The following is a 57,671-nucleotide window of genomic DNA, read 5'->3' as shown; positions in this document are numbered from 1 at the left end:
AATTGGTCAGTAATTAGAATGATGTTTATAAAAATAGGATACAATTAAGAGATGATTTGAAATGATATGTTTTTGATTGTAGTAACATTCAATTTAAATGAAAGTGTACTCTAGGCTGGGGCATATTAAATGTCTCAGCTTATCTTGTTGTATAGCCATTAAAAAAATAGTTTTCATTTAGCAAATGTATCAGCATTTTTGCTGATTATTGTTACTGAAGATATACCGTCATTTTGAATTATATCTATAACTTAATGCGTATGTTTAATAAAGATAATTGTGTTTTGTTATATTTATGATTATAGTTAAACGTAAGTATAGAGCGTTTCGTTCACATATGAATAGAGGGAAAAATATGAAAAAATTATATTTAAGTGTTTTGGTTGGTCTTATTTTGTTAGCAGTCACAGGGAATGTCGCTGCGGCAAAAAGTTTTGATCAAATTGAACAAGATAATGATACAATTGTAGGGGTCTATGGCATCAATACATCTAATGGTAAAGTGATACAGCACAGATCAGATGAACGATTTGCATTTGCATCTACATATAAAGCAATTTCAAGTGGCATATTATTACAAAATACGCCAACATCAGAACTAAATAAAAAAATAACTATTTCAAAAGATGACATTGTCGCTTATTCACCTGTTACTGAAAAATATGTCGGCAAGCAAATGACCTTAAGAGCGTTAATTAAAGCTTCTATGTTGCAAAGTGATAATACAGCAAATAATAAAATCATCGAAGAAATAGGTGGTATTAAAGGATTTCAACAAGCACTAAAACAACGCGGAGACAATATCTCAAACCCGCAAAGACTTGAACCAGACTTAAATTTATATGATCCGCAAAGTACAGCCGATACAACCACACCTAAAATGGCTGCAACAACGTTGAACCATCTTTTAGCGAGTGAGAACATGAGTAGACCCAACCTTGAGCTACTAAAACATACAATGATCCATAATGAAACTGGAGATACATTAATTAAAGCAGGTGCGTCAAAAGATGATGTTGTAGGTGATAAGAGTGGTCAGGGATTAACATATGGTAGTCGAAATGATTTAGCTTTTGTTTATCCAGAAAACCAAAGTAAGCCAATTATTCTTGCTATTTACACGAAAAAAACAGATAAAGATGCGAAACCTGATGATAAAGTGATTCAAACAGCAGCGGAAAAAGCTATTAAGTCATTGAAATAGATTCAGTCAAATGAAATATAGATTGGTACAGAGGGGTTTAACATGGAAATAAAGCAAATGAAATATTTTGTAGAAGTCGTAAAAAATGGTGGGATGACACAAGCATCCGAGCATTTATATATTGCGCAATCTACAATAAGTAAAAATATTAAAAGTATTGAAGACGAATTTAATATTACTTTATTTGATAGACGAAAAAAGCATATTATTTTAACAGATATCGGTCAGATTTTTTATGATAAATGTGTGGAAGCATTAGCGGTTCTAGATGATTTATCATTAGAAATGGGAGATGTAACAAATTTAGAAAAAGGTCATATTAGAGTAGGTATATCTGCGATTATGAATGTGAGACTTTTTACAGAAAGTTTAAATCACTTTCATAGTAAATATCCAAAAGTGACTTACGAAGTGATTGAAGGTGGCGGGAAAGCTGTAGAGTCTTATTTGAATAATGATGAAATAGACGTGGGTATTACTACGTTGCCTGTAGATAATGATATTTACCATGCCATTCCACTGTATAATGAGAAATTATTGTTAGTTGTAAACAGAGATGCGATGCTTGCTAAACAAGCATCGGTCTATCTAGGCGATTTAAAAAATGAGCGCTTTATTATGTTTCATGATGATTATTATTTAAAAGATCAAATTATTGAAAGTTGTAGAAAAGTTGGCTTTCATCCAAAAACAGTTGCAAAAATGTCTCAAATTACATTTATTGAAAATATGATTCGAGATGGTATCGGTGTGAGTATATTACCAGAAAGTATCGTAGATATTTTAAATGATGACCTTGTAGGTATAGAAATTTCTGGCGCAGATGTATCGTGGAATTTGGGAGTTATTTGGAAAAAAGATAGCTATATGAATTATGTAACACACGAATGGATTAAATTTTTAAAAGATACACGGTAATAGTGGTTAACAAGGTGTTCATGTTATGAAATATGTATTCCATAACAGAATATTATATATTCCAACTATGTATTTTAATCATATTTCAGTGCGTAATATAATAGAGATATAGAGGTAGTAAGTACTGATTATTAATAGAAGAGTAAAAGTTAAAACATTTATGATAATCCCTAGCGCCAAAATATTAACTATATATGCGTTTCATAATTTAAAGCTCATAACAAATTTATCTAGAATTTAACTAATATAATAACTCTCCCCATTCATTCACTAAAATAAGGACACCCTATTCTTATTCATTATTATATTATTGAGCAATTATATTAAAAAACTAAGCTTATCTTCTAAATCAGTACAGTTAATATAAACGAACCTCTTGTCAAACATTAAACAAACATATAAACATGCCCAAGCCTTAGAAATAGGTTTGGGCATGTTTATTTTAAATGTTTTTTTGAATTTTAGGATGAAGATGATATGCGGGCGCTGTGGCTTCATTTTTAATAACTTTGTCTAAAGTAGCTACAATCGTTTGAGCAATTTCAGCGGTTGGCACGCCAATCGCGTTGACAGGGTAATCTAATTTTTTAATTTGTGGTATATTGTCATATGAATATAAGATAGGGTGATCTTGTGGTCCGAGTGCATTAATGGTGCCGACTGTAATATCATAGCTACCACAGATAACCCCTGGTGCAAGTGCATGTGCTTGTAAAAATTGTTTGACGGAAGATTCTGTTTCAATTGCATTTAAACTTGTAGAATCAATGATACGATAATCTATTTTGTGTTCGTTACAATATTGAGCAATCGCCTCTTTTTTAGCGATTTGTCGTGTATCGTTTGTATGTATATCACCAATATAATCAATATGGTCTATGCCCTGATCGACCAATGCTTTAATTGCCATAATCATCGCTTCTGAATGATTTACATTTATGATCGGATAAGGAATATCACGATTGACACCATAGGCAACGACAGGGACGTTATTATAAATTTCTGGAGATAAGTTTGTTGCATCACCTTCATCAAAAATGACGATACCATCACAACCGAATTCAACAAATTTTTTTGAAGCGGCAGCGACATCGTCGATAGACACAAACATGACATAACCTAAATCTTTAATGGCATGATTGATTTCTGAAATAAGATGTGTCACGGCTACACGATCTACAGAAGGCCAGATTAATCCTATTGTGCCACTTTTCTTTGAGACAAGTGCTCTAGCGGAGTGATTAGGTATATAATTCATTTCTAGAGCTTTTTGTTGAATCATATTTTTTGTTTTTGGTTTTACGAGATGAGAATTTTTAAGTGCTTTACTAACTGTGGAATAGCTGACACCACAGGCTTCAGCAACATCTTTTAAAGTTACAGCCATAAAATTTCTCCTTGAAATTGATTGATTTAAATGCAAATTAATTATACCATAGAGATAAGCATTACAATATTTTTTTGTACAAAAATAACAACGTTGTTATTTTAAAGGTATTGTAATTGATATCATATTTGAGGGGTTGAAGACATGGATTCAATGAATACAATGAAAGAGATTCAACAAGGTAAACACATTGCTGTCATGCGCACAGAAGATGCAAAATCATTTTTAGATATTGCACATACCATTATTGATAAGGGCCTTCATACGATTGAGGTAACTTTAACTACGCCGAACGCTATAGAAATTATCGCAGAACTATCAAAAAGGGAGGACGCATTGATTGGAGCAGGAACAGTATTAGATAGCATTTCTGCACGTACTGCCATTTTAAATGGTGCAAAATTTATCGTTAGCCCATCCTTTGATAAAGAAACAGCGAAAATTGCTAACTTATATGATGTGCCATATATTCCAGGCTGTATGACAGTTAAAGAAATGGTTGAGTCATTACGTTATGGTTGCAAAGTTCTTAAACTATTCCCAGCGACACAATTCACACCTAAATCAATTAAAGATTTCAAAGGGCCATTACCACAAATTGAAATTGTGCCTACAGGTGGTGTTGGTAAAGCAAACCATAAAGAATGGTTAGATGCTGGTAGTTTTGCAGTTGGCATTGGAAGCGAAATCACAAAAATTTATCAACAAGAAGGAAAAGATGCTTTAGAAAGATATATTTCAGAAATAAAAAGCGAGGTATAACAATGACGGTCTATGGTTTTGGTGAAGTATTATTACGTTACACACCACCAAATTATGAACAGTTGAAAGATGCCAATATGTTTAAAGTTAATGTTGGTGGTGCAGAATTAAACGCACTTGTGACACTAGCACAATTTGGACACGAGACTGAAATGTTGACGGTATTACCTAATCACGCGCTTGGTCATTTAGCATTGCAAAAAATGTTTCAAACACGTGTAGGTACTGCTTCAGTGAAATATAATAACGGCAGAATTGGCACGTATTATATGGAAGAAAGTTTCGGATTTCGAAGTGGCAAAGTCATTTATGATCGTGAACATTCAACGTTTGCTAATCATGGTGAAGATGTAATGGAAGGAATCAATGCTCAAAGCGGTGATTTCTTTGTATTTACAGGTATTACGTTAGCTGTAAATAAAATGATTCGTCATCAAATTGTCGATGTATTAAAGAAACTAAAGCAACAAGGCGTTAAGATAGTGTTCGATATTAATTTTAGAAGTAATTTATGGTCAAAAGAAACAGCAGTACCAATAATCAAGTCTATTTTACCATTTGTCGATGTTCTGTTTTTTGGAAAAAAAGATGCTACACATCTACTTGAAACGAACGATTTAGAAGATGACATTCAGACATGTGCAAAAACAATTCAATCCAAATACGACATCGAATTGATGGCATCAAGTAATAGAAATATAGAACAAAGTACATTACAAGGTATTATGCTGACAAAAGAAAAATATATTGAAGGCCAAGCATATACTTACACCGTTTTAAACAGAATTGGTGCTGGTGATGCATTTATGGCGGGCGTATTACATGGACTGAATAAAGAATGGCAACCAGAATATACAGTAGATTTTGCAACAAAATGTTCTGTTCTACAACATACAACAAATGAAGATGCACTAAGTGTACAAGAAAGTGATGTTTTTAATTTATCCACGCATTTTGGAGAATTGAAGCGATAAAAACTGCAATACAAGGGGATTAATCTTTATGAGGAAATTTAGACTCCTTCTTGTAAGCGCATTCTTTACGATGGGGATGGTATCGATGATGCTTACAAATGAGGAGACGATTGCTAAAACAAAGACAAAAGAAATCATGTTAGCGCATAATCAGCCAACGGAACATCCTGTTCATAAATCATTAAAAATTTTTAAAGATAGATTAGAAAAAGAATCACATGGTCAAATAAAGGTGAATATTTATCCGAATGGTCAGCTCGGTAGTGAGCGTGAAGCGATAGAAATGACACAAACGAATGCAATTCAAATGACTAAAGTTTCGGCTGGCGCACTGGAAAGTTTTTCGCCAACGTATTCATTATTTAATATGCCATATTTATTTGAGTCAGAAGATAATTATCGACACGTAATGAAACGTAAAAACGTACAAGATGCTTTCTTTAAATCGACAGACGACCAAGGATTTTTAGGTATTACTTACTATGATGCTGGTATGCGTAATATCTACACGAAAGATAAGAAGATTAAAGACAACAAAGATTTGAAAGGCTTGAAGATTCGTGTTCAACCAGGAAAAACAAGCGTAGATTTAATTAAATCGTTAGGTGGTACGCCAACACCGATGGATTATGGTGAAGTGTACACTGCAATGCAATCAGGTGTTATTGATGCAGCAGAAAATAACGAAACTTCTTTAACAACGAATAACCATGGTGAAGTTGCTAAAAATTATTACTACACAGAACATGCAACCGTGCCCGATATTTTAATTATGAACAAAGAAACCTATGACAGCTTGACGAAACAACAACAAAAATGGTTAGAAGATGCTGCGGATTATTCCACAAAAAAACATGAAGTTATTTGGGATAAAGCAGTGAGCGATGCTAAAAAAACAGCGACAGAAAAAATGGGCGTGAAGTTTCATGATGTAGACAAGTCTACATTTAAAGCGACTTCTAAACCTCTTCAAGATGAATTTAAAAATAATCCTGATACGAAAGAGGATTATAAACTAATCGAGAAGGAGGAACAGCGCTATGAAAAAAGCAAAACAAATCATTGATAAATTGTTGTTAACGCTAGCTGGTATTACGCTTTTTGTAATGGTTATCTTATCGATTTATCAAGTCGCAACACGCTTTATTTTTAACACACCAAGTACGACGAGTGAAGAAATTGTTAGATTCTTGTTGATATGGTTTGGGCTATTGAGTGCTAGTTATGTCTTTGGGATTAAACAGCATATTGCCATTGTATTTATCAGAGAAAAATTACCTGAAAAAGTACAGCTATACTTGGAAAAGATTTCGGACATTATATTAATTATCGTGGCACTCGTGCTCATGATTTGGGGCGGTTTTGAAGTTGTGAAATTGACTTGGTCTCAAATCGCACCGTCAACAGGTTTATCAATGGCCGCGATGTATGGCGCATTGCCTGTTTCAGGAGTATTTATTATATTCTATGCATTTTATAATTTATTAAATACAGAGGAAATTACTGCAGTTCAAGAGCGTGATGAGCTTGAAGGCGGTGATGGCTTATGACAACGATTGCAGGATTAGTATTATTCATCACTTTCTTCATTTTTCTTATCATTGGTTTACCTATTGCATTAGCGATTATTTTAAGTTCTATTATTACGCTGTTATTGATTTTACCATTCGATGTCACTATCGTAACTGCAGCGCAGCGTATGGTAACCGGTATTGATGATTTTACGATGTTAGCGATTCCGTTATTTGTGCTAGCGGGTATCATCATGAACAACGGCGGTATTGCATTTAGATTAGTTAACTTTGCGAAGGTGCTCGTTGGCAGATTACCAGGATCATTAGCTCATACAAATATTGTTGGTAATATGCTTTTTGGTTCTATTTCTGGTTCTAGTGTAGCTGCAGCAGCTGCCATGGGTCGTATTATGGGACCTATGGAAAAAACACAAGGTTATAAAAAAGAATACTCAGCAGCAGCAAATATCGCATCAGCACCTTCAGGTTTACTTATCCCACCGAGTTCACTATTGATTGTTTATTCATTAGTCAGCGGCGGGACATCCATTGCAGCGCTATTTATCGCGGGTTATATTCCAGGAATTTTATGGGGTATTGCGTGTATGATCGTTGCTTATGTAATGGCGAAAAAACAAGGTTATAAAGTATCAGAGAAAATAAGTTGGAAAGATAGATTATTCTTAACATTGGATGCATTACCAAGTTTGTTTTTAATTGTAGTGGTTATCGGCGGTATTGTCGGAGGTATCTTTACAGCAACAGAAGGTGCAGCAGTCGCGGTTTTATATTCTGTAGTACTTTCGTTGATTTATAAAAGTTTAAAAATCAAACAATTATCCAACGTTATCAAAGAAACAGCTGAAATTAGCGGAATGATTTTATTCTTAATCACCGCTTCGGCATTATTTTCACTTGTGATGAGTTATACCGGTTTACCGGAAGCGATATCCAATGGCATTATCTCAATGACTGACAATCCAATCGCATTGTTATTATTAATCAACGTTATTTTATTAGTCATTGGTACATTTATGGATATTACACCAGCAGTACTTATATTCACACCTATATTTTTACCGATTTCAGAAGTATTAGGCCTTGATCCAATTCATTTTGGTATCATTATCGCGTTTAACTTATGTATTGGTAATATCACACCACCAGTTGGTAGTGCGTTGTTTGTGGGAGCAAGTGTAGGCGGTGTGCGTGTTGAATCAGTATTTAAATATTTAATTCCATATTTTGTGGCATTAATTATTTTAATGCTAATCATTACCTTTATTCCACAATTATCACTATTCCTTCCAAAATTACTAGGATTATAGAAAAGGAGCAATTATATGACTTTAATTAATGATAATTTTTTATTAAATAGTAAAACAGCAGTAAAGCTATACCAAAAGGTTAAAGATTTACCAATTTATGACTTCCATTGTCATTTAGACCCAAAAGAAATTTACGAAAATAAAAATTATGACAATATTACACAATTATGGTTAGGTGGAGATCATTATAAATGGCGTTTAATGAGAGCTTATGGCATTGAGGAAGCTTTTATTACAGGCAGTGTTGATGATTTTGATAAATTCCAAGCATTTATGCATATGTTACCGTTTGCTATTGTGAATCCAATGTATCATTGGTGTGCATTAGAATTAAAACGCTATTTCAATGAAGATACAGATTTAGATAAAGTGAATATCAGTAAATTATATAAATCACTAAATAAAAAGTTAGCAAAACCTTCACATACACCACAAAATTTAATTAAGCAAAGTAATGTTAAAGTGGTATGTACGACGGATGATCCATGTGATGATTTGAAATATCATAAGTTATTAAATGAAGATAGCAACGTTACATTTAAAGTCATCCCTACGTTTAGACCAGATAGTTATGTTTTCTTAAATAATGAGTCTATCCACACAAAAATCGACCAATTAAATCAAGCGACTGATTGTGACGTTCAAGATTTAAATACTTACATTGATGCGTTAAAAGCGCGTGTACATTATTTTGATAGACAAGGTGCACGTAGTTCAGATCAAAGCTTTGAAAAGACACCGTTAGTAACAGCAACTGTTGAAAAAGCAACTGAAATTTATAATGCGCTAAAGCGTGGTGAACAAGTAACAGAAACTGAACAATATGAATTAGCAGGTTATATATTAACTGAAATTAGTAAGGTTTATGAAGAATTAGGTTGGGTTGTACAATTCCACCTTGGACCAACAAGAAATAATAACTCAAGCATGTTTAAAATTACAGGACCAGATAGTGGCTTTGATAGTGTAGGCGAACAGCTAAGTGCTAAAAAATTAAATGCCTTACTAGATCATCTAGAACAAAATCATGCGTTATCAGATACGATTATTTATCCAAATAATGGTAATGACCATTTAATGGTACAAGCAACTGCAGGGAACTTTACAAATAGTAATCATAAAGTCCAACTCGGTGCTGCATGGTGGTTTAATGATACAAAAGAAGGTATGGAGCAACACTTAGTAGAGTATGCTAATGTCGGTTTATTATCTAAATTTGTAGGTATGCTTACTGATTCACGTAGCATGATTTCGTATACACGTCATGAGTACTTTAGAAGAATATTATGTAATTTCTTAGGAGATAGAATTGAAAAAGGTGAGATTCAATTATCAGAAGAAACCATCACTAAAATAGTGAAAGATATTTGTTATAACAATGCAGTAAAATTATTCAAAATAGAAGGCGTTGAGGAGGTATAACCATGGAATTATCATTTCGTTGGTATGGAGAAGATGACCCAGTAACATTAAATAATATTAGACAAATTCCAGATATGAAACAAATTGTTACAGCTATTTATGACATTCCTGTTGGAGAAGTTTGGACTAAAGAAAGAATTGCAGCATTAAAACAGTCAATTGAAGATGCAGGTTTGAAATTTGAAGTTGTAGAAAGTTTACCTGTCAGTGAGGAAATAAAGCTTGGTACAGATAAACGAGATCAACTCATTGAAAACTATAAAACTTCACTGATTAATCTCGCTGAAAATGGTGTTAAAACGGTAACTTATAACTTTATGCCGGTATTTGATTGGACACGTTCGCAATTAGATTATGATTTATCAGATGGTTCTAATACACTGATCTATAACCATGATCAAATTAAAGATATTGATCCACTAACGACGAATTTAAATCTACCAGGTTGGGATGAAAGTTACACACGTGAAGAGATGAATCAACTGATTACATCTTATCGTGAAACATCTGATGATCAACTATGGGATAACTTAAAATACTTCTTAGATGCTGTATTACCAACTGCTATCGAACATGACGTGGATCTGGCTATACATCCGGACGATCCACCTTGGTCGATATTTGGTATACCACGTATCATTAAAAATAAAGAAAGTTACGAACGTTTATTATCCATTAGCAATGATACACATAATGGCATTTGTTTCTGTACTGGTTCATTAGGCGCACTAGCAGAAAATGATTTACCGAGCATGATTCGAACATTTGGTGATCACATTCATTTTGTACACATGAGAAATGTTAAACGCATTGGTGAATATTCATTTATAGAAACAGGCCATTTATCTAAACATGGTTCAGTAGATATGAAAGCCGTTACTGAAGCGCTGAGAGACATTGATTACAAAGGTACCATCAGACCTGACCATGGACGTATGATTTGGGGAGAAACAGGTAAAGCTGGTTATGGCTTGTTCGATAGAGCTTTAGGTGCAACTTATATTAATGGCTTAATAGAAGGAGTGAGTAAATAATGGCAACACAATTCAAAGATGTTAATGTCGTTATTACAGGTGCGACAGGTGTCATTGGTTCTACTTTTGTCAAAGCACTTGTAGAGAAAGGCGCGAATGTGGGAATACTAGGTCGTTCCGAAGACAAAATTGTGGAATTGCAAGATGAAATTGATAAAGACAGAGAGCAAACGGTAGGGTTAGTAGCAGATGTGCTAGATAAATCAGCTTTAGAGCAAGCGAAACAAACATTCAATGATAAGTTTGGCGCAATTACGATACTTATCAATGGCGCAGGTGGCAATCATCCTGATGCGACAACGAATGATGAAATGTACGACAAAGCAGGCGACAAAACGTTCTTTGATCTTACAGAAGAAGGCGTAGATAAAGTTTTTAAATTAAACTATACTGGCACATTTTTACCATCACAAGTATTCGGCAAAGATGTTGTTGCGTCTGAAACAGGAACAATTATCAATATTTCATCTATGAACGCATTTACACCGTTGACAAAAATTCCAGCGTACAGTGGTGCAAAAGCTTCAGTAAGTAACTTTACACAATGGTTAAGCACTTACTTTGCGGGACAAATACGTGTTAATGCAATTGCACCAGGATTTTTCGAAACAAATCAAAATAAGGCATTGCTAAGAAATGAAGACGGTTCATATTCAGAACGTGCTCAAAAAATACTTTCACAAACACCAATGGATCGTTTTGGTGTACCTGAAGATATTTTAGGCACATTATACTGGTTAATGGACCACGATATGAGTGGTTTTGTCACAGGTATTGTAGTTCCAGTTGATGGTGGCTTCTCATCATATTCTGGCGTATAAATTAAATAAAATAATCAAATAAAAATCAACACTTTCATTTTTATAAGATGAAAGTGTTGATTTTTTTGTTGCATCACTAGTTGATTAAAATAGCAGTGATTCTATTCGTCATTATAAGTAATATTGTTGCGATATAATACATCTTCTAATTTTTCTAAATTGGATAGTGCATTATCTGAAGTACGTCTGCCAAGTTCCAACACTAATGCATCGATCAACGCAATAATTGGAATGATTGAAAAATGATCCTTTCTAACAGAAAGTTTTAAAGTAATAGTTGCATACTCTAAAACTGGTGAAGAGTCATAATCTGTGATTAAAATAACATGGTTGCCTTGACGCTTTGTTTCTTTTACAGCTTGAATCACTGAATTTGTGTAGGGTTCAAAAGCGAAGACAATCAATATATCATTTTTAGTCATTTTGGTAATTTTATCAAAAATAGCATCAGTATCATTACTAAGCTGATGAATATTTAAATAAAATTCGTTTAGTAAATGCTCAAAATATAAAGCAGTCGCCCTATAAGGACGTGTACCAAGTATACATACACTCGTTGCATTTTCTATATATTCAACAGCAGTAGCAAAGTTTTCTATTAAGTCAGGTTTTAATGATTGATTTAATAAATCGACGCTTTTATCCCAAACATCAGTCAATGCAAAACCTTGTTCATGATTGATGTCACCAAAAGCATTTTTAAGAGAGAATTTAGTTTCATTTGGCAAGGCTTCATTGTAAATATCTTTACGAAAATCATTGAAATTTTCATAATCTAAAGCGTGTATGGTACGCATAACTGTAGAAATTCCCACTTCAGCTTGTTGAGACAATTCTTTAATCGTTATTAACCCTAAGTCTTCAAAATGTTTAAGTATAAAGTCGCAGAGTTTTTGCTGTTTTTTGGGTAAACTTTTTTTAACTTTTACAATTTTTGATTTTAAATCTGGATTTTGATTCATAAAAACCAAGCGCCTCGTTTCTGTTCATTCAAATAACTTTATCTATATCATAACAAAGGTTTATAGCAAATAAAAATTCTGAAAAAGAACAAAAATATTCCTTTTAAAATGTAAGGGTTTACATTTGTTCATTCAAGTGATAATATTCTATTTAATAAAAACAAGGGGGTATAAAATTGCTAAATTATAAATTTGAAGATTTAAAACCAAAAGTGCAATCATTTTTGAAAGAAGATATCCAACTTTATATTAATGGCTCTTATTGTAATGCTAATGAAGGAAAGGTATTTGAAGTTTTGGATCCTTCTACTGAAAAGGTCATAACTAATGTACATGAAGCTGATCATGTAGATATTGATTATGCAGTTGATTCAGCAAGAGCAGCTTTTGATAATGGTGAATGGACAAAAATGGAAGCGCATACAAGAAGTAATATTATTTATGATTTTGCACAGTTGTTAAAAGCACATCGAGAAGAGTTGGCTCAACTTGAATCTATTGATAGTGGCAAACCATATGATGTTGCATTAGTGGATGATATAGATGGAACAATTCAACAATTTGAATATTATGCTGGATTTGCAACAAAAATTAGTGGTAAAACCACTCAAATTTCAAATGACTTGGTCAGTTACACGGTTCACGAACCTATTGGTGTTGTTGGACAAATTATTCCTTGGAATTTTCCATTATTAATGGCTTCCTGGAAATTAGGTGCTGCATTGGCCGTGGGTTGTACGATTGTTATAAAACCAGCGACTGAAACGCCATTATCGTTATTATATGCAGCTCAGTTATTTAAGCAGGCTGGCTTTCCTGATGGGGTAGTTAATATTGTTCCTGGCCCAGGTAACACTGCAGGTGAGGCAATTGTTAATCATTCGAAAATAGATAAAATCGCATTTACTGGTTCTACAAATGTAGGTAAGAATGTAATGAAAAGTGCAGCAGATGAAATAAAAAATGTCACGTTAGAATTAGGCGGTAAATCTCCAGCTATTTTATTAAAAGATGCTGACTTAGATGAAGCGATTGAAGGCGCATTTAGTGGCACAATGTATAACCAAGGACAGAATTGTAGCGCTTGTACGCGTGTTTATGTGCATAGAGATATTTATGAAACTGTTTTAGAGGGATTAAAAGAAAAAGCAGCGTCAATAAAATTAGGTCCAAGTATGGATGATAGTTATGATATGGGGCCGTTGATTTCAAAGAGACAACAAGACAAAGTAATAGATTATATAGAGAAAGGAAAAAAAGAAGGTGCCAGATTAATATTTGGTGGTAATCAAGCATATGAACAGGGCTATTATGTTGAACCTACTATTTTTGCAGATGTGGAAGATGATATGACCATTGCGAGAGAAGAAATATTTGGTCCAGTCATGTCTGTCTTTGTATTTGATGATATTGATGAAGTCATTGATAGAGCTAATGATAGTCAGTATGGTTTAGCTTCAAGTGTTTGGACACAAAATATTAAACACGGTCATTATATATCCAAAAAGTTAGAAGCTGGCACAGTATGGATTAACACAGTCGGTCTTGAAATAGAAACAATGCCTTTTGGTGGTTATAAACAATCTGGTATCGGTAGAGAAATGGGCGGTGAGTATGGGTTAGAAAGCTATACGTCAGTTAAAAGCGTCATGATTAATATAGATTAAAATAAAAAAAGATAAGGAGCATAATATTATGTATAAACCATATGGAATGATAGCAGCTTTACCAACACCAATGTTAGAAAATGGAGACATTGATTTTGAATCGTTTGAAAAATTAATCGAACATGTAATTGCAGGAGGAATTCACGGCGTGCTAGTAGGGGGGAGTACTGGAGAATACTCACTGATGACTTTCGAAGAGCGAAAAAAAATCATAGCATTTGTAACATCCCAAGTGAATAAAAGAGTCCAAGTAATGGCAGGAACTGGTTGTCATAGAACGCTTGATACAATTGAATTGACGAATTATGCAGAACATGTTGGTGCAGACTCAGCATTAGTCATCAATCCATATTATATGGTTACAAGTGACGAAGGGATATTAGATCATTATAAAGCTGTGGCTAAAAATGCTGATATTGGCATCGTTATTTATCATTATCCAGATGCAACAGGCGTTGAACTTTCACCTGAATTAATACATGAAATTAGTCAAATTGAGGGTGTGATCGGTATTAAAAATACTGCAGACGGTATTCATACATCTAAATTATTTAACTTAGTGAAAGATAATACAGATTTTGCTTTGTTAAATGGTTTTGAAGATCTATTTTTACCTTCATTATCAATAGGAGCAAATGGTGCAATAGGCCTTGTACATAATTTAGTTCCGGATAAAATTGCAAAACTGTATGAGTTAGTTCAAGAAAATAATGTGAAAGAAGCAGCTGAATTAAATAAGAAATTACTACCTTTATTTAACTTATTAGAAGAAGAAACTGTACCTGGAACAGTTAAAGCTGGTTTGAAAGCATTAGGTATCTCAGGAACTGCGTGCCGCTTGCCGTTACAACCAGCATCTGAATCTTTTGAAAAGAAAATGACACAATTATTGAATGAAATAAGTAACTAAGCGCAAGAAAATTAGAATAAGAAGGTGCTAATATGAAAGATGTCATTATTATCGGTGGTGGATTGGCAGGATTATCAGCAGCATGGAGATTAAGTAACCACGATATACTATTATTAGAATCAGAAAATCGTGTTGGTGGACGCGTGATGTCTGAAAGACGTGGTAACTATTGGATGAATTGGGGCGGGCATGTTTACGCAGGCGAAGGATCAGCAACAGATGATTTATTAAAATCTGTAGGTGTTAAGTCATTACCAGTGCCTGGAAAACTTTCTGCTATGCATTTAAATGGAAAACTTTTGTTAGATGGACGAGTAGAATTGTACCCATTTAGAGTGCCTATGTCATGGAAATCTAGACTAGCAATGTTGACTGCAGGTGCAAAAGTAAGAGCTGCAGTGATGAAATATGCGAAGGTTGCTCAAAAGAAAGAAGTTGAAGATTATAGTGTACAACAACAACGCATTTTAGATTTTATGAATAATAAAACATTTTCGGAGTTTACAGGAAAATTACCAGTTGACGCAGATGCTATTTTTAGGCCTACAGTAAGTAGGTCAACAGGTGAACCTGAACAAATTTCAGCTGGTGCAGGCATCGGTTACTTTCATATGATTTGGAATAAAAAAGGCGGTTTATCCCAAAACATAATGGGAGGTCCATCGACATTAACGAACACAATTGCCAACCATTTAAAAAATAAAGTTGAAATCAATGCACATGTCCAAGAAATCATTCATAATCAAGACTTTGTAACAGTGAAATATCAACAAAATGGAACTGAGTTTGTAGAAACTGCAAAGTATGCCATCATAACTACACCAGCACCAATCACACGTAAAATTACAAAAAATTTAAGTGCAAAGCTAGATTATTCACTTAGCCAAATTAAATATGGCCCACATGTGAGTGCATCATTCTTAACAAATGAACAAGGTAAACAAATTTGGGATGATGTGTACGCATTTGCTACTCCCAAGAGATCATTCGATATCTTAATACACAATTCAAATGTCATTCATGCACAACAGAAAAATCGTGAACAGGGCAGTAGCTTTATGACATTTTCACCTGCGAATAGAGGTAAAGCATTAATTGACAAATCTGAAGACGAAATATTAGAAATATACCTGAATGATTTAGAAGAGATTCTCCCTGGGTTTAGAGATTATGTCGTAGAAGCTAAGGTGAATAAATTTCCATATGGATCAGCGTATGTGTACCCTGGACGTGCTGATATACAATCAACATTGATAGAACCAGAAGGGCGTATGTTTTTAGCAGGCGATTATTTAGGCACGTTTTATACTGAAACAGCAATTCAAACTGGGTATACTGCTGCTCAAAATATTAATAGCTTATTAGGTTTTACCAAAAATGAAGATTTGCGAGAAGTTTTGTAAGCGTTTACAAAAACGATGTGGAGGCTATTTTATGACAAATAAATCTATGGAGGATATGCCCTTTTGCAAGTTTCACATGAAAATTTTTTCTTATGCTAGTGGCAGTTCTTTTGTTGATGGCTATAGTTTAGGAATTATAGCCATCGCACTTTCAGTAATGCAAAATGATTTTGAAATGTCTGTGACGATGGTTGGTTTACTAGGTATGGGGACATTAGCAGGTATGGTCATTGGCGGTTTAGTTGGCGGTTATTTTACAGACATATTAGGACGGAAAAAAATGTTTATTATTGATATGTTGTTATTAGGTGTTTTCACCACCGCACAATTTTTTGTTGCAGATCCAATGCAGTTAGTGGTATTGAGACTGTTGATTGGTATTGCACTAGGTACAGATTATCCAATAGCTGGTTCACTTATGAGCGAATTTGCACCCAGAAAGCATAGGGGAGCATTGCTAGGTGGCATTAATGCATTTTGGTTTATTGGCTATGCTATTTCGTATCTTGTTGGTTATTTTATGCTCCCATTAGGCACAGAGAGTTGGAGATGGATGTTATTAAGCGGGGCTTTACCAATTATCTTTTTATTATTAGCTCGACTTAATATGCCAGAATCTCCACACTGGTTAACAAAACAAGGAAAAAGTGTAGAAGCAGCACAAATTGTAAAAAAAATATTTGGTGACGACGTGGTTGTTTCAAATACAATTCATGAGCATAAGAAAACAAATTTGGCAGATATTTTTAAAAATGGTTATGGCAGACGTACATTTTTTGTTTCTGTATTTTGGTCATTACAAGTGATGACTACATTTGCTATTGGAACGTATATCCCTGAGATTCTTTCACAATTTGGATTCCATGAAGGCTCACAAAAATATTTAGGATCTGCTGTTATTAATATGTTTTATTTAATAGGTATTTTTCCAGCATTATACTTAGTTGAAAAATATGGAAGAAGACCAACTTTGATATGGCCCTTCTTGATTACTGCACTAGCTTTGTTATCATTAGGTATAGTATCTGGAGGAAACGCTCCATTTCTAATTATACTTGTACTATTTATTATTTACGGTATTTTCAATACAGCTATGGGAAGCCACCAATGGATTTATCCATATGAACTATTCCCAACTTATGTACGTGGTACAGGTGGAGGATTTACTACTACTGTGAGTCGATTAGCATCTGCTTTAAGTACATTTTTCTTTCCGATGATTTTAGAAAATTATGGGTTAAGTATAACAATGTATATTTCATCAACCCTATTATTTATTGGTTTTATACTGTCAATTTATATGGCACCGGAAACGAAAGGGAAAAATTTAGAAGAGGCAGGAGCTATTTAGGTTAAATTTTAAAGTTTTTTGGATCTAGGTATAAATGAATGGCTTTGATTTAATTGAATACGATTGTTATGAGCTGAATGAAGTGAAAAGTTGACTAGATAAATTGTTTATTAATCCTAGTTACTTTTGTTGGGGCGAGACAAAAGCATCTACTATGAAAGTATGATATTTGTCTCGCTCCCGTTTGTTTCGATTTTTGTGTTTTTAATCTATTGGCACAACGATTATTTATTTTGAAAACCTGATAAATAGTACATAGTAACTAACGTTGAAGGGGATGTATGATAAATGAGTAAAGATAATAAGGCTGCAGTTAAGACTGCGCTCGCTTATCTTAGTTTTATAGTTGGCGCAGGATTTACAACGGGCCAAGAACTATTACAATTCTTTGTTAACCATGGAAATTATGCATATATTGCAGTAATTCTTACAGGTATTATTGTAACGTTTGCAACTAGGCAAATTTCAAAAATTGGTTATCGTCTGGACGCGAATACATATGAAATTTCATTAAACCATATTTTCGGAAAATATGTCGGTAAGGTAATTGATTATTTAACAATTTTCTTTTTATTTGGTTTAACTGTGGTCATGATTGCTGGTGGAGGGTCTGCACTTTATCAAGGGTTTGGACTTCCGATGTGGACAGGTTCATTAGCGATTGTAATTTTACTTTTTATTGTACTGCAACTTAGATTTAATAAAATCATGACAATATTAAGCGTAGTGACACCGTTTTTAGTAATCGCAGTTTTAGTGATTGCGGGCTATAACATTATCAATCCTACAATTCCATTTTCAGAGGTAGCACAATATACAAAACCATCTAAAACGTCTAGTTCCATATGGTGGTGGGATGCGATTGTTTATGGAGGATTAATTATTGGAAATAGCTTTAGTTTCCTAACCATCGTTGGTAGTGATGCTATGAGTCATAAAACAGCGCGTAGGGGAGCGTTTTACGGTGGCCTATCATTTAGTATATTGTTATTAATTATGACGTGTGGATTAATGGCTAACATCCAAAATGCTAATAGTGTAGATATTCCTACATTATTATTGGCGAATGATATACATCCTTATATAGGTGTATTTATGTCAGCAGTGATGATTGGTGTTATTTTCAATAGCTGTATCGGTATGTTGTATCCATTTCTAAGTAGATTTACACGACCAAGTAGTAAAGGCTACGTTGCACTTTTGGCAATTTCTTTAATTGTAGCTTTTATCTTAAGTTTTATTGGTTTTGTAGATCTTGTAAACTTTGTGTTTAAAACATTTGGCTATATCGGTCTGTTTATCAGTGCTGCATTATTAATTAGATGGGTTTATAATAAATTTAGTGAAAAACGTTTAATGTAATCGCTAAAAATGTAAATAAAAGACGTATAGTAACCAATTTTGTAGACAATTGGACTATACGTCTTTTTTATTTAAGACAAGAAACTTGTAATTGCGTCAACTAGACTATAAAGGCCTAAGAATGTCACGATTAAAACAACGATAAAACCGATAATATTAAGCCAAATGTTATTGACAAAACGGCCCATTAGATTTTTCTTGTTGATGATAATAAAGATTAGTATGGCAACGATAGGTAATATAATACCATTTAAAGCTTGTGCCACTAACAATACTTCTAATGGTTCAAATCCGAGTGAGGATGTTGTAATACCAATAAGGATAATGACTGTAAATACAATCTTGTATTTTTTACTTTCCATGCCACCTTTCCATCCTAATAAGCTACTTATTGTAGCTGCCGCACCAGTAGGGGAAGCAATCGCTGATGAAAGCCCGGCTGCAAACAAACCAATGCTAATTGCAAAGGGTGCAGCATCGCCTAAAACTGGTTTAAGTGGTCCAGAAAGTTGAATAATACTTTTGACTTCATCGCCTCGAATTAATGTGGCAGCGGCAATAAGAATAGCTGCCGAAATAATACCGCCAACAGTTATTGAAATAATAGTATCCCAACGCGCAAATTTGAGTTCTTTTATACCATTAAAACGTTCGTGTACTGCTGTAGAGTGGATGAAGAAATTATAAGGCACTACTGTTGTTCCAATTAATGCTATGACAGTTATAATAGAGCCATTCGGAATCGTAGGTACAAATACACCCTTTAAAATACCAAAAATATCGGGCTTAATCACAACCATAGTTGTAATAAAGATGATGCCCATGATTACCATAAGAAAAATCATTATTTTTTCTAAAAATTTATAATTACCAAATAACCCGATAAGTAAAATAATAAAGCCGATGATAGGGGCTACTAGATTTTCTGGTAAATTTAATAGATATGCTGCACCAAGTGAAGTTCCAAATAAATCGCCACTAATATAAGCAGCACAGCCAATGGTTACAGCTATTAAGGTAAACCATACAATAATCAGTTTACCTACTTTATGGGCAAACAATTCTTGTATTGCTTCCCCTAAACCTTCTCTTGTTACGAGTGACAGTCGAATAATCATTTCTTGGAGTACGATGGTTGCAACAATTGAGAAAACAACAGCCCATAATAGACTATAACCAAACCCAGCGCCACCTTGTGTCATTGTTGTTACGGTTCCAGGACCAATAAATGAAGCGGTGATAATCATACCAGGACCAAGAGATTTAATAATCTTCCTTACATTTTTGACCAATGTCATCACCCCTCATTATTTCGTTTTATTTAAATAATTTACATGACCCGCAAGTACATATAATACAGCTGTTGAAACGAAGTGTGCAGAGTTCTGGTTTGCGTCTTGCATTGGATAAACTTCTACATAATCCATACCGCATAAGCCTAACGCACCAAACTCATATATCATTGTTAATAGTTCATAAGAACTTAGTCCATTGCCATCTACAGGACCGCCCGGATTAAAGGCAAAGTCTAGTACATCACTGCAAATTGTTAAATAGACGACATCTACATCTTTACTCGCTTGAGCATAAATGTCTCTAGCATATTGTTTTAAATCTTTTGCTGCTCTAATATCATTAATCGTAAGTGTTACTGCACCAGCTTCTTGAGCATAACGGCCTGTCTCTGGTTTGTTTCTAGGACCATGAATACCTGTATGAATGATACTTTCATTACGTATACCATCTGTTTCATATAATCTCATGAATGGGGTATTACGAGCGTAAATTTCTCCTTCATAATCAGGCATGTTGTCATAATGCGCATCCAAATGTATAATGCCCACTTTTTTACCCGTTTCTGTCAGTGACTTAAGAATAGGGTAAGTGACACCATGTTCACCACCAAAACCAACTAAAAATTTCTCACTTTCCCATAGCCTTTTAGTGAATTTTTCAATGTTTTCATAGCTTTGTTGATTATTGTGCGCAACAAATGGTACATCACCTACATCGCCCATTGTTAAATGTTCGCTAATATCAATATGGTTCAACTCTGGTAAATATTGACTATAACGTGCTGAGCAAACTCTAATTTGCTTTGGACCTAATTCAACACCAGTATAGTCACCCCAGGTACTTTCACCTTCAAAAGGTGCACCATAAACAATAACATCTGTATCTAATTTATCTGTGGATGTAAGATTTTTACTATTTAAAAAACATGGTACATTACCATAAATATTGTTTTTCATAATGTATAACCTCCCCTTTGTTGTAAATAAGTATATATTGGATAATTTTTAATTTCAAATAAATTCAGAAAATTCTATTTTTAAACCTTTTAAAAATGTAAATATATCAATAGGAAAGTATTTTAATTTTGAAATTTGATTAAATCGTGAATACTAAGGTAAAAAAATAAGCTGATTCAAATTTGAATCAGCTTTTTGCGCCATAAAATAGAAAGTAAGTATTATGCCCAGCCACGGAAACGTGTTGCTTCAGCTGTACGTTTTAGACCTACAACATAAGCTGCTAAGCGCATATCCATTTTTCTATTTTCTGCCAAATCATAAATTTTATTAAATGCTTCAACCATCTTTTCTTCAAGTTTCGTGATAATTTCTTCTTCAGACCAATAATAGCCTTGATTATTTTGAACCCATTCGAAATAAGATACCGTTACGCCACCTGCACTAGCAAGTACATCTGGTATGATTAAAACGTCACGGTGCGTTAATATTTTAGTCGCTTCTTGTGTCGTAGGGCCATTGGCTGCCTCTGCCACAATTTTAGCTTTAATTAAATGTGCGTTTGTTTCTGTAATTTGATTAGATAATGCTGCAGGAATTAAAATATCACAGTCGAGTTCAAATAATTTTTCATTAGGAAGGACTTCTTCAAACAATGGTGTTACACGACCATGTTGTTCCTTCAATGCTAGAAGGTGTTCAATATCTAGACCTTCAGGATCATATAAAGCGCCTCGACTTTCCGATATTGCGACAATTTTAGCACCTTTATCATGTAAAATTTTAGCAATGAAACTTCCGGCATTACCAAAACCTTGAATCACTACACGAGAACCTGCAATATTAATATTTCGACGTTTGGCAGCTTCTTCAATTGTGATTACAGCACCTAGCGCTGTAGCACGATTACGGCCTTGCGAACCACCTAAAGAAAGTGGTTTACCTGTAATAAACGCAAATGCATTTGAACGGTTGATTTTACTATATTCATCCATCATCCAGGACATAATTTGGGGGTTTGTATATACATCTGGTGCTGGAATATCACTGGCAGGTCCTACAAATTGCGAGATAGCTTTGACATAACCACGTGATAAACGTTCTAGTTCTAAATTACTCATTTCTCTTGGATCACATATAACGCCACCTTTACCACCACCGAAAGGTAAGTTTGTGATACCGCATTTCATTGTCATCCACATCGATAATGCTTTGACTTCTTCTACATTCACGTCAGGGTGGAAACGGATACCACCTTTTGTTGGGCCAACAGCTTGATTGTGTTGCGCACGATATCCTTTAAACGTTTTGACAGTGCCATCATCCATGCGTACAGGAATTCGAATTTCTAAAAATCTTAAAGGTTCTTTGACAAGTTCATACATACCATCGTCAAAACCTAATTTATGTAGGGCTTCCTTCATAATTTCTTGAGTCGAAGTTACTAAGTTATTATTTTCTGTCATGTTTATCTCCTCTATCATTACTTCAATATATAAGTTACTTATATATAAATGTTATAGATAATAAGATATAAAATCAATACATAATAACTGAATTTTTATAAAAGTTAGAAAATTCAATTAATATAAAGGTGTATAATTTTTTTGTGAACAAATATTTCATTTTAAGCTTAAATAGTGATTAAATATTGCAGAGGACGCCAAGAAAACACATTACAGTGGTGAAAATCAACATTACAAAATTGGTTAATTATACTTAAATCTTAATAGATATTGAAAGGAGAATGATGTTGTAGATAGTTATATTTAATGTTACTAAAATATAAGTGCTCATGGGATAGTTAAAAGTGATTTTTAATGGTGTACGAAAATGGCTAGCCATGATTAAAGACCATATATTTATTATAATAGTTATATTTTTTTATGACACGTTACATTGTGTATTGCTCATCTATATTGGGACTATGTCATAACTAGACTTCTCTACTATAGCTATGAACAATGAAGAAACATACGTCTTAAATATTTATATTTTACATAGATTTTACCTCGCAATAGTGATATAGAATGAAATCAACATAATGCACAATGAAAATAGAAATAAATCATATAGTAAATGACTCATAAACTTTATAGTATAAATAAAATAATAGTGTAATAACACAATTTTATTTAAAATAATTTTGAGGAATAGTTGTAATTTTCAGAAATAAATAATATTATACAATCAAACATTTTTGATTTATAGTATTTTGCAACTTGAAGTTAAGGGGTATGATTTTAAGTTCTATATGTTGATTATGTTTTAAAACAAAGGAATTGGAGCAAATTTATGACAAATAAATTAAACAGAGAGTTAAGCAATAGACACATTCAACTTATTGCTATTGGTGGTGCTATTGGTACTGGCCTATTTTTAGGGGCAGGTCAGTCTATCAGTTTGACTGGACCATCGATATTACTCACTTACATTATTGTAGGTTTTGTTTTATTTTTATTTATGCGCGCGATGGGGGAAATGTTGCTTGCTAATACGAAATACAAAACATTTGCAGATATTGCTCATGATCAAATTGGGCCTTTTGCTGGTTTTGTAACAGGATGGACGTATTGGTTAACATGGATAACTTCAGGTATGGCAGAAATTACAGCTGTTGCGAAATATGTAGAATATTGGGTTCCAGATTTACCAAATTGGATTACATCATTAGCTTGTATCTTGATACTCATGACTTTTAACTTAACGAGTACTAAAATGTTTGGTGAGTTAGAATTTTGGTTTGCCATTATTAAAGTTGTAACGATATTGGCACTCATAGTTGTGGGTGTAGTGATGATTATATTTGCGATTCAAACGCCATTTGGAAAAACGAGTATATCTAATATTTATAGTAATGGTGGATTATTTACACATGGTGCTTCTGGATTCTTTATGTCATTTCAAATGGTTGTTTTCTCATTTACAGGTATAGAAATTCTAGGTATTACAGCAGGTGAAACGAGAAATCCACATAAAACGATACCTAAAGCGATCAATAGTGTACCTATTCGTATTTTACTATTTTATGTGGGTGCTTTAGCCGTTATGATGTCAATTATTCCTTGGCAGGGTATAGATCCGAACAACAGTCCATTTGTCAGCTTATTTGCATTAATTGGTGTACCGTTTGCAGCTGGTTTAATCAATTTTGTAGTACTTACAGCAGCATCATCGGCTTGTAATAGTGGTATTTTTGCAAATAGTAGAATACTCTTTGGACTGTCGGAAAAAGGTCAAACACACCACTTGCTAATGAAAACGAATCATAGAGGTGTACCTTTTGTCGCAATACTTGTCACTTGTGCGTTGTTATCTATAACTGTACTTTTAAATTATTTTATTCCAAATGCGACACAAGTATTTTTCTACGTAACTGCAATTTCAACTATTTTGTTAGTTGTTGTATGGATGTTCATCATGCATGCTTATGCAAAATATGCGAAATCAAATCCTAACCACCACAAAGAAAGTCAGTTCAAGTTACCAGGTGGTATTCACACTGCAAGGTTTGTACAATTATTCTTTGTCTTTGTGTTGTTGATATTATTTATTGTACCTGACACAAGAATGGGTGTTGTGTTGTCGCCAATATGGTTTATCTTATTGGGACTCATCTATTTTAATTACACGAAAAAAGAAAAAGCGCTTCAATCACAATCCAAAGAAAAAGTATAATAAAAAAATTTTTAGGGAATATAACCAAAGTAATGATTACTTATAGGTTATATTCCTATTTTTTTAGGAGGATAAAAATGGCGATACAGTATGCTAAAGATCAATCAGGTGTTTATCAAACAATAAATTTGAAAATCAAGAGTGATGCACATAGTATTTTTGATTATTTAAGTACCACGGAAGGGATACAACAATGGTTTCCTCAATTGTCATTTCAAGAACGCGTAGAAGGTGGAAAAATGTTGTTTCACTTAGATGATAGTGAAGATTTAGAAATGCGTATTACACATTTTGAAGCAAATAAAAGGATTGGTTTTACATGGGATATTGGGAAAGTGAAATTTGAATTATATGAACATCAATCCTATGTAGAACTCATCTTTTATGAGTATTTACCTTTTGAATTTCCACATATTACACTAGATTTTGCTGGATGGCAATTTCAAATAGAAAGTATCAAAAATATTGCCGAAACAGGTAAGCCGTTAGAGCAACAGAATTGTGATTTTGAAGCGAAGAAAACTGAAATTGAAGCCAGTTTAGCGGTGATTTAAAGTGAAATGCATTAAAAATTTATCAAAAAATAAGGCAAGCAAACGGAAACGAATTTCGTTTGCTTGCCTTATTAATGCGACAAAATATATTGTGACTGAACTTTTGTATTTAAAGAAATCGTTTGTATATCAATGGTTTGTTTAGGTTACATAAGCTTAACGTTAATAACTGGTATTTTTAGCTACTTTTTTTCCATGTAGAATGAAATAAAGTACTATAGATAAAATAACGAGTGCAGCCATAGTGATATATAAATTACGATAACCCATAATTGGGATAATCACACCTAAAATAAATGGTCCTATACCAGCACCAAAATCTGCAAACATATAGAAAGTAGAAGTTGCGAGTCCAATTTTTTCTACTGGAGACTGTTGTATAGCAATCGCTTGCGCACTTGGAATGATTGTACCGTAACCGATACCAATAAAAATTGCTGAAATAAGTAATAATAAACTTGTATGTGTTGCACTTAAAAGTATGAGTCCAACCATGAAGCTAATTAATACTGGATACATTACCTTATTTTCACCGAAATGATCATAAATTTTTCCAGTAAACGGACGTGTAACAAAGGTACTTACTGCATATACAATAAAGAAGAAACTAGATGCGGTAGCAAGGTTGATTTGTTCTGTATAAACAGTTAAAAACGATAGTACACTAGAATATGCGATACCAACGAATATGATAACAAAGGATATTGGTAATGCTTCTTTTTGGATATAAGCACTAAGCCCTTTTTGCTTAGATTCATTGTCCGTTGTTGACGGTTTTGGTTTTGGTAACCCTTTGATGAATAATGAGATAACAAAAGCGAAAATAATGACTGCCAAGCTAACGATAAAAATAGATTCGAAACCAAATCTTTGATTTAATATGATACCAGTGAATGGTCCGATTGCTGAAGCGGTCGTTACACTTAATGCATAATAACCAATACCTTCACCCTTACGTTTATCTGGAATAATTCTAGATGAAATTGTACCAGTTGCAGTTGAAGATAGACCAAAAGCAATGCCATGTAATAATCTTACTATCATTAATATAAGAAGACTGTTGATTGCAAAGTATAAAGCAACAGTGATGATTGAGAAAATAATACCGTATATTAACACTTTTTTAGGTTGCAGATTATCGATAATTCTTCCCGATACTAAACGTCCAAATAACATACCGATGATGAATATACCAGCTGCTAAACCACCCATGCTTTCCGAGGCGTGGTATTTATCAATCGTAAATATAGTGACAGTGACGATTAATGTATAATGTATTAAATACATTAAAAAGTTTGTCATTGTAATGAAGATAAAATCTTTTGACCAGAGTTTATCGTACATATTTAATACCGTCCTTTAATATAAATTTTTAACCATGATTTATTATAATAGATAATATATACTAATGTATAATTAGAATTTTTTAAGTTTACATAAGCTTTACTAATGTAAGGGGGATATAATGAATTTTGAACAATTATCGTACGTAAAAAAGATTTATGAGTTAGAATCTATTGTTCATGCTTCAGAAGCTATGCATATTAGCCAATCAGCAATGAGTCAGTCCATTGCTAATTTAGAGTCAGAATTAGGATATAAAATTTTTAATCGTTCACGCAAAGGGACATTGCCGACGGAAGTTGGAAAACGACTTATACCTTTGATTATAGATATTTTAGAAGCTCAGACGGGTTTATTATCTGAAGTAGAAGCATTGCATAGTAATATCAAAGGTTCATTGAAAATAGCTACCATACCAACTTTATTTAATAAAATTGTACCTAAAGCTTTATCAAACTTTAAAAAGGACTATGCGCATATTGACGTAGAAGTATTTGAAAGTGATAGACAAGAGATTATAAAAATGATTGAAAATAATGAGATAGACATCGGACTTATAGGAAAAACTGAAAATGAAACTTTTAGTCATCGTATTGTCCCACATTCATTAAATTTATCTACTGATTTTAAACTAATTGTACCTAAAAAATCTAAACTGTCTTTAAAAAGCATGGTTGAAATGGAATCGATTAAACAGTTTCCTTTTGTCTTGTATGATCGCAATTTTTATCATAATAATTTTAAAGCATTTGAAGATGAGAATGGGCCGTTAAAAATTGTGTTTAGAACGAATAACCCAAGTGTATTGATTAAAACAGTTTCTGAAGGATTGGGTGTAAGTATCGTATCGAGTTTGATGCTAGAAGATGATCCATTTATATTAAATGGTTTAATTGAGATGTTACCCATTGGCTCGCCGTTTGATTATTATATTTATTTTACAGCTTTAACAAATGTTGATCATGTTAATGAACAAACAATTCGTACTTTTATTGAGTATTTAAAAAAATAAAGTCCCACTAACTCAATAAATTGAGAAGTGGGACATATGCATGAGCTTGAGCGCTACGTTTTTCAATTTTAGTCATCGCTACAGGGGTGGGAGGACGAAATCTTATTATTAAAATTAGATTTCTGTCTCATTACCCCTTATTTTGTGCTTGATATCCTAGACGGTTAACATGTTAGTTTAGATATAAATTTTATGACTGTATTTTATCGACGAATTGATAAAATTGTGTAATGTCTGACAATTGTTGGTTACATTTGATACTGTCAAAACAAATATAGTCACCTTTTTTGGTATATTGTCCATCACTAGAAGTACGAGTTTTACGCATAAATAGAGCGACATTAGATTCCTTATTACAAATTGCGCAATAACCCTTAACGGTTTGGTTAGCAATGTCACCATAAAACCCAGTTAGTAATCCTTGTTCGTCATAATAGATGATGAATTTTCTGTTTGAAGCGATATCGTTCCATCCAATATAAGTACTTTCCAAAAGAATTTCATCACTAATAAGTGGCGATTTAAGCTTTTTAATTTTACGAAAAGTTTTTTCAACTTGCTTCTTTGAAGGGTGTTCAAATGGTATGACATATGTTTGTAAAGTTGCTAAAATCTTATCTACTTGAGCTTTAGAAATGCGTATATTCATTAATTTTTCAATAGCTTCAATCAGCGTATCGTCTGTTTGATGAAACTGTTGATAAATGTCTTCTTTGGTTGTTTCTTTTATAGAAGTAATTGTATTTAAGTCATTTACAGATTTATAAGCATTAAGTAAATGTGCGATGCGTTCTTTGATATAGTTAAATTGATATGGATAAAGTTGTTTTTCCAATTTTTTAAATTCCTTTCACATTATAATTCTTAAAAGCAAAAGATGCTTTGTGAAAAGAAATTTTAAACAAAGCATCAAACTATAGACAGTAATTGCTTTGTATTAATAATGAAGCATTGTTATGCAACATATCATCATCTCCACGTAATGTATTTGTTTGTTTTATATCAAATTCATAAAGAAATGTCAAAAGCAATATATGATAAGGTTTTCTCACGAATTGAGATAAAAAACTTAACAATATTCAGTTTTTGCCTAAAATATCATTAAAATATAACAAATCGATTTATGTACACTCGTGGTATACAAAAAAGCGCTTTTATAGTATAATATTTATAAATACTAGATGTTTGTCCACTACAAAAATACATTACATTTTCTGTAATAAACAAGGGAGTTTTTGATTATGAAAAAAATAATGATTACAGGTGCTTTAGGTCAAATTGGTACGGAGCTCGTAGTAAAATGTAGAGGGTTATATGGAAACGATAATGTACTTGCTACAGATATTAGAGAGCCAGAAGCAGGTTCAGCGATTGCTGATGGCCCATTTGAAATTTTAGATGTTACAGATAAAAACAGAATGACAGAAATCGTTGAGTCTTTTAAACCAGATACTTTAATGCATATGGCTGCACTATTATCTGCAACGGCTGAGAAAAATCCACAATTTGCATGGGATTTAAATATGGGTGGTCTTTTAAATGCTTTAGAAGTAGCTCGAGAATATGATTTACAGTTCTTTACACCAAGTTCAATTGGTGCATTTGGACCTTCAACACCGAAAGTAAACACACCACAAGTTACGATTCAACGACCAACTTCTATGTATGGTGTTAATAAGGTTGCTGGTGAGTTATTATGTCAATATTACTTTGATAAATTTGGTGTAGATACAAGAAGTGTTAGATTCCCTGGATTAATATCACATATTAAAGAGCCTGGTGGCGGTACAACAGATTATGCAGTAGATATCTATTTTAAAGCAGTTCGTGAAGGACAGTATACAAGCTATATTGCCAAAGATACATTTATGGATATGATGTATATGGAAGATGCGGTTGATGCAATTATCAAGCTAATGGAAGCAGACGGTGTGAAATTAATTAATCGTAATGCGTATAATTTGAGTGCAATGAGCATTGAACCAGAAATGGTCAAAGCGGCAATTCAAGAACATTACCCAGATTTTAAATTAAATTATGAAGTTGACCCAGACAGACAAGGAATTGCGGATAGTTGGCCAAATAGTATCGACACTAGTTGTGCTAGAGCAGAGTGGGACTTTAACCCTAAATATGATTTAGCTAAAATGACAGAAGTGATGCTTAAAGAAATCTCAAGAAAAGATAAAGTCAGATAATTATTTTTGCAATGATTGATGAAGCAGTGACTAACACATAATAATCTTTTTCAAAATAAAAGCGCTAATCCATTGTGGGTTAGCGTTCTTTTGTATTTAAATTTTTACGATTTTGATTGGACATGTTTGTCTAGGATGTGAGTTACATATTTCAAACCCGTAAACCTGTCACTCCTCTTATTTACGTAAACGTTAGCACTGTGGCAATTTAATGCAATTGATAAGTTTTAACCCTAAAAATATGCCTTTTTTTTCATTGTTCAATACATATGATCAATGAAAACTTTAAGCTTAATTTCTAATAATAAATTGCGGTATATAAATGTGAATTTCTAAAGTATATCAGTAAATATGAACGTTTTTACTTTAATCAGAGCCACTTATGTACTATTTTTTTATATAATGATAAGCTTGATTTAATAAATTTAATTAGTCTAACATAAAGATATTGTTATTTTTTAAATTTTTTGAAAATTATTGAACGAAACTATTCTGATTGGTATAATTTAATGTATTACCTATTAATAGAACATTGGAGGAAACAGTCATGTCAGAAAAAATTAAATTGATACAGCGTGAAAGCCTTAAAGAAAAACCGGATCCAAGTAATTTAGGATTTGGAGAATATTTCACAGATTATATGCTCAGTTTCGATTATGATATTGATCAAGGTTGGCATGATTTGAAAATTGTGCCTTATGGACCAATTGAACTTTCTCCAGCAGCCCAAGCATTACATTATGGACAAGCAGTATTTGAAGGATTGAAAGCCTACAAACATGATGGTGAGGTAGATTTATTCCGACCATCTGAAAATTTTAAACGTATTAACAATTCTTTGGCACGTCTGGATATGCCTAAAGTTGATGAAGATACCTTGTTAGAAGGTTTAAAACAATTAGTAGATATCGAACGTGATTGGGTGCCAGAGGGGGAAGGTCAATCATTATACATAAGACCCTATGTATTTGCTACTGAAGGCATTTTAGGCGTACGACCTTCATATTCATATAAATTATTAATCATTCTATCACCTTCAGGTTCATATTACGGCGGGGACTCTTTAAATCCTACAAAAATTTATGTGGAAGATGAATATGTGCGTGCTGTCCGTGGCGGTGTTGGTCATGCAAAAGTTGCTGGTAACTATGCAGCTAGCCTTTTAGCACAAACAAATGCATCAGCACAAGGCTATGATCAAGTATTATGGTTAGATGGTGTAGAGCAGAAATATGTTGAAGAAGTCGGCAGTATGAATATCTTCTTTGTAGAAAATGGCAAAGTGGTTACACCAGAATTAAATGGTAGTATTTTACCAGGTATTACACGAAAAACAGTCATTGAATTAGCGCAAAATCTAGGCTATGAGGTAGAAGAACGTCGCGTATCTATCGATGAGCTAATTGAAGCACACCATAATGGTGCATTAACTGAAGTATTCGGTACTGGAACAGCAGCGGTTATTTCACCAGTTGGTCAATTGAAATACGGCGATACTGAAATAGTTATCAATAATAATGAAACAGGAGAAGTAACTCAAAATTTATATGATAATTATGTTGGTATTCAAAGTGGTAAACTTGATGATCCGAACGGCTGGAGAGTAGTTGTACCAAGATATTAAGTTTTTTCAAAAATCGATAACAATAGTTATTACAATAAAAGGAGCAAGTCAGAAATCTAATTTAACAAAGATTTCAGCGTCTTGCTCCTTCTTTTTTGTTTGAAAACCATCAGCATTAAGACAGCGATGTTTCAACTTATTGCCAATATTTATATAGTGGGCCATCCTTGCCATATATTGGATCTGTGTCAGGTAAACTTATGTTTTTGATATTCTCTAAATTTTGTGGCCATTCATCAGGTTTCCCTGTACAAAAATCATAATCATTACCATTTGGGTAAGCACCAATTACTGCAAAATCATGATGACTATGAACAAGTTTATGGCCAAAACCAGCTGGTATGATAATGACATCACCCTGTTGTATATCTACATGAGGGCCAAGTTCACCGCCTAGTTGTACGGTGGCCTTTCCTGAAACAACAATAAGTACTTCATGTGTATTGCTGTGATAATGATGTGTTGGAAATATGCCACCACGCCAAGCATTTGACCAATTATTCTTAGATAAAATATCTAGAGGGCTCTCTTTTTGCTTGATTACATTTTTATATAGCAGTAATGCATATCTGGAGTTATTGGGAATCGAATCATCGCTGTCGCAAGAAATGGTTTCTATTTGAATATTAGGATTAGGCGTCAATGTATTCACCTCTTTTGTGGTATTACTATACGTCATAACCTAAATTTTAGTTTTTTAAACGGTGTGCATAGTCAGTGTGTTAGTTGAGTTATTTGTTTTAAGAACGATTTTTATATTAAAATTAAGTAGTAAATTGAGTGATACATATTGTTTAACATAGGAGCTGTTGAAAACATGGAATGGATATTATTTGATAAAGACGGCACAATCATATATTTTGATCGCAGTTGGATGAAAATAGGGTTGCAACTCGTTGATGACTTTATGGAAACATATAAGGATTCGATTGGTGATATAGATGGAAGTTACGCGTATTTAGGTATCATAGATGGCGAAATTCAACCAGGTACGATCATGGCGTCAGGAGCATTAGATGAAATGATTGAGGCATTTTGTAAAATTGCAAATCAAGATGTAACAAATTGGGCTCAACAAAGAAGTCAAACACTTGTTGATAATAGGGTGCCAGAAAATGTTTTAGTTGAAGGCATCAGCGAAACACTAGATACGTTGAAACAAAGAGGTTACAAATTAGGTATTGTGACAAGTGATTCTAAAAAAGGGGTAGAGCAATTTTTGGAATACACACAATTCGACCATTACTTCGATATTGTAATTTCTACTGAAGCGGATGCCGTTGAAAAACCAAATCCTGAAGTGTTGAATCCGCTTTTTTATAGATATAATGTAGAACCTGAAAATGTAGCAATTATAGGGGATACTGCGAATGATATCCAAACTGGCATCAATGCTAAATTAGGGTTGAAAGTTGCAGTTTTAACTGGTGTTGGCTTAAAAGAATCTTTTGCTCAAGCGGATTATATTTTTGAAACTGCAAATAGTGTCGTCGATATATTATAATAATAGAAATGATGCACAAAATATGGGAGTGGGACAGAAATCTAATTATATTAAATAGATTTTGTCGTCCAACCCTAGCAAGGATGACTAGAATTGAAAAAAACTTGATTTAAAGCGCATTTTCAGTTCAGTCATCTACTGACAATATGAAATGAGGTTGGTACGAATCCATTATGTCTCAGCCTCTTTTTGTATAAAACGTATATGGGGTGATTGAATGATTGATGGAAGATATGCAACTTATCGTGGGGAAACATATAAAGTGGTAGAAATTGTAAGTAATGAGGTATTGTTAGTCACTGAAGATGAACGAGCTACAGAACATGGTTTTGAAGCACAAACATATCGCCACGCTGCGCATACGTTATATTATAAAAATGTAGCCAGAGACGATGTTGATGAACTTTATGAATTATATCAAGAAGCGAGATATAGTGGTGCTATTTTTGATTTATATCAAGACGTAGAGGGTCAATTGTATATTGGAACTGAAGATGAAGATAAAGCAAGTACATTTGATCTCGACCAAACAGATGAATATTATTATAGTAAATATGTTGATGAAGATGAGATAGAAAAGATTATATATCGTAAACATATTGAATAAAGTCCCACTTCCCAACTTGTTGGGTTAGTGGGACTTATGCATGAGCAACAGCTCAGGTAATCCTTAACTCCACTTCCCAACTTGTTGGGTTAGTGGGACTTATGCATGAGCAACAGCTCAGGTAATCCTTAACTCCACTTCCCAACTTGTTAGGTTAGTGGGACTTATGCATGGGCTTTTAACTCAGGTGAATGAGTTATCTTGTTGAAGTGGGACAGAATGAATTTATTTAAAATGACTTCGTTGTCCGACCCTTTATTGTGTGCTCCAAAATTTGTTTTATAGCGTACGTATTGTTGTTTTTTAAATACTTTCAAACAGTGAAAATATTATCGTTGATCTACATTGCGATAAGTTTCAATGATGTGACGGATTTTATCAATGACAGGGTTTAAAGATTCTGGATCTGCATGTAAATCATATTCATTAATGTTCACCCTTACAACTGGACACGCATTGAATTCACTAATCCAGTCTTCATAACGTTTGAATAATTTTTGCCAATATTCTGGATCTGTTTCAATTTCCATTTGGCGACCACGTTGTTTGATACGATCAATCACTTCATCATAATCACATTCTAAATAAATAAGTACATCTGGTTTTGGGAAGTAGGGTGTCATGACCATAGCATTAAATAGTTCAGAATATGTGTTGAAGTCTTCTGGGCTCATTGTGCCTTGTTCTTCATGCATCTTAGCAAAAATATCAACATCTTCGTATATTGAGCGGTCTTGGATAAAACCACCACCGTATTCAAACATACGTTTTTGTTCTTTGAAACGCTCAGCTAAAAAATATATTTGCAAATGAAAGCTCCATCTTTCAAAATCATTATAAAATTTATCCAAATAAGGATTGTGATCTACATTTTCAAAAGAAGTTTTGAAATTTAATCTTTGTGCTAAAGCTTTCGTTAATGTTGATTTTCCAACGCCGACTGTACCAGCGATTGTTATCACAGCATCTTGAGGGATACCGTATTTATTCATCATCTTTTCCTCCAATCAATGGTTGCACTAAATTTAAAATATAATTATAATCATTTTCTTGCTTCATGAAATCTAAATCAGTCGTATCTATTCGAATCACACTTTCACCATCTGCTTTTAATGAATGATAATATGCATTATAATCACGTTTTAAATTAAGTAAGTAGTCGTCTTCTATCTGATGTTCGAAGCTACGATTGCGTAATGCGATGCGCTTTTTCAATATTTCTAAATCTGCATCTAGAAAGATAATCACATTTGGCATTTCCAAATCTTCAGTTAAAATATCGTAAATTCTAGAAAATTTATCGAATTCAGAAGGTGTTAAAGTATTATTTGCAAATATTTTATTTTTATAAATATGGTAATCACTTACGATGCCCGTATGAATTGCTTCAAGATCTTGAAATTGTTTGTAACGATTACATAAAAAGAACATTTCTGTTTGGAAACTCCATTTGGAAATGTCTTCATAAAAATCGGATAAAAAAGGATTTTCATTTACAATTTCTTTTTCTTCATAATAATTAAAAGTTTGACTAAGCTTATGTGCTAGTGAAGATTTACCGACACCAATCGGTCCTTCAACAGCAATAAATTGTTTTTTCATGTTTTTACCGCTCCAATGTTAAAATAGACAATAAATATTGTACCATATGTGAGGTGATAGACACATGTATACTGACCAATTTTATATGGAAATTGCGCTAGAAGAAGCACGAAAAGCTGGTGCTATTGGAGAAGTACCAATAGGCGCCATTGTCGTGAAAGATAATGAAGTCATTTCACGGGCGCACAATTTACGAGAATCCACCCAAGATCCTACTGCACACGCTGAACATATTGCGATTCAAAAGGCTGCCAAACAGCTTAATAGTTGGAGGTTAGCATCCTGCAAACTTTATGTTACTTTAGAGCCTTGTGTGATGTGTTCCGGCGCAATCGTCATGAGTCGTATTCCCGAAGTGATTTATGGGGCACAAGACTTAAAAGGTGGTTGTGCAGGTAGCTTGATGAATCTCTTGCAAGAATCGAGATTTAACCATCGCGCAAAAGTTACTACAGGCGTATTAGCAGAGGAATGTAGCCATTTATTGAAGACATTTTTTAAAGACATTAGACAAAAGAAGAAAATCATACGAACAGAAGATAATACAAATAGTGAAACTTTTGGTAAAATATGAATGTGTTACAAAATTATGGCGAATGATAAATGTGTCATTAAATAGGTGTTATTGAGATAAAGTAGAAACGAGGTAAGCCAATGATAAATTTAATTGCAACAGATATGGATGGTACGTTATTGAACGCTGCACATGAAATATCAGAAGACAATATCCAAGCTATCAAATATGCACAATCACAAGGCATCACAGTAGTAATTGCTACAGGACGTGCATTTTATGAGGCGAATGCACCAATCAACCAAACAGATTTAAAAGTGCCATATATTTGTTTGAACGGTGCAGAAGTAAGAGATGAATCATTTAATATTATGAGCACTTCAAATTTAAATAGAGAACTCATAAATCGAATTACAGAAGAATTAAATAAAGAAAATATTTTCTATCAAGTGTATACGAACTTAGGCATCTATACTGAAAATCCATTACGGGACTTAGAGATTTATATTGATATTGCACAACGTGCTGGACAAGAAGCAGATGTGGAAAAAATAAAAAGTGGTATTCAAAAACGTATTGATAACGGTACGTTAAAAGTAGTTGATAATTATGACAAAATTCAAGATACACCTGGTGAAATTGTAATGAAAATATTAGCTTTTGATAGTGATTTAGAAAAAATAGATCGAGTTAGTGAAACATTAGCAAAATCAGAAAGTTTGGCAGTTTCTTCTTCATCACGCGGAAATATAGAAATTACGCATTCAGATGCACAAAAAGGTATTGCTTTAAACACGATTGCAGAGCGCCTAAATATTGATATGAAAAATGTTATGGCAATCGGTGATAATATGAATGATGTTTCAATGTTGGAACGCGTTGGCTATTCAGTCGCTATGGAAAATGCGGCACCAGAAGTTAAAGCAATCGCAAAATATGAAACAGATTCTAATGAACAAAGCGGTGTGGGTAAAGCGATAATGAAACTACTTAGAGAAAATAACAAATCATAGCATGAGGTGAAAGTGTAGATGAAAGGATTAATCATAATAGGGAGTGCTAAAATGGGCTCGCATACAAATGCCTTAGCCCATTATTTAAAAGGTCATTTTGAAGACCAATATTTTGAGGTAGAAATCTTTGATTTAGCAGAACATCCAATTCATCAATTGGATGTTTCTGGCGTATCTTCACCAAGTGAAGTATATAAAAATAATTTAACATTATTACAAACTAAAGCGCGAAATGCAGATTTCTTTGTATTAGGAACACCAAACTACCATGGTTCATATTCCGGTATTTTAAAAAATGCATTAGATCATTTAACGATGGATGATTTTAAAATGAAACCAGTGGGGTTAATCGGCAACAGTGGTGGTATTGTAAGTTCTGAACCATTGTCTCATTTACGTTTGATTGTACGTTCATTACTCGGTATCGCAGTACCAACGCAGATTGCGACACATGATACAGATTATAATAAATTGGATGATGGTACTTATTATTTGGATAATGAGGAGTTTCAATTACGTTCGAGATTATTTGTAGATCAAATTATTTCGTTTGTAAAAAATAGTCCGTATGAACATTTGAAATAATGTGAAGTTATTTTTGATTAAAAGATTACAATAGAAGTTGTATCTTACGATGTACATAATCTAAAGGTTTTGGAGCGCATATAAAATCAAACGTTAATTTGATTTTATATGCGCTCTTATGTTGTTGGTAATGAATTAAGCACTACTGTGAAGTATTGAATCAACAATTAAATGATACTGTTCAATCAGCTGTTTAATTTCTGCTAACTTGATATCATGCAAATAAATACATCTTTCATCAGTTTGATCTCGAGACTTTTTTAAAAGATTAAGTTCGATAAAATGATTGATTTGTGATGAAACAGGTGAATTTTGGACTTGTAATAACTTTTTCAATTCAATAGCATTTATTTTATTTTTATTGAGATAGAGTAATTTATCCAAAATGATTACTTCGGAAATAGTAAGATTCAAGTTTTGTTTCACCACTTTATTAATCAATCCTCTTTTTTCTTCATAAATAATAGTATTCATGTTGTCACCACACTTTTAATATTTTACTTTTATGCGTTAGATTGAAATTGTTGATAAAAATCGAATTTTAAATGTTGAATTTCTGACCGACTTTTTGTATGGGGGTGAATATCGGAAGGATGGCAACCAATAACATTGTTGAAAAGATAGCAATATTCATTTTGAGTGCGAAAACCGTAACGTTGTTGTACGATATTTAAATGATCACCGTTAAGCAAATCACATACGGAAGCATGAATTTTAGATGACGTAATATATTGAGATAATTTACAGTTCATCAATGTTGAAAATTCTCTTGATAGAAAGCTATTATTTACAAAAAAATAATTAGCGATTTGTTTGCAAGTTATTTTAGTAGTTAAATGTGTGTTTACATATTGAACCACATCTTTAATTAAAGCTGTTTTATAACTGCATTGTATTTCGGAACTTTGCGAGTTATGATACTCAGAATATTGAATATTTTTAATCAAATGCTTAATGGCTTCGTTTAAGTTACTTATAGATTGATGTTGAATCGCATCAACTATATCTAAAAATTGGACGCGTCTCTCTTTTTTAATCGATATATGTTCAATAGCGTCAAAATTTAGTTTCTGAAAGTATTGATAATAGTAAAAATTATTTAGTGAAAGACAAATTAAACTACCGTTAAAAGAGAGTTGTGTAATGGATTCATAGTCATGGACATGAAATACGTCACCTACTTTAAAATGGTGGAAAGTAGTGTTTTTCAAAACCATAAATTCTCCTTGTGTTATTAAAAAAACATGCAGAAAATGTGGTCTGCTTAATTGACTTATAGGGACATGCTTCGCATGATATGTTTTTAAAGTATAATCCATTTTATTGATTTCACCACTTACATCAAAATAAAAATTAATTATAAACTACTACTGTCATTATTTTAATATGAAAATTGTATATAGAACATTAATAAAATTTAACAGTTAATATACATTATTTTATAATTAGTTGCAGATGGGGATATTTAGTGGTGGTATTTTTAAATGAACCATTAAAATTTTACTATTACAAATTTAAGTAATGAATTTGGAGAAAAATAACATTATTTAGTAACTATAGAAAGTTTAATTGTTGGGAAAATTTTTTGAAAATAAAACAAAGTTAGAATCAAAAATAATAGGCTGCTAAACTTCTATTATCATTTAGAAATTCAGTAGCCTAATTTTTGATGACTTGCTATATTGATTTGTAGCTATGCGTGCTATTTTCTATATTTTATTTTTGCAAAAGCATCATGTTGGTGAATAGATTCTTCGTTTCTGCATTCAATATCAAAGCCTTCAATCCAATCAAAATCAACTAAATCTGCTGCGATAAGGCGAATCAAATCTTCAACAAACCTCGGATTTTCATAAGCGCGTTCCGTGACACTTTTTTCATCTGGTCGTTTTAATATAGGATAAAGTATAGAACTTGCATTGGCTTCCATTGCATCTAAGATTTTTTCTTTGTAATCGTCTGTTAAAATAGCTTCGTTGTTCAAAATAGCTTTAACTGTAATGATACCGCGCTGGTTATGTGCCGAATACTCACTAATTTCCTTTGAACAAGGGCACAATGTTGTAACTGCAGCTTGTAGTGTAATTTCTTTGCGTGTAATACTTTCTTTGTCTATCGCCATACCGTATGTCACATCTGCATGACCTACTGCTTTAATATTCGTGATCGGACTGTGACGGTCAAAGAACCATTTAGCTGAAACATCAACACCAGCAGCATTTTGTTCCATGCGCTCTTGTAAGCTACGCAAAAGTCGATATAAAGAATCAAAATCTAATTCAATGCCATTATCGTAGTGTTTTTCAACACTTTCTAGAATGCGGCTCATGTTTATACCTTTTTCATCTTGATTAAGGCTAGTTGAAAAACTGAAGTTTCCAGCTGTTTGGAAACGATCTACTAATACAGGGTATACAAGATTTTTAATGCCTACTTCTTCAATTTCAAATAAGTAGTTTTTATTCGTGCTTTGCAAATCTGTCATTTCTTCTTTAACGGTTGGTTTTGTACCTTCGATTGGATCAACTGAACCAAAATGCTTCCATCGACCTTCTCGAGTTGATAAATCAAATTCTGTCATGATATTGCCTCCACTTAAGATTCAAAGTTATAAGTCCAATAAGGTTCAACTTCTAAAAAGCTTTGCGCTTCTCCAGAAACATCAGGTGTAGCAAGTTGTTTCAAGAATGGTCCCGTTTGAGATGCGTGTGCTTCAAAAGCGCGAAGTTTTACCTCTTTATAATCACTGATCTCATTTAGAATGTCAGGTTCACCTAATTTTTCAGGCGCGTCATTGCTAAATGCAACAAGTTGTAGACGGGGTCTTTCTGATGGTTTCAAGCGTCCTACAGTTCTCACAACTGCTTCTGCTGTAGCTTCATGGTCTGGGTGTACTGCAAATTGAGGATAGAACGATATGATGACGGATGGGTTTAATTCATCAATTAATGATTGCACCATCTCATCCATTTCGTCGTGAGGTTCAAATTCTACAGTTTTATCACGCAAGCCCATTTTGCGCAAATCAGTTATACCAATGGCTGACATCGCAGCTTCTAATTCTTTTTCACGAATGTCCGGCAAAGATTCACGAGTGGCAAATGGTGGATTGCCTAAATTACGTCCCATTTGACCTAATGTTAAACAAGCGTATGTGACTGGTACACCATTATCTATATAACGCGCCAATGTACCTGCAGATGAGAATGATTCATCATCTGGATGTGGAAATATAACTAATACATGGCTTTCCTCTGTCATGATTTATCCTCCTTATGCTTTAAATGATTGAGTGCTTATTTCTAAAGCAGCTGCTAATTGACCTTCATAATTAAAACCAGCTAATAGAAACTCACCATGTTCATTTATTTCGTAGTGTGTTAAACCTTGAACATAGACCCAACCGCCATCTTTGAGTTTCAAACCTACGCGATATGGATCTTTATTGCCACCTTTAAGCTGTGCATGCTCAAAAGTGACTTGAATATTTCTTAAAAAAGTGCCCGCGTTAAATACACGTTGATCAAAATGTGCAGCATATGCACCATTCGTTGTCTCTACATGTAAATACACGGGTTTATCTTCATATGAAGAAAGTAATGTTTGTACTTTTTCATCTATTATTGGTTCCAAACTTTTGCCTCCTTGATTCCAAAACCCTATACTTTTATGAAATAAATTGTACTATACAAGTGTTAATAAAAATAATTAGTCTAATCTTTAGTGTAAACTGACTTTGAAACATTTTCTACCTGAAAAGTGAATTTCAACTTAGATTTATACATAAAATTTGATTATCTATTTATTTTACTAAAAACAGCGATGAAAATGTATTAGTCTGCTCATTACACCTTTAGTCATTTTATATAATATTTGCAATTTATTAAATATCTATTTTCTGTAAAAAATATCAAAAGAACGTATAATAGAAGTATCATCAAATTTTGTTTATAACAAATAACAAATTCAACATATTGGGGAGGGCAATAATATGAAAATTACAAATTTAGGTTCTAGTGAATATGCTTCATTTTATGTTGCATGTGAATTGTTTAAACAAATGAGTCAACAACCACATAGTAAGTTAGGGCTAGCTACTGGTGGGACAATGGTCGAAGTTTATGAATTTCTAGTTAGTTTACTGCAAAAGAATCAACTAGATGTATCTGAAATAGAAACATTTAACTTGGATGAATATGTCGGTTTATCAGCGACACATGAACAAAGTTATCATCGATATATGAATGATGTTCTATTTAATCGTTATCCACATTTCACGAAATCTTTAATACACATTCCAGATGGAGCTGCAGATGACTTAATGGCAGAAACGAAAAGATACGAAGATTTAATCAATCAAAAAGGGCCACTGGATATACAAATATTAGGTATAGGTGAAAATGGTCATATCGGCTTTAATGAGCCAGGTACTGATATGAATAGCACAACTCAAGTTGTAGATTTAACAGCTAGTACAATCAATGCCAATAGTCGTTATTTTGACAATGAAAGTGAAGTACCTAAACAAGCTGTGTCTATGGGCTTGGCTTCAATTTTAAAAGCGAAAAGAATCATTTTGTTAGCATTTGGAGAGAAAAAGAGAACGGCAATTGAACAATTAGCTAAGCATGAAGTAAATAAACAAGTGCCAGCTACGATATTGCTCGCACATCCAGATGTCGAAATTTACGTTGATGACGCTGCAGCACCACGCTTATAATCTCTCAGTTTAAATCATCATTGTAAGGGTAAATAGTTTATGCGTAAGTTTTTAAATAAAGTAAGTTAGGTCATGATTTCCATGCCTATCATTAAATCAAGAAGGGATGATCATTTTGGAATTACAACTAGCAATTGATTTATTAAATAAAGAGGAAGCGGCAGAACTTGCAAATAAAGTTAAAGACTATGTTGATATTGTAGAGATTGGTACACCTATTGTGATAAATGAAGGTTTACCGGCTGTACAACATTTAGATAATAATATAGATGGTGTGAAAGTACTTGCAGATTTAAAAATTATGGATGCAGCAGATTATGAAGTAAGCCAAGCTGTTAAATTTGGTGCAGATGTAGTAACAATTTTAGGTGTCGCAGAAGATGCTTCTATTAAAGCTGCAGTAGACGAAGCACATAAAAATAATAAAGAATTACTTGTAGATATGATTGCAGTACAAGACTTACAAAAACGTGCTAAAGAATTAGACGAATTAGGTGCAGATTATATCGCTGTTCATACTGGTTATGATTTACAAGCAGAAGGTGAATCTCCATTAGAAAGTTTAAGACAAGTTAAATCAGTAATTAACCAATCTAAAGTTGCTGTAATTGGTGGTATTAAACCAGATACAATTAAAGAAGTCGTAGCTGAGGAACCTGATTTAGTTGTAGTTGGCGGTGGTATTGCTAACGCGGATGATCCAGTTGAAGCAGCAAAACAATGTAGAGACGCGATTGAAGGTAGATAAGATGAGTGAAATTACAAATTATCGTTTGATTTTAGACGAGTTAGATCATACGTTATCTCATGTTAAAGATAGTGAAACACAAGCTTTTTTATCACAAGTGACTAAAGCAAATCATGTTTTTGTAGCGGGTAAAGGACGTTCTGGATTTGTAGCAAATAGTTTTGCTATGCGCTTAAATCAACTTGGAAAATTTTCTTATGTTGTTGGTGAATCAACAACACCTTCAATTACTGAAGATGATTTATTTATTGTCATTTCAGGTTCAGGTTCAACGGAACATTTGAGATTATTAGTTGAAAAAGCAAAATCTGTCGATGCAGAAGTCGTGTTATTATCAACGAATCCGAATTCGGCAATTGGTGCATTGGCTAATACGGTTATAGAACTTCCTGCAGGTACAAAATATGATGCAGAAGGATCCGCACAACCTTTAGGTAGTTTGTTTGAACAAGCAGCGCAAGTCTTTTTAGATAGTCTAGTATTAGATTTAATGAACGAACTTAAAGTCGATGAAGAAACGATGCAAAGTAATCATGCTAATTTAGAATAGTGTATTACAATAAAATATATAGTCGTTGAGTATGTTATATGTTAAAAAATGCATCTCATTCTCATAAAAAGAGAGCTAATTCCAAATGGATTAGCTCTCTTTTTTACGGTTGAAATTTTGCGATTTTAGCCGTGCATGTTTATCAGGGCGTATGATTTACAAAATTCGAGTTGTTGTTGCTCACTTGTAAATTTCTGACTATTGTAAGAAATTTATGTCCGTTTGTCGAATAGATGATAAGTTTTAATGGAATGAAGTAGTGGTTTAAGTGGAATAAATACTGCTGGATTCTTATGAAAAGTGAATTTATACTAAAATTTTGTATCAATAGTGATGAAATTTAAAGTTTATCAATGTAAATACTAACGATATTATTAATCAAAATAAAAATATTCAGTATACAAATTTGTTTAATAATAAATATATTAAATCATATTAAAAATGGGACGATTTACCACGAATCGCTCATTTTTTTGTTTTTTTAGGAATTGGAATTCAAAATTGCTCAATTTAAATTAAAAACATGGGATGTTTATGGTATTAGAAACCAAATGTTTTCATTACATTATTTTATACTTTAAATGTTAATATATTTTGTATAAAAGTTAACAAAGGGGGCTGGAATTTGAAAATTTTAGAAGAAATAGAAAATCACGCAAAACAACAACCGCATCTAGTTGCTTTGAGCTTTGATAAACAAGATTTAACTTATAGTGAATTAATCAAAGAATTGAACATTAAAAGCGGCTTGTTTTCTAATATACCTAAACATAGTTTTGTAGGAGTGGTAACACGACATCCACAAAAGACAATGATTTTATATTTAGCATTGTTAAAAAATGAATGTGTACCGTGTATTTTCGATGATAGATGGTCGAGCGCGCAAACCTTTAATTTAGTCGAAAAATATGGTGTTCAATATCTAATAGAAGAAGATGATTTAAGTATACATAATGTGGTCAAAAAAGATAAATTCAAGAACGATGGGGATTTGCTGCATATCGCTTTTACATCTGGAACAACAGGGTTACCTAAAGCATATTATAGAGGTGCATTATCTTGGATTAAGTCTTTTTCAAAAAATGATCAATTATTTGACAGGACCATAAATACAATCGTTGCTCCAGGTCCGATGTCACATTCTTTGTCATTATATGCATGCATTTATGCTTTGTATACAGGTAGAACATTTATAGGACAGCAATATTTTGAAGCAAAGCGGTTAATGCAAACAATCCAACACCATAAAGTAAACATAGCGTGCTTTATGGTGCCAACAATGATACAAGCATGCGTTTCAACTCGAATTTTAATAGAAGGAAAGCATTATATTTTAAGTACTGGAGATAAACTTGCCTTACACGTTCGTCAACGTATTCAACAATGTTTTCCCGAAAGTGATTTGATTGAATTCTTCGGGACGTCAGAGGCTAGCTTTATTAGTTATAACTTCAATAATAGTGCGCCACCAGAATCTGTTGGTAAATTGTTTCACAACGTGCGCGTAAATATTGAACAGTCAGACGAATCAGGGATAGGTTTATTAAAAATACGAAGTGATATGTCATTTAGTGGTTATGTCGATGAAGATATCTGCAAGGATAGGTGGATTGAAACAGGGGATTTTGCTTCATGTGATGCGCAGGGACATTTATTTTTACATGGTAGAAAACATGACCGCATGATTATTGGTGGACGTAATGTTTATCCTTTCGAAATTGAACAGAATGCAAAATATATTGATTTATTCAATGAAGTAGTCGTTATCAGTGAAAAACATTCTAGATTTGGAGAAATTGCCATATTACTTTATACAAGTGATCGTATAGTTAGTTATAACTATTTTAGAACGATAATGAAACATCATGTAGCGCGTTACCAAATACCATCGAAATTAGTTAAAGTAAAACATATGATCGATACCTCGAGTGGAAAAATTGCGCGAGAACGTATGAAGCAATGCTATTTAAAAGGAGAATTATAAATGAATGAAGCGGTAATTGTAGCAGCAAAACGAACTGCATTTGGTAAATATGGTGGGAAATTACGACATTTAGAACCTGAATTATTATTACAACCATTATTCAATTATTTTAAACATAACTATGCAGCAATAGTTAGTAATATAGATGACGTAATTTTAGGTAATGTTGTAGGAAATGGTGGTAATATTGCACGTAAAGCACTTTTAGAAGCTGGATTTAATCAACAAGTGCCAGGTGTGACGATTGATCGTCAATGCGGCTCAGGGTTAGAAGCTGTAAACCAAGCTTGTCGCATGATTCAAGCAGGTGCTGGATCAATATATATCGCGGGTGGTGTGGAAAGTACAAGTAGAGCACCGTGGAAAATTAAACGACCGCAATCTGTATATGATACGCATTTACCAGAATTTTATGAAAGAGCTTCGTTTGCACCTGATGACCAAGATCCATCTATGATACAAGCAGCTGAAAATGTTGCTGAAAGATATGGTATATCAAGATTTGACCAAGATGAATTCGCATGGCACAGCCATCAAAAAACGCTTGATGCTTATCAACATCATAATATTACCCAAGAAATAACGCCATTGACGATTAAGGGAGAAATATTTGAACAAGATGAAAGTATTAAAACTAAATTAACGCAACAAACGTTAGGGCGATTAAAGCCATTATTACCAAATGGAAGCATCACTGCTGGCAATTGTTGTATGAAAAATGATGGTGCTGTATTACTACTTGTCATGGAAAAATCAGTTGCTCAAGCATATGGCATACAAAGTGGATTATCATTCATTGATCAAGTAACCGTAGGTGTAGATCCTAATATACTTGGCATTGGTCCTGTGCCTGCTATTGAAAAGGTATTAGCAAAACAGCAACTGTCTTTAAATGATGTCGATGCTGTAGAGTTAAATGAAGCATTTGCATCTCAAGTTTTAGCAAGTCAACAAGCATTAAACATACCAGCAGAGAAATTAAATATTTACGGTGGCGCTATAGCTACTGGACACCCTTATGGTGCAAGTGGTGCTGCACTTGTTACAAGGTTGTTTTATATGGAGCATAAGTATAGAACAATCGCAACCATGGGTATTGGAGGAGGTATGGGCAATGCCACATTATTTGAAAGATGGACATGAACAACAAGAAATGGTATTCCATAAAAAAGATGTAGAAGCTTATAATCAATTGTTTGAACAATCGAATAGCACTGATGTTTCTCCGCTTTATTGTGCGAGTCTATGGCCTGAATTTGAATTGTTCAAACCTTTTATTTCTAGTAATTTACTATTAAAGTCAACAGAAATTGAACAATATCATCCATTAAAAATTGATGTTATATATCAAGTACAATTGACATTGATTGAACAGAAAAAAATTCGTCAATTTATTAAATATAGCTTTGAAATGAAAATAAATAAAAATAGGACTAATTGTATATATATTATGCAAACGTTTTTAGAGAAGGTGTAAAATGATACAGATATTACCCAACGATGTAGAGCAATATTTGCGTCTTGTCAAAGATGAAAATCCTTTGCATCGTCAGATTGTACCGGGACAAATGATTGTGCAACTTGCATTGATATACAATGAATTGAATTGGAAAAGTTATAAAATTAATTATGTTGAACCAGTTGATATATATGAATTTCTTCAATTTGATCTTGAAAGTAAACATAAATTAGTTGTGAAAAATAATCACAATAAAGTTAAAGTTACTATTTTGAAAAAATAGGTTGGTAATCAATGAAAATTGTCCGTAATTAGATAATGAATTTAAAAGGAAAATGAGTTTCTTCATATTTAAAATTAAATACATTTTTTGTATAAAAATTAAAAAACGAAAATTAAAAAATTTGAATCAGTTTGACATACACTCCGAACTCAGTATAATAAGTAAACATGTTAAGGGAGTGACTTAAATCGTGGATTATGAACAAGATTTTGATGAACGTAATATCAATAAGGTGAACCCTAGGACTGCGAAAAAAACTGTATTTGCAACCGGTATTGGTAATGCAATGGAATGGTTCGACTTTGGGCTTTATTCTTATTTAGCAGTTATATTAGGGCAAAACTTTTTTAGTTCGGTAGAAAATGACCAGCTGAAAACGATATTTACATTTGCAACATTTGCAATTGCATTTTTATTAAGACCAGTAGGTGGCATTATTTTTGGTATTATTGGTGATAAATTTGGAAGGAAAGTCGTTTTAACGACAACCATTATCATGATGGAATTTCTACTTTGTTAATTGGTTTATTACCTACATACGATCAAATAGGTGTATGGGCGCCAATTTTACTATTATTAGGTAGAGTACTTCAAGGTTTTTCAACCGGTGGAGAGTATGCAGGCGCGATGGTTTATGTTGCTGAATCCTCACCAGATAAATCTAGAAATGGTCTAGGTTCAGGTTTGGAAATTGGTACATTATCAGGTTATATCGCTGCATCAGTAATCAGCGGCTTACTATTTTTCTTTTTAAATGAGGAACAAATGGCTACATGGGGATGGAGAATACCATTTATTTTGGGTCTATTCTTAGGCATATTTGGTTTTTATTTAAGAAGAAAATTAGAGGAATCACCAGTGTTTGAAAATGAAATAGCTACACAACCAAAACGAGATAACATCGGCTTTTTCACAATTGTTCGATATTATTACAAAGATATTATTGTATGTTTTGTAGCTGTAGCATTCTTTAATTGTACGAATTATATGGTGACTTCATATATGCCATCTTATTTACAACAAATAATTAAATTAGATAGCACAACGGTTTCTGTACTTATAACGATTGTCATGGCAGTAATGATTCCATTGGCATTAATGTTTGGTAGAGTTGCAGATCGTATCGGAGAGAAAAAAGTCTTTTTAATAGGGCTTTGTGGTACAGCTATCTTTAGTACAGTGGCATTTGCGTTATTCCAATCAGGCTCGTTGGTTTTAATAGTTGTGGGTATATTTACGTTAGGATTTTTCTTATCTACTTATGAAGCGACGATGCCAGGTTCGTTACCAACGATGTTTTATACACATATCCGTTATAGAACATTAGCAGTAACATTCAATGTGTCAGTATCATTATTTGGTGGCACAACACCGTTAATTGCATCTACATTAGTTGCTAAAACAGGAGATCCACTTTCACCGGCTTATTACTTAGCAGCAATGAGTGTCATAGGAATTATTGTTATTTCATTGTTACATGTAAGTACAGCAGGTAAATCACTGAAAGGTTCATATCCAAATGTTCAAAGTGATGAAGAATATGAATATTATACAAAAAATCCTGATAAAGCTTTATGGTGGGCAGACGACAAACGCGTATAAACGGTATGGCATACAAATCACTATCAAAATAAAATGTATGAATACTTATCAATACTAATATTTAACAAAAGTAATTTAAAAACTAAGTTATTCATTCCCTATAGAATTGGGAAATGGGTGCCTAGTTTTTTCGTGAATTTTATTATTATAATAAGTAATTATATATGATTTACAATAGTGTTGATATTTTCATTTTCGTTAATGATCTCGTTTTTTTAGAAGAATAACACGCGAAAGCAAGAAGTCATACAATTTATTTATGTTATGTTTAAGAAGAAAAAACAAAATACATAGTTTGGAGGAAGAACGATGACAGTAGAACAATATTGGGAAAAATTTGTACAATTGTGCCCATCTTATAAGAGTAAAACATATGAAGCATGGTCGTTTGGTGTAGATGAGGATGAATTAGCAGATCTAGTGAAACAAGGTGAAAAAACGGCTACGACAAGTGGTTATGAAACTTATCAAGTAGATCGTGAACCACTACCTCAAGTGGGAGATGTGAGCGTGATTTTAAATAAAAAAGGGGAGCCACAATGTGTGATAGAAACAACACGCGTCTATCAAACACCGTTTAATGCGGTCACTGAACATCACGCTTATTTAGAAGGTGAAGGCGATAAGTCACTCGCTTACTGGCGTAAAGCACATATTGATTTCTTTGAACCTTATTATACATCTCTAGGATTGGCATTTAACGAATCGATTATTGTAGTGTGTGAAGAATTTAAAGTTTTATATAAATAAGTAAAGTGGTACATAAGTTAGGGGTGCTTCGAGTGTGCTCTCCAAGCAAACAAAGGGGACAATCTTTGCCTAACTATGTACCACTTAGGGTGAGTGTTTATAAGGGATGTGTTACACCATGTATATATAATGGGACATTTACATATACATGGAACATATTTCTAAAGGGGAATTCTTTGTTCTGTTTCTTCTAATTTTAGTCTTGGAACTTACGTTTCTGTTTTTTCATCGATGTATTGAAGTGTGGCTAATAACTTAGATTTAAGTTATCGACATCACTTTCAAGTAGAGAGAGTAACGTATATAATTCATTCTTGCTGAAATTTTCATCGCATTTAACAGAAATCGTTTTGAATGTCTTGGTGATAATTTCATAGATTGGGTTACCATTCTCAAAAGATTGTTCGTAGATAATCATGATGTCATACCTCCTTGTCTCTCTACACTTATTATAATAATAGATATGCTAGAAAATAACATGGGCCTGTAGTATCAAATTTGAATCAGACTAATGTCTGATATATTTTGAGTTTGAAAAATTTGAAGTTATTAATTAAATATGGAGATGTTTTATTTGCTCAAAATAGACGTATAAGGTTTGAGTTAAGGATTGTTAATCAATACAATATTATATAATAAAAAAGAAATCTGAAGCATTATTCGTTATGAATATGTTTCAGATTTCTTTTTTTATGATTTATACTTCAGTTACTTCAACATCTATATGTTCAATACGATTGTAAGCACCGTGATCTACAGGACCAACGAAGTCGTTCATTTTCCAGCCATTTTTAATTGCAGATGCAACAAATGCTTTGGCAGCAATTACGGCTTCTTTTGGAGATTTACCATTTGCTAAATATGCAGTAGTTGCTGCAGCAAATGTACAACCAGCACCGTGATTATAACTTTGCTGGAACATGTCAGTAGTTAATTGGTAGAAGTTATTTCCATCATAGTATAAGTCATAAGATTTATCTTGATCTAATGCTTTACCGCCTTTAATAATAACGTGCTTAGCACCTTGTTGGTGAATAATTTCAGCTGCTTTTTTCATATCGTCTATTGATTTTAAAGTGCCGAGGTTTGCAAGTTGACCAGCTTCAAATAAATTTGGTGTTACGACTGTAGCTTTTGGTAACAAATATTCAATCATTGCATCAGTATTGCCAGGATTTAAAACTTCGTTTTCTCCTTTACATACCATTACTGGATCAACCACAAAGTAATTCGCACCTGATTCTACATATGCTTCGCCGGCACGTTTAATAATTTCTTGTGTCCCTAGCATGCCTGTTTTCACTGCATCTGGACCGATTGATATTGCTGTTTCTAATTGTTTTTCAAATACATCGAATGGAATTGGTGTAACATCATGAGACCAAGATGCTTTATCCATTGTTACAATAGATGTTAATGCAACAATGCCGTATGTTCCTAACTCTTGGAATGTTTTTAAGTCTGCCTGCATGCCTGCACCAGCACTTGTATCTGAACCGGCAATGGTTAATGTTTTTTTCAATGCCATGAATTTTCACTCCTATATATTCTTTTGTATATATCATACCACGTTTGTCGACTATTCTAAATAATGACGTTTACAATGTAATAAGGTTACAATAATGAATAAATCATTATATCGTTTTGATTCTATTACTGATACATATTAAAATGAAATTAAATATATTCATTATAATTGTGTTTATGATTAAGCTAACACTACTAAATCTCTCAAGCGAGAAAGTAGCGCTTTATGTTACTATATTAATCGAGGTGAACGTGTATGGAATGGTCTGATGTTTTTCATAAAATAACTACGGAGCATGATTTTACTGAAATGCATAATTTTTTAGAAAATGAATATACGACAAAGGTAATCTATCCAGATAGGGAAAACATTTATCAAGCTTTTGATTTAACACCTTTTGAAAAAGTGAAAGTTGTTATCTTGGGACAAGATCCTTATCATGGACCAAATCAAGCACATGGTTTAGCATTTTCTGTGCAACCGAATGCTAAGTTTCCGCCTTCATTAAGAAATATGTATAAAGAACTTGAAGACGATATCGGTTGTGTAAGAAAATCACCACATTTACAAGATTGGGCAAGAGAAGGTGTTTTATTGTTAAATACTGTTTTGACAGTACGACAAGGAGAAGCTCATTCTCACAGAGATATAGGGTGGGAAACTTTTACTGATGAAGTGATTAAAACAGTTTCCGAAAATTTGAGTAATGTTGTATTTATTTTGTGGGGTAAACCCGCACAACAAAAAATGAAACTGATTGACACATCTAAACATCACGTTATTAAATCACCACATCCAAGTCCATTATCTGCATATCGCGGGTTCTTTGGTTCAAAACCGTATTCCTTAACAAATGCATATTTACAAAAAAATGGTATTGAACCTATAAATTGGTGTGAAAGTGGGTTATAAAATAAATGGAAAAAGAGAAAATTATTCAACTTATTGAACAAGAATTAGTTCAAGCAGATGAAGCTAAGAATGATGCAGAGTTTGAAAAGCATATTTATGCCATTCATACACTAACGTCATTAGTAAATAGTTCAAATGATAAACAGCATTTTAAAGATAATACGTATTCAGTGTCTACCTCATTCAAATCATCACAAAATGTAAAACACACTACAGCTAGTGAGAAACAAGGTATCTCTCCTGAAGAAATTCAAGCAATGGGAGGGAAAATACCTGCTTCTTCGGCAAAATATACAAATACAAATACTAATACTTCGCTAAATTCTAATAAATTAGTAACAGACGATGAAATTGGTAATGGAGATTCGATTTTTGATTTTTAATTTAAGAAAGAGAGGTTTATTTTTATGAAATTATTTATTATTCTCGGTGCTTTAAATGCTTTAATGGCTGTAGGTACTGGCGCATTTGGCGCACATGGTCTGGAAGGTAAGTTATCGGATAAATATTTATCTGTATGGGAAAAAGCAACCACTTATCAAATGTATCACGGGCTTGGGTTACTATTAATTGGAATTATAAGTGGTACAACGTCAATTAATGTGAATTGGGCAGGATGGCTTTTATTCTTAGGCATTGTATTTTTCAGTGGTTCGCTTTATATCTTAGCATTAACACAAATTCGTATACTTGGTGCAATTACACCAATCGGAGGTATTTTATTTATTATAGGTTGGTTAATGTTAGTGATTGGTACGATTAAATTATAATTTTATAATTGTTATAGAATTCATCTTATGGGTATAATACATCTCATGAGGTGAATTTTATTTATGGGAAAAAATGATAGGAAAGTAGATAGAGGAGATTTAAAACAAAACTTATCTGAGAAATTTGTTTGGGCAATTGCCTATGGTTCGTGTATCGGTTGGGGCGCATTTATTTTACCAGGTGATTGGATTGGTCAATCTGGACCTATTCCAGCAGCTATTGGTATTGTAATTGGCGCATTGTTAATGATTTTAATTGCGGTAAGCTACGGCGCGCTTGTTGAACGGTTCCCAGTTTCTGGTGGGGCTTTCGCGTTTAGCTTTTTAGGTTTTGGCAGATACGTAAGTTTTTTCTCATCTTGGTTTTTAACTTTTGGTTATATATGTGTAGTGGCTTTAAACGCAACTGCATTTAGTTTATTAATTAAATTTTTATTACCTGATGTTTTAGAAACAGGTAAACTATATACCATCGCAGGATGGGATGTTTATATTACTGAAATATTAATTGCATCATTGTTATTGATTGTATTTATGTTTATAGCTATTAAAGGTACGAGTGTTTCAGGCTCGCTACAATTTTATTTCTGTGTGGCAATGGTCATTACAATCTTATTGCTATTTTTCGGTTCGTTCTTTGGTAGTAATTTCTCATTAGAAAATTTACAACCATTAGCGAACAAAGAAAAAGGTTGGCTTACATCAATTGTAATGATAGTTGCAGTAGCACCGTGGGCTTATGTAGGTTTTGACAACATTCCACAAACTGCAGAAGAATTTGATTTTGCTCCAAATAAAACGTTTAAACTTATTGTATATAGTTTATTAGCAGCAGCATTTACGTATGTGCTAATGATTTTGTATACAGGTTGGCTAAGTAGTTCAGAGACTGATTTAAACGGTCAATTATGGTTAACAGGTGCTGTTACAAGTGGTGCATTTGGCTATATAGGTTTGGCAATTTTAGCGATTGCTATTATCATGGGCATATTTACTGGTTTAAACGGATTTTTAATGAGTTCAAGTCGTCTATTGTTCTCAATGGGACGCTCAGGTATTATGCCTTCAGTATTTAGTAAATTGCACAATAAATATAAAACACCGTATGTAGCAATCATATTCCTTGTAGCTATCACATTGATTGCACCTTGGTTAGGTCGTACGGCATTGACATGGATTGTTGATATGTCATCTACGGGTGTTTCGATAGCATACTTTATTACATGTTTATCAGCAGCTCGTTTATTTAGTTATGACAAAACAAGTAACACTTACGGTCCGGTATATAAAACATTTGCGATTATAGGTACAATAGTATCGTTTGTTTTCTTATTACTATTATTAATTCCTGCTTCACCAGCTGGATTATCAACGCCATCATATATTGCATTGTTTGGTTGGTTAATTATAGGATTAGTCTTTTTCGTAATTCGTTATCCTAAATTAAAACAAATGGATAATGATAAATTAAGTAAATTGATATTAAATCGTTCGGAAGATGAAGTCGTGAACCTTATTAATGAAAATAAAGTGCCGAACGAAACGCATAAATAGATGACAGTCGTTAATTATTTATGAGATAAACATATAAATAATTAGATATGGAATTCTTACAATATTTTGAGTATGAAAAAACTCCTATCAATAGCAACGGATTTTAACTGCATATTGATAGGAGTTTTTAAAATAAAATTATCATGTCTTATACAAAAAATCTGAGGTCTTTAATGAGCCTCAGATTTTTTATGTTCAATTATTAAATGTGCTTTTTGCTAAATTTTGTACCGGAAACGATGAGTTTAGATATTTGATCAGCAAATAATAAACCTAAAGCGATTGCGCCTGCAATTAGCGTTACTTCTAGCATCGTGTTAATCGCTTTACTAAAGTCTAACAAAATAAGATTTTTCGTAGCGTCAAAGGCTAAACCTCCAGGTACCAAAGGTATAATACCTGGCACCATAAATAGAATAACTGGTTCTTTTTTAAAGCGAGCCATTATATGACTAAGTAAACCCAATGCTAAACTTCCAAAGAAGCTTGAATAAATGGTGTGAAGTTGGAAACCATCATAAAATAATGTATAGACCATCCAACCACACGCACCAACAATTCCAACAGCATTATATAAATATTTTGGAACATCAAATATAATACCGAAGAATAATGAAGCGGTATAACTAAATATTAAATTTAAAATCCAAAACATAAGCATTGCTCCTAAGAAATAATAAGTATTGTACCGACACCTGCCCCGATGCCAAAGGCAGTTACTAATGCTTCTAATGATTTAGTTGTAAACATTAACATGTGGCCACTGAATAAATCTTGAATAGCATTCGTGATTAAAACACCTGGTACAATTGGCATCACTGCTGAAATAATAATTGTGGAAATAGAACCACCCTGTATAAGCGTATTGCCCAATACTGCCACTGCACCAATAACGAGTGCACCCATAAATTCAGGAATAAATTTAGTGTGTAAATTTCTATTTAAAAGTTCTACAACGAGATAACCTAAAGCGCCTGCAACGAGTGCAGTGAATACATCAACTAAGTAACCACCTTGTAAATATAGAAAACTAATAGAGATAATCGCAGCGGCAATAAATTTAAAAAATAGATCGTGATTAATGCTTTGTTCATGATATATTTTTTGTAATTCTTGATATGCATCTTCAACTGAGAGCGTGCCATCGGAAAGTTGTCTAGAAACACGGTTGGTTCTTGATATACGATGTAGATTGGTGTCTCTTGTTCTTATTCTATAAATTCTTGGATAAGATTCATTATGTAACATAAAATTAATGACTGTATTCGTAACAAAACTATTACTTTCTGTATAACCTAATGTGAAAGCAATACGAGTCATTGTATCTTCTACACGAGACCCTTCTGCCCCAGATTCAAGTAAAATTCTGCCAGCTAGAATTATGACATCTTTTGCTATTTTTTCTTCATAATTTTCTGAGTATTGAACATTTATTGTCATCTAATCACCAATTATATTTTATTTAACTAAACCATTCGTAACTGTATTTTCATGGGATATATTTAGTAAGTTAATATTTTTTATTGTAACATTTTATTCAAATAATATGTTGGGTAAAAAAAGGATATTGTATTTTAAAAAATTGAGTTTTATACAACTTTAGTAATGCAAATATGTTTCAAATATTTCAAATAGGTTAAAATAGTATTAGTTGACTGTTACAAAATATTGAGTAGCGACAATGTTTAACAGTTAACCCTTAAATTAAGTAGTGATTAAAGTTCTCCCAAACACACTACATTCAGACAGGCACACTTGGAATAAAACAAGTGTGCCTTTTAGTCGCTCTAACTTTCTACGAAGTAGAAAGTTAGAGCGATTGATGCATGCGAAGCGCAGGCGAACCAAGCGAAACGAAGTAGAAAGTTAGAGCGACTTATGCATGCGAAGCGCAGGCGAACCAAGTGAAACGAAGTAGAAAGTTAGAGCGATTGATGCATGCGTATTATCGGAACATTTGTCTTCAGAAGCTCATTTTTCAAATTTAAACGTAGTTATTGAATTATATAGCTATTGTAATTGTATTAAACATGAAAAACAAAATTGCTGTATGATTGGAAAACTTAGATTTGAGGCACAATGCTACTTATATATGGATGAAAAATAAAAAATGATATATATAAACACCCCTCCATTTTAAATGAAGGGGTGTGAGGAAAGAATATAACGATATTTATATTTCAAAAAGTGTTGGTAAACTATCTTTTGTAATAATGTTACCTACATAGAAACTACCAAAATCACCGTAACGTGCTGTCGTTTCGTCAAATCTCATTTCAGAAACAATTTTTTTGAATTGAAGTGGATCATCTGCAAATAGAGTGACACCCCATTCGAAATCATCAAAGCCCATAGAACCTGTGATAAATTGTTTGATTTTACCAGCATATTGACGACCGATTTTACCGTGATTATACATAAGTTCTTGTCGGTCTTCTAGTGATAACATGTACCAGTTATAAGTTTCATTACGACGTTTGTCCATAGGATAGAAACAAATATATTCGGATTGTGGTAATTCTGGGTACAATCTTGGTTTGATGTGTGGATTTTCGTAAGGATCTTCGTCGGATTTTCCTGCTAAATAATTGCCTAATTCAATAATAGAAACAAATGAATATGTCGGAATTAAAAAGTCTGTGATTCTCAATTTATTGAATTCATTTTCAAAAGCATTTAAATCTTTTAATTCAGGACGCAATGCCCATAAAAGAATATCTGCTTTTTGACCAGTGATATTATAAAATGCATGATCGCCTACATGGTTAGTACGCGCTTCTTCGTGTTTATCTAAAAATGCTTGTAACTCTTCAACTAACGTTTGACGTTCGTTTTCTGGGACTAGACGTAAACTAGCCCAATCTATAGCATATAATAAATGTAAACTATACCAACCATCTAAAGTTTCTGGCGCTTGTGGCATATTGAATCGCTCCTTTATGAAATAATTCTATATCTACACTGAAAATTCTATCATAAAGGTAACTATAAAACATAAGTAAATGATTACAAATTGGTGACATGGAATTCTATAAAAAAATGACGTATAATAGTAATGGAAAAAATAATAGTATTAAAAATTTGAGGAGGCCCATATGTCTTTATTAGATGTATTACAAGAGAAATTGTCAGGAAAAAATGTGAAAATTGTTTTACCTGAAGGAGAAGATGAACGCGTATTAACTGCGGCAACACAATTACAAAGTACGGATTATGTAACACCGGTATTATTAGGTAATGAAACAAATGTTAATGCGTTAGCTAAAGACAAAGGTTTAGATATTTCGAACTTAGAAATTATCGAT

Annotated in this window: 59 protein-coding genes and 1 pseudogene (2 of these 60 running past the window's edge); 40 read left to right on the top strand and 20 right to left on the bottom strand. The window is 33.0% G+C overall.

From position 1 onward, the window contains the following. From isaB to cidR, 3 genes are all read left to right on the top strand, one after another. Positions 1–13: the final stretch of an immunodominant staphylococcal antigen IsaB family protein gene (gene isaB / locus KA926_RS03025; RefSeq protein ID WP_210143578.1), read on the top strand. It extends 575 nt beyond the left edge of the window; 13 of the gene's 588 nt are visible here — the last part of the coding sequence; its start codon lies off the left edge, out of view; the stop codon is at positions 11–13. Between the two features lie 342 nt (positions 14–355). After that, entirely contained in the window at positions 356–1,204 is an 849-nt protein-coding gene (gene bla / locus KA926_RS03020; protein ID WP_107385841.1) for a class A beta-lactamase, read from the top strand. A gap of 42 nt (positions 1,205–1,246) precedes the next feature. Further along, positions 1,247–2,122, top strand: a complete 876-nt coding sequence (gene cidR, locus KA926_RS03015) for a cidABC operon transcriptional activator CidR (protein ID WP_210143577.1) — start codon at positions 1,247–1,249, stop codon at positions 2,120–2,122. 442 nt (positions 2,123–2,564) lie between these two features. Here cidR and KA926_RS03010 read toward each other — a convergent pair whose 3' ends face one another. Beyond that, entirely contained in the window at positions 2,565–3,509 is a 945-nt protein-coding gene (locus KA926_RS03010; RefSeq protein ID WP_119517727.1) for a LacI family DNA-binding transcriptional regulator, read from the bottom strand. Positions 3,510–3,653: 144 nt separating this feature from the next. Here KA926_RS03010 and eda point away from each other — a divergent pair, with 144 nt between their 5' ends. Genes eda through KA926_RS02970 form a run of 8 tightly spaced genes read left to right on the top strand, consistent with a single transcriptional unit; the run spans position 3,654 to position 11,364 of the window. After that, complete coding sequence (eda, locus tag KA926_RS03005; RefSeq protein WP_107384041.1) at positions 3,654–4,271, top strand: bifunctional 4-hydroxy-2-oxoglutarate aldolase/2-dehydro-3-deoxy-phosphogluconate aldolase; 618 nt, start codon at positions 3,654–3,656, stop codon at positions 4,269–4,271. A 2-nt stretch (positions 4,272–4,273) separates the two neighbouring features. Next, positions 4,274–5,245 carry a sugar kinase gene (locus tag KA926_RS03000; RefSeq protein ID WP_210143576.1) on the top strand — a complete coding sequence of 324 codons (972 nt, stop codon included), beginning with the start codon at positions 4,274–4,276 and terminating at the stop codon, positions 5,243–5,245. A 28-nt stretch (positions 5,246–5,273) separates the two neighbouring features. Continuing rightward, positions 5,274–6,311 carry a TRAP transporter substrate-binding protein gene (locus KA926_RS02995; protein WP_210143575.1) on the top strand — a complete coding sequence of 346 codons (1,038 nt, stop codon included), beginning with the start codon at positions 5,274–5,276 and terminating at the stop codon, positions 6,309–6,311. Next, a complete protein-coding gene (locus KA926_RS02990) occupies positions 6,286–6,795 on the top strand; it encodes a TRAP transporter small permease (RefSeq protein ID WP_210143574.1) in 510 nt (169 codons plus the stop codon). Before KA926_RS02995 ends, KA926_RS02990 begins: the two co-directional genes overlap by 26 nt. Continuing rightward, positions 6,792–8,087, top strand: coding sequence for a TRAP transporter large permease (locus tag KA926_RS02985; RefSeq protein WP_107384037.1), 1,296 nt, complete (start codon positions 6,792–6,794; stop codon positions 8,085–8,087). The genes KA926_RS02990 and KA926_RS02985 overlap by 4 nt, the downstream gene beginning before the upstream one ends. Positions 8,088–8,102: 15 nt before the next feature. Continuing rightward, complete coding sequence (gene uxaC / locus KA926_RS02980; RefSeq protein ID WP_119517722.1) at positions 8,103–9,509, top strand: glucuronate isomerase; 1,407 nt, start codon at positions 8,103–8,105, stop codon at positions 9,507–9,509. Between the two features lie 2 nt (positions 9,510–9,511). Further along, complete coding sequence (locus KA926_RS02975) at positions 9,512–10,543, top strand: mannonate dehydratase (RefSeq protein ID WP_119535617.1); 1,032 nt, start codon at positions 9,512–9,514, stop codon at positions 10,541–10,543. Further along, positions 10,543–11,364, top strand: coding sequence for an SDR family oxidoreductase (locus tag KA926_RS02970; protein WP_210143573.1), 822 nt, complete (start codon positions 10,543–10,545; stop codon positions 11,362–11,364). The genes KA926_RS02975 and KA926_RS02970 overlap by 1 nt, the downstream gene beginning before the upstream one ends. A gap of 101 nt (positions 11,365–11,465) precedes the next feature. Here KA926_RS02970 and KA926_RS02965 read toward each other — a convergent pair whose 3' ends face one another. Continuing rightward, complete coding sequence (locus KA926_RS02965; RefSeq protein ID WP_210143572.1) at positions 11,466–12,326, bottom strand: MurR/RpiR family transcriptional regulator; 861 nt, start codon at positions 12,324–12,326, stop codon at positions 11,466–11,468. A 176-nt stretch (positions 12,327–12,502) separates the two neighbouring features. On the opposite strand from KA926_RS02965, the gene KA926_RS02960 reads away from it, so the two are divergent. The 5 genes from KA926_RS02960 (at position 12,503) to KA926_RS02940 (ending at position 19,019) form a co-directional block, all read left to right on the top strand. Beyond that, positions 12,503–13,993 carry an aldehyde dehydrogenase family protein gene (locus KA926_RS02960; protein WP_210143571.1) on the top strand — a complete coding sequence of 497 codons (1,491 nt, stop codon included), beginning with the start codon at positions 12,503–12,505 and terminating at the stop codon, positions 13,991–13,993. 28 nt (positions 13,994–14,021) lie between these two features. After that, a complete protein-coding gene (dapA, locus tag KA926_RS02955) occupies positions 14,022–14,903 on the top strand; it encodes a 4-hydroxy-tetrahydrodipicolinate synthase (RefSeq protein ID WP_210143570.1) in 882 nt (293 codons plus the stop codon). A gap of 32 nt (positions 14,904–14,935) precedes the next feature. Next, positions 14,936–16,306, top strand: a complete 1,371-nt coding sequence (locus tag KA926_RS02950) for a flavin monoamine oxidase family protein (RefSeq protein ID WP_210143569.1) — start codon at positions 14,936–14,938, stop codon at positions 16,304–16,306. A 31-nt stretch (positions 16,307–16,337) separates the two neighbouring features. Then, entirely contained in the window at positions 16,338–17,657 is a 1,320-nt protein-coding gene (locus KA926_RS02945; RefSeq protein WP_210143568.1) for an MFS transporter, read from the top strand. A gap of 288 nt (positions 17,658–17,945) precedes the next feature. Beyond that, on the top strand, positions 17,946–19,019 hold the full coding sequence (locus KA926_RS02940) for a YkvI family membrane protein (protein WP_192959450.1): 1,074 nt from the start codon (positions 17,946–17,948) through the stop codon (positions 19,017–19,019). Positions 19,020–19,090: 71 nt separating this feature from the next. Here KA926_RS02940 and KA926_RS02935 read toward each other — a convergent pair whose 3' ends face one another. The 3 genes from KA926_RS02935 to KA926_RS02925 form a co-directional block, all read right to left on the bottom strand. Then, on the bottom strand, positions 19,091–20,266 hold the full coding sequence (locus KA926_RS02935; protein WP_481906358.1) for an Nramp family divalent metal transporter: 1,176 nt from the start codon (positions 20,264–20,266) through the stop codon (positions 19,091–19,093). A 60-nt stretch (positions 20,267–20,326) separates the two neighbouring features. Beyond that, positions 20,327–21,271, bottom strand: a complete 945-nt coding sequence (locus KA926_RS02930) for an agmatinase family protein (RefSeq protein WP_210143566.1) — start codon at positions 21,269–21,271, stop codon at positions 20,327–20,329. A gap of 221 nt (positions 21,272–21,492) precedes the next feature. Next, positions 21,493–22,737 carry a Glu/Leu/Phe/Val family dehydrogenase gene (locus KA926_RS02925; RefSeq protein ID WP_107384029.1) on the bottom strand — a complete coding sequence of 415 codons (1,245 nt, stop codon included), beginning with the start codon at positions 22,735–22,737 and terminating at the stop codon, positions 21,493–21,495. A gap of 829 nt (positions 22,738–23,566) precedes the next feature. On the opposite strand from KA926_RS02925, the gene KA926_RS02920 reads away from it, so the two are divergent. Both KA926_RS02920 and KA926_RS02915 read left to right on the top strand, forming a co-directional pair. Then, a complete protein-coding gene (locus KA926_RS02920; protein WP_210143565.1) occupies positions 23,567–24,949 on the top strand; it encodes an amino acid permease in 1,383 nt (460 codons plus the stop codon). 77 nt (positions 24,950–25,026) lie between these two features. Beyond that, positions 25,027–25,503 (top strand): SRPBCC domain-containing protein, encoded by a 477-nt coding sequence (locus tag KA926_RS02915; protein WP_154409569.1) that lies wholly within the window; start codon positions 25,027–25,029, stop codon positions 25,501–25,503. Between the two features lie 162 nt (positions 25,504–25,665). On the opposite strand, the gene KA926_RS02910 is transcribed toward KA926_RS02915, so the two are convergent. Beyond that, positions 25,666–26,847, bottom strand: coding sequence for an MFS transporter (locus KA926_RS02910; protein WP_210143564.1), 1,182 nt, complete (start codon positions 26,845–26,847; stop codon positions 25,666–25,668). A gap of 121 nt (positions 26,848–26,968) precedes the next feature. Between KA926_RS02910 and KA926_RS02905 the strand changes: the two genes are divergently transcribed. Further along, on the top strand, positions 26,969–27,859 hold the full coding sequence (locus KA926_RS02905; protein WP_183077237.1) for a LysR family transcriptional regulator: 891 nt from the start codon (positions 26,969–26,971) through the stop codon (positions 27,857–27,859). A 190-nt stretch (positions 27,860–28,049) separates the two neighbouring features. Here KA926_RS02905 and fusF read toward each other — a convergent pair whose 3' ends face one another. Then, positions 28,050–28,694, bottom strand: a complete 645-nt coding sequence (gene fusF, locus KA926_RS02900) for a fusidic acid resistance EF-G-binding protein FusF (RefSeq protein ID WP_183077236.1) — start codon at positions 28,692–28,694, stop codon at positions 28,050–28,052. Between the two features lie 406 nt (positions 28,695–29,100). Between fusF and KA926_RS02895 the strand changes: the two genes are divergently transcribed. Next, positions 29,101–30,057: an NAD-dependent epimerase/dehydratase family protein gene (locus KA926_RS02895; protein ID WP_107385818.1), complete on the top strand. Its 957-nt coding sequence runs from the start codon at positions 29,101–29,103 to the stop codon at positions 30,055–30,057. A gap of 547 nt (positions 30,058–30,604) precedes the next feature. Continuing rightward, positions 30,605–31,681, top strand: a complete 1,077-nt coding sequence (locus KA926_RS02890) for a branched-chain amino acid aminotransferase (protein ID WP_107384022.1) — start codon at positions 30,605–30,607, stop codon at positions 31,679–31,681. 136 nt (positions 31,682–31,817) lie between these two features. On the opposite strand, the gene KA926_RS02885 is transcribed toward KA926_RS02890, so the two are convergent. Next, positions 31,818–32,333 carry a cupin domain-containing protein gene (locus KA926_RS02885; protein WP_319016537.1) on the bottom strand — a complete coding sequence of 172 codons (516 nt, stop codon included), beginning with the start codon at positions 32,331–32,333 and terminating at the stop codon, positions 31,818–31,820. A 165-nt stretch (positions 32,334–32,498) separates the two neighbouring features. Here KA926_RS02885 and KA926_RS02880 point away from each other — a divergent pair, with 165 nt between their 5' ends. Together KA926_RS02880 and KA926_RS02875 are read left to right on the top strand one after the other, a co-directional pair. Beyond that, positions 32,499–33,185 carry an HAD family hydrolase gene (locus tag KA926_RS02880; protein WP_107504833.1) on the top strand — a complete coding sequence of 229 codons (687 nt, stop codon included), beginning with the start codon at positions 32,499–32,501 and terminating at the stop codon, positions 33,183–33,185. Positions 33,186–33,402: 217 nt separating this feature from the next. Further along, positions 33,403–33,792 carry a hypothetical protein gene (locus KA926_RS02875; RefSeq protein ID WP_107385815.1) on the top strand — a complete coding sequence of 130 codons (390 nt, stop codon included), beginning with the start codon at positions 33,403–33,405 and terminating at the stop codon, positions 33,790–33,792. 329 nt (positions 33,793–34,121) lie between these two features. Here KA926_RS02875 and KA926_RS02870 read toward each other — a convergent pair whose 3' ends face one another. Both KA926_RS02870 and KA926_RS02865 read right to left on the bottom strand, forming a co-directional pair. Next, positions 34,122–34,784: a deoxynucleoside kinase gene (locus KA926_RS02870; RefSeq protein ID WP_107384018.1), complete on the bottom strand. Its 663-nt coding sequence runs from the start codon at positions 34,782–34,784 to the stop codon at positions 34,122–34,124. Continuing rightward, entirely contained in the window at positions 34,777–35,394 is a 618-nt protein-coding gene (locus KA926_RS02865) for a deoxynucleoside kinase (RefSeq protein WP_192959389.1), read from the bottom strand. Before KA926_RS02865 ends, KA926_RS02870 begins: the two co-directional genes overlap by 8 nt. Positions 35,395–35,458: 64 nt before the next feature. On the opposite strand from KA926_RS02865, the gene tadA reads away from it, so the two are divergent. The 3 genes from tadA to KA926_RS02850 all read left to right on the top strand — a co-directional run bounded on the left by tadA (position 35,459) and on the right by KA926_RS02850 (position 37,506). Further along, on the top strand, positions 35,459–35,968 hold the full coding sequence (gene tadA / locus KA926_RS02860) for a tRNA adenosine(34) deaminase TadA (protein WP_107385813.1): 510 nt from the start codon (positions 35,459–35,461) through the stop codon (positions 35,966–35,968). Between the two features lie 80 nt (positions 35,969–36,048). Next, complete coding sequence (locus KA926_RS02855) at positions 36,049–36,921, top strand: Cof-type HAD-IIB family hydrolase (protein WP_107384015.1); 873 nt, start codon at positions 36,049–36,051, stop codon at positions 36,919–36,921. Between the two features lie 18 nt (positions 36,922–36,939). After that, complete coding sequence (locus KA926_RS02850; RefSeq protein ID WP_103211207.1) at positions 36,940–37,506, top strand: NADPH-dependent FMN reductase; 567 nt, start codon at positions 36,940–36,942, stop codon at positions 37,504–37,506. Between the two features lie 135 nt (positions 37,507–37,641). Here KA926_RS02850 and KA926_RS02845 read toward each other — a convergent pair whose 3' ends face one another. The 5 genes from KA926_RS02845 to KA926_RS02825 all read right to left on the bottom strand — a co-directional run bounded on the left by KA926_RS02845 (position 37,642) and on the right by KA926_RS02825 (position 41,139). Next, positions 37,642–37,980 (bottom strand): transcriptional regulator, SarA/Rot family, encoded by a 339-nt coding sequence (locus KA926_RS02845; protein WP_107385811.1) that lies wholly within the window; start codon positions 37,978–37,980, stop codon positions 37,642–37,644. A 29-nt stretch (positions 37,981–38,009) separates the two neighbouring features. Next, positions 38,010–38,825, bottom strand: a complete 816-nt coding sequence (locus KA926_RS02840) for a helix-turn-helix transcriptional regulator (RefSeq protein WP_210143563.1) — start codon at positions 38,823–38,825, stop codon at positions 38,010–38,012. A gap of 383 nt (positions 38,826–39,208) precedes the next feature. Then, positions 39,209–40,087 carry a GTP cyclohydrolase FolE2 gene (gene folE2, locus KA926_RS02835; RefSeq protein ID WP_107386566.1) on the bottom strand — a complete coding sequence of 293 codons (879 nt, stop codon included), beginning with the start codon at positions 40,085–40,087 and terminating at the stop codon, positions 39,209–39,211. 14 nt (positions 40,088–40,101) lie between these two features. Then, positions 40,102–40,767, bottom strand: coding sequence for a bacillithiol biosynthesis deacetylase BshB2 (bshB2, locus tag KA926_RS02830; RefSeq protein WP_192959391.1), 666 nt, complete (start codon positions 40,765–40,767; stop codon positions 40,102–40,104). 12 nt (positions 40,768–40,779) lie between these two features. Further along, positions 40,780–41,139, bottom strand: a complete 360-nt coding sequence (locus KA926_RS02825; protein WP_107386567.1) for a YojF family protein — start codon at positions 41,137–41,139, stop codon at positions 40,780–40,782. A 358-nt stretch (positions 41,140–41,497) separates the two neighbouring features. On the opposite strand from KA926_RS02825, the gene nagB reads away from it, so the two are divergent. The 9 genes and pseudogenes from nagB (at position 41,498) to KA926_RS02780 (ending at position 49,602) form a co-directional block, all read left to right on the top strand. Then, positions 41,498–42,226 carry a glucosamine-6-phosphate deaminase gene (gene nagB / locus KA926_RS02820; protein ID WP_192959392.1) on the top strand — a complete coding sequence of 243 codons (729 nt, stop codon included), beginning with the start codon at positions 41,498–41,500 and terminating at the stop codon, positions 42,224–42,226. 115 nt (positions 42,227–42,341) lie between these two features. Continuing rightward, the gene (gene hxlA / locus KA926_RS02815) at positions 42,342–42,974 is read left to right on the top strand and encodes a 3-hexulose-6-phosphate synthase (protein WP_107386569.1); all 633 of its coding nucleotides are present in this window, start codon (positions 42,342–42,344) and stop codon (positions 42,972–42,974) included. Position 42,975: 1 nt separating this feature from the next. Further along, entirely contained in the window at positions 42,976–43,524 is a 549-nt protein-coding gene (hxlB, locus tag KA926_RS02810) for a 6-phospho-3-hexuloisomerase (RefSeq protein ID WP_192959393.1), read from the top strand. Positions 43,525–44,149: 625 nt separating this feature from the next. Beyond that, positions 44,150–45,508 carry an AMP-binding protein gene (locus KA926_RS02805; protein WP_192959394.1) on the top strand — a complete coding sequence of 453 codons (1,359 nt, stop codon included), beginning with the start codon at positions 44,150–44,152 and terminating at the stop codon, positions 45,506–45,508. After that, positions 45,509–46,651, top strand: a complete 1,143-nt coding sequence (locus KA926_RS02800; protein WP_107386572.1) for a thiolase family protein — start codon at positions 45,509–45,511, stop codon at positions 46,649–46,651. After that, positions 46,623–46,985: a hypothetical protein gene (locus KA926_RS02795; RefSeq protein WP_107504838.1), complete on the top strand. Its 363-nt coding sequence runs from the start codon at positions 46,623–46,625 to the stop codon at positions 46,983–46,985. The genes KA926_RS02800 and KA926_RS02795 overlap by 29 nt, the downstream gene beginning before the upstream one ends. A 1-nt stretch (position 46,986) precedes the next feature. Continuing rightward, on the top strand, positions 46,987–47,250 hold the full coding sequence (locus tag KA926_RS02790; protein WP_107386426.1) for a hypothetical protein: 264 nt from the start codon (positions 46,987–46,989) through the stop codon (positions 47,248–47,250). A gap of 190 nt (positions 47,251–47,440) precedes the next feature. Beyond that, positions 47,441–48,852: pseudogene (locus tag KA926_RS02785) on the top strand (MFS transporter). Between the two features lie 309 nt (positions 48,853–49,161). Next, the gene (locus KA926_RS02780; protein WP_107505207.1) at positions 49,162–49,602 is read left to right on the top strand and encodes an ASCH domain-containing protein; all 441 of its coding nucleotides are present in this window, start codon (positions 49,162–49,164) and stop codon (positions 49,600–49,602) included. A 247-nt stretch (positions 49,603–49,849) separates the two neighbouring features. On the opposite strand, the gene vraX is transcribed toward KA926_RS02780, so the two are convergent. Continuing rightward, positions 49,850–50,020, bottom strand: a complete 171-nt coding sequence (gene vraX, locus KA926_RS02775) for a C1q-binding complement inhibitor VraX (protein WP_157947957.1) — start codon at positions 50,018–50,020, stop codon at positions 49,850–49,852. A gap of 279 nt (positions 50,021–50,299) precedes the next feature. Continuing rightward, positions 50,300–51,130 (bottom strand): bifunctional hydroxymethylpyrimidine kinase/phosphomethylpyrimidine kinase, encoded by an 831-nt coding sequence (gene thiD, locus KA926_RS02770; protein ID WP_119537813.1) that lies wholly within the window; start codon positions 51,128–51,130, stop codon positions 50,300–50,302. A 255-nt stretch (positions 51,131–51,385) separates the two neighbouring features. On the opposite strand from thiD, the gene KA926_RS02765 reads away from it, so the two are divergent. The 4 genes from KA926_RS02765 (at position 51,386) to KA926_RS02750 (ending at position 54,366) form a co-directional block, all read left to right on the top strand. Then, positions 51,386–52,042: a uracil-DNA glycosylase gene (locus tag KA926_RS02765; protein WP_107386430.1), complete on the top strand. Its 657-nt coding sequence runs from the start codon at positions 51,386–51,388 to the stop codon at positions 52,040–52,042. A gap of 5 nt (positions 52,043–52,047) precedes the next feature. Next, positions 52,048–52,425: a DUF5327 family protein gene (locus KA926_RS02760; protein WP_119537812.1), complete on the top strand. Its 378-nt coding sequence runs from the start codon at positions 52,048–52,050 to the stop codon at positions 52,423–52,425. A gap of 24 nt (positions 52,426–52,449) precedes the next feature. Then, positions 52,450–52,812 carry a DUF423 domain-containing protein gene (locus KA926_RS02755; protein WP_046207271.1) on the top strand — a complete coding sequence of 121 codons (363 nt, stop codon included), beginning with the start codon at positions 52,450–52,452 and terminating at the stop codon, positions 52,810–52,812. A 63-nt stretch (positions 52,813–52,875) separates the two neighbouring features. Further along, the gene (locus tag KA926_RS02750) at positions 52,876–54,366 is read left to right on the top strand and encodes an APC family permease (protein WP_107383636.1); all 1,491 of its coding nucleotides are present in this window, start codon (positions 52,876–52,878) and stop codon (positions 54,364–54,366) included. A 202-nt stretch (positions 54,367–54,568) separates the two neighbouring features. On the opposite strand, the gene KA926_RS02745 is transcribed toward KA926_RS02750, so the two are convergent. From KA926_RS02745 to hemQ, 3 genes are all read right to left on the bottom strand, one after another. After that, positions 54,569–55,021 carry a threonine/serine exporter family protein gene (locus tag KA926_RS02745; RefSeq protein ID WP_107383637.1) on the bottom strand — a complete coding sequence of 151 codons (453 nt, stop codon included), beginning with the start codon at positions 55,019–55,021 and terminating at the stop codon, positions 54,569–54,571. A gap of 11 nt (positions 55,022–55,032) precedes the next feature. Then, the gene (locus KA926_RS02740; protein WP_394862813.1) at positions 55,033–55,800 is read right to left on the bottom strand and encodes a threonine/serine exporter family protein; all 768 of its coding nucleotides are present in this window, start codon (positions 55,798–55,800) and stop codon (positions 55,033–55,035) included. 739 nt (positions 55,801–56,539) lie between these two features. Next, positions 56,540–57,289, bottom strand: a complete 750-nt coding sequence (hemQ, locus tag KA926_RS02735) for a hydrogen peroxide-dependent heme synthase (RefSeq protein ID WP_107383639.1) — start codon at positions 57,287–57,289, stop codon at positions 56,540–56,542. Positions 57,290–57,461: 172 nt separating this feature from the next. Between hemQ and pta the strand changes: the two genes are divergently transcribed. Continuing rightward, positions 57,462–57,671 carry the 5' end (the start) of a phosphate acetyltransferase gene (pta, locus tag KA926_RS02730; protein ID WP_040030111.1) on the top strand. The gene runs 777 nt beyond the window's last position, so 210 of the gene's 987 nt are visible here — the first part of the coding sequence; the start codon lies at positions 57,462–57,464; its stop codon lies off the right edge, out of view.

Source organism: Staphylococcus sp. GDY8P94P (genome assembly GCF_017892255.1).
Lineage (GTDB): Bacteria > Bacillota > Bacilli > Staphylococcales > Staphylococcaceae > Staphylococcus > Staphylococcus cohnii.
Note: the sequence above shows the minus strand (reverse complement) of the source record. Positions and strands in the feature narration are given on the sequence as shown.

Excerpts from the sequence above, each read along its gene's own strand:
- KA926_RS02920 (WP_210143565.1), top strand. The coding sequence starts at position 23,567 with ATGACAAATAAATTAAACAGAGAGTTAAGCAATAGACACATTCAACTT.
- folE2 (WP_107386566.1), bottom strand. The coding sequence starts at position 40,087 with ATGACAGAATTTGATTTATCAACTCGAGAAGGTCGATGGAAGCATTTT.
- KA926_RS02995 (WP_210143575.1), top strand. The coding sequence starts at position 5,274 with ATGAGGAAATTTAGACTCCTTCTTGTAAGCGCATTCTTTACGATGGGG.
- KA926_RS02795 (WP_107504838.1), top strand. The coding sequence starts at position 46,623 with ATGCCACATTATTTGAAAGATGGACATGAACAACAAGAAATGGTATTC.
- KA926_RS02745 (WP_107383637.1), bottom strand. The coding sequence starts at position 55,021 with ATGTTTTGGATTTTAAATTTAATATTTAGTTATACCGCTTCATTATTC.
- KA926_RS02925 (WP_107384029.1), bottom strand. The coding sequence starts at position 22,737 with ATGACAGAAAATAATAACTTAGTAACTTCGACTCAAGAAATTATGAAG.
- KA926_RS02855 (WP_107384015.1), top strand. The coding sequence starts at position 36,049 with ATGATAAATTTAATTGCAACAGATATGGATGGTACGTTATTGAACGCT.
- bla (WP_107385841.1), top strand. The coding sequence starts at position 356 with ATGAAAAAATTATATTTAAGTGTTTTGGTTGGTCTTATTTTGTTAGCA.
- KA926_RS02850 (WP_103211207.1), top strand. The coding sequence starts at position 36,940 with ATGAAAGGATTAATCATAATAGGGAGTGCTAAAATGGGCTCGCATACA.
- KA926_RS02945 (WP_210143568.1), top strand. The coding sequence starts at position 16,338 with ATGACAAATAAATCTATGGAGGATATGCCCTTTTGCAAGTTTCACATG.
- KA926_RS02905 (WP_183077237.1), top strand. The coding sequence starts at position 26,969 with ATGAATTTTGAACAATTATCGTACGTAAAAAAGATTTATGAGTTAGAA.
- KA926_RS02970 (WP_210143573.1), top strand. The coding sequence starts at position 10,543 with ATGGCAACACAATTCAAAGATGTTAATGTCGTTATTACAGGTGCGACA.
- KA926_RS02840 (WP_210143563.1), bottom strand. The coding sequence starts at position 38,825 with ATGGATTATACTTTAAAAACATATCATGCGAAGCATGTCCCTATAAGT.
- KA926_RS02880 (WP_107504833.1), top strand. The coding sequence starts at position 32,499 with ATGGAATGGATATTATTTGATAAAGACGGCACAATCATATATTTTGAT.
- KA926_RS02780 (WP_107505207.1), top strand. The coding sequence starts at position 49,162 with ATGACAGTAGAACAATATTGGGAAAAATTTGTACAATTGTGCCCATCT.
- KA926_RS02975 (WP_119535617.1), top strand. The coding sequence starts at position 9,512 with ATGGAATTATCATTTCGTTGGTATGGAGAAGATGACCCAGTAACATTA.
- KA926_RS02985 (WP_107384037.1), top strand. The coding sequence starts at position 6,792 with ATGACAACGATTGCAGGATTAGTATTATTCATCACTTTCTTCATTTTT.
- KA926_RS02755 (WP_046207271.1), top strand. The coding sequence starts at position 52,450 with ATGAAATTATTTATTATTCTCGGTGCTTTAAATGCTTTAATGGCTGTA.
- KA926_RS02750 (WP_107383636.1), top strand. The coding sequence starts at position 52,876 with ATGGGAAAAAATGATAGGAAAGTAGATAGAGGAGATTTAAAACAAAAC.
- KA926_RS02965 (WP_210143572.1), bottom strand. The coding sequence starts at position 12,326 with ATGAATCAAAATCCAGATTTAAAATCAAAAATTGTAAAAGTTAAAAAA.
- tadA (WP_107385813.1), top strand. The coding sequence starts at position 35,459 with ATGTATACTGACCAATTTTATATGGAAATTGCGCTAGAAGAAGCACGA.
- nagB (WP_192959392.1), top strand. The coding sequence starts at position 41,498 with ATGAAAATTACAAATTTAGGTTCTAGTGAATATGCTTCATTTTATGTT.
- KA926_RS02760 (WP_119537812.1), top strand. The coding sequence starts at position 52,048 with ATGGAAAAAGAGAAAATTATTCAACTTATTGAACAAGAATTAGTTCAA.
- cidR (WP_210143577.1), top strand. The coding sequence starts at position 1,247 with ATGGAAATAAAGCAAATGAAATATTTTGTAGAAGTCGTAAAAAATGGT.
- KA926_RS03010 (WP_119517727.1), bottom strand. The coding sequence starts at position 3,509 with ATGGCTGTAACTTTAAAAGATGTTGCTGAAGCCTGTGGTGTCAGCTAT.
- hxlB (WP_192959393.1), top strand. The coding sequence starts at position 42,976 with ATGAGTGAAATTACAAATTATCGTTTGATTTTAGACGAGTTAGATCAT.
- thiD (WP_119537813.1), bottom strand. The coding sequence starts at position 51,130 with ATGGCATTGAAAAAAACATTAACCATTGCCGGTTCAGATACAAGTGCT.
- KA926_RS02935 (WP_481906358.1), bottom strand. The coding sequence starts at position 20,266 with ATGATTATCACCGCTTCATTTATTGGTCCTGGAACCGTAACAACAATG.
- KA926_RS02940 (WP_192959450.1), top strand. The coding sequence starts at position 17,946 with ATGAGTAAAGATAATAAGGCTGCAGTTAAGACTGCGCTCGCTTATCTT.
- KA926_RS03000 (WP_210143576.1), top strand. The coding sequence starts at position 4,274 with ATGACGGTCTATGGTTTTGGTGAAGTATTATTACGTTACACACCACCA.
- KA926_RS02950 (WP_210143569.1), top strand. The coding sequence starts at position 14,936 with ATGAAAGATGTCATTATTATCGGTGGTGGATTGGCAGGATTATCAGCA.
- vraX (WP_157947957.1), bottom strand. The coding sequence starts at position 50,020 with ATGATTATCTACGAACAATCTTTTGAGAATGGTAACCCAATCTATGAA.
- dapA (WP_210143570.1), top strand. The coding sequence starts at position 14,022 with ATGTATAAACCATATGGAATGATAGCAGCTTTACCAACACCAATGTTA.
- uxaC (WP_119517722.1), top strand. The coding sequence starts at position 8,103 with ATGACTTTAATTAATGATAATTTTTTATTAAATAGTAAAACAGCAGTA.
- bshB2 (WP_192959391.1), bottom strand. The coding sequence starts at position 40,767 with ATGACAGAGGAAAGCCATGTATTAGTTATATTTCCACATCCAGATGAT.
- KA926_RS02990 (WP_210143574.1), top strand. The coding sequence starts at position 6,286 with ATGAAAAAAGCAAAACAAATCATTGATAAATTGTTGTTAACGCTAGCT.
- KA926_RS02765 (WP_107386430.1), top strand. The coding sequence starts at position 51,386 with ATGGAATGGTCTGATGTTTTTCATAAAATAACTACGGAGCATGATTTT.
- KA926_RS02865 (WP_192959389.1), bottom strand. The coding sequence starts at position 35,394 with ATGAAAAAACAATTTATTGCTGTTGAAGGACCGATTGGTGTCGGTAAA.
- KA926_RS02930 (WP_210143566.1), bottom strand. The coding sequence starts at position 21,271 with ATGAAAAACAATATTTATGGTAATGTACCATGTTTTTTAAATAGTAAA.
- KA926_RS02870 (WP_107384018.1), bottom strand. The coding sequence starts at position 34,784 with ATGAATAAATACGGTATCCCTCAAGATGCTGTGATAACAATCGCTGGT.
- KA926_RS02915 (WP_154409569.1), top strand. The coding sequence starts at position 25,027 with ATGGCGATACAGTATGCTAAAGATCAATCAGGTGTTTATCAAACAATA.
- KA926_RS02910 (WP_210143564.1), bottom strand. The coding sequence starts at position 26,847 with ATGTACGATAAACTCTGGTCAAAAGATTTTATCTTCATTACAATGACA.
- eda (WP_107384041.1), top strand. The coding sequence starts at position 3,654 with ATGGATTCAATGAATACAATGAAAGAGATTCAACAAGGTAAACACATT.
- KA926_RS02890 (WP_107384022.1), top strand. The coding sequence starts at position 30,605 with ATGTCAGAAAAAATTAAATTGATACAGCGTGAAAGCCTTAAAGAAAAA.
- KA926_RS02845 (WP_107385811.1), bottom strand. The coding sequence starts at position 37,980 with ATGAATACTATTATTTATGAAGAAAAAAGAGGATTGATTAATAAAGTG.
- KA926_RS02800 (WP_107386572.1), top strand. The coding sequence starts at position 45,509 with ATGAATGAAGCGGTAATTGTAGCAGCAAAACGAACTGCATTTGGTAAA.
- KA926_RS02875 (WP_107385815.1), top strand. The coding sequence starts at position 33,403 with ATGATTGATGGAAGATATGCAACTTATCGTGGGGAAACATATAAAGTG.
- KA926_RS02895 (WP_107385818.1), top strand. The coding sequence starts at position 29,101 with ATGAAAAAAATAATGATTACAGGTGCTTTAGGTCAAATTGGTACGGAG.
- KA926_RS02790 (WP_107386426.1), top strand. The coding sequence starts at position 46,987 with ATGATACAGATATTACCCAACGATGTAGAGCAATATTTGCGTCTTGTC.
- hemQ (WP_107383639.1), bottom strand. The coding sequence starts at position 57,289 with ATGCCACAAGCGCCAGAAACTTTAGATGGTTGGTATAGTTTACATTTA.